The sequence below is a fragment of the Geobacillus sp. Manikaran-105 genome (assembly GCF_002809955.1).
GTDB classification, from domain to species: Bacteria; Bacillota; Bacilli; order Bacillales; family Anoxybacillaceae; genus Geobacillus; species Geobacillus thermophilus.
Genome location: NZ_PIJG01000010.1, coordinates 1 through 55,335 on the forward strand (window position 1 = coordinate 1; position 55,335 = coordinate 55,335).

The 55,335-nt window shown below is 55.5% G+C and carries 62 protein-coding genes and 4 pseudogenes (1 of these 66 only partly in view); 58 read left to right on the forward strand and 8 right to left on the reverse strand.

Annotation, left to right across the window (positions count from 1 at the left end; genetic code table 11):
* Positions 1-92: 92 nt before the first annotated feature.
* The 30 genes from CV945_RS04610 (at position 93) to ypjB (ending at position 27,760) form a co-directional block, all read left to right on the forward strand.
* The gene (locus CV945_RS04610) at positions 93-815 is read left to right on the forward strand and encodes a hypothetical protein (protein ID WP_033009736.1); all 723 of its coding nucleotides are present in this window, start codon (positions 93-95) and stop codon (positions 813-815) included.
* A 161-nt stretch (positions 816-976) separates the two neighbouring features.
* On the forward strand, positions 977-2,455 hold the full coding sequence (gene spoIVA, locus CV945_RS04615; protein ID WP_044744933.1) for a stage IV sporulation protein A: 1,479 nt from the start codon (positions 977-979) through the stop codon (positions 2,453-2,455).
* Positions 2,456-2,968: 513 nt separating this feature from the next.
* On the forward strand, positions 2,969-3,241 hold the full coding sequence (locus CV945_RS04625; RefSeq protein WP_008879623.1) for an HU family DNA-binding protein: 273 nt from the start codon (positions 2,969-2,971) through the stop codon (positions 3,239-3,241).
* Between the two features lie 132 nt (positions 3,242-3,373).
* Complete coding sequence (gene folE / locus CV945_RS04630; protein WP_033013996.1) at positions 3,374-3,940, forward strand: GTP cyclohydrolase I FolE; 567 nt, start codon at positions 3,374-3,376, stop codon at positions 3,938-3,940.
* Between the two features lie 13 nt (positions 3,941-3,953).
* On the forward strand, positions 3,954-4,178 hold the full coding sequence (gene mtrB / locus CV945_RS04635) for a trp RNA-binding attenuation protein MtrB (protein ID WP_033013997.1): 225 nt from the start codon (positions 3,954-3,956) through the stop codon (positions 4,176-4,178).
* Positions 4,179-4,480: 302 nt separating this feature from the next.
* Positions 4,481-5,311, forward strand: coding sequence for a heptaprenyl diphosphate synthase component 1 (locus tag CV945_RS04640; RefSeq protein WP_100659235.1), 831 nt, complete (start codon positions 4,481-4,483; stop codon positions 5,309-5,311).
* A 4-nt stretch (positions 5,312-5,315) separates the two neighbouring features.
* Positions 5,316-6,020: a demethylmenaquinone methyltransferase gene (gene menG / locus CV945_RS04645; RefSeq protein ID WP_033009739.1), complete on the forward strand. Its 705-nt coding sequence runs from the start codon at positions 5,316-5,318 to the stop codon at positions 6,018-6,020.
* A 15-nt stretch (positions 6,021-6,035) separates the two neighbouring features.
* Entirely contained in the window at positions 6,036-6,998 is a 963-nt protein-coding gene (gene hepT / locus CV945_RS04650) for a heptaprenyl diphosphate synthase component II (RefSeq protein ID WP_033009740.1), read from the forward strand.
* A 98-nt stretch (positions 6,999-7,096) separates the two neighbouring features.
* On the forward strand, positions 7,097-7,546 hold the full coding sequence (gene ndk / locus CV945_RS04655) for a nucleoside-diphosphate kinase (protein ID WP_044744929.1): 450 nt from the start codon (positions 7,097-7,099) through the stop codon (positions 7,544-7,546).
* Between the two features lie 72 nt (positions 7,547-7,618).
* A complete protein-coding gene (locus CV945_RS04660) occupies positions 7,619-8,389 on the forward strand; it encodes a CheR family methyltransferase (protein WP_044744928.1) in 771 nt (256 codons plus the stop codon).
* A gap of 99 nt (positions 8,390-8,488) precedes the next feature.
* Complete coding sequence (aroC, locus tag CV945_RS04665; protein ID WP_047819336.1) at positions 8,489-9,655, forward strand: chorismate synthase; 1,167 nt, start codon at positions 8,489-8,491, stop codon at positions 9,653-9,655.
* A gap of 2 nt (positions 9,656-9,657) precedes the next feature.
* On the forward strand, positions 9,658-10,758 hold the full coding sequence (gene aroB, locus CV945_RS04670; protein WP_100659236.1) for a 3-dehydroquinate synthase: 1,101 nt from the start codon (positions 9,658-9,660) through the stop codon (positions 10,756-10,758).
* Positions 10,755-11,135, forward strand: a complete 381-nt coding sequence (gene aroH, locus CV945_RS04675; RefSeq protein WP_100659237.1) for a chorismate mutase — start codon at positions 10,755-10,757, stop codon at positions 11,133-11,135. Before aroB ends, aroH begins: the two co-directional genes overlap by 4 nt.
* A 230-nt stretch (positions 11,136-11,365) precedes the next feature.
* On the forward strand, positions 11,366-12,892 hold the full coding sequence (trpE, locus tag CV945_RS04680; protein WP_063330383.1) for an anthranilate synthase component I: 1,527 nt from the start codon (positions 11,366-11,368) through the stop codon (positions 12,890-12,892).
* Positions 12,886-13,905 (forward strand): anthranilate phosphoribosyltransferase, encoded by a 1,020-nt coding sequence (gene trpD / locus CV945_RS04685; RefSeq protein WP_047818600.1) that lies wholly within the window; start codon positions 12,886-12,888, stop codon positions 13,903-13,905. Before trpE ends, trpD begins: the two co-directional genes overlap by 7 nt.
* On the forward strand, positions 13,898-14,674 hold the full coding sequence (trpC, locus tag CV945_RS04690) for an indole-3-glycerol phosphate synthase TrpC (protein WP_033010073.1): 777 nt from the start codon (positions 13,898-13,900) through the stop codon (positions 14,672-14,674). Before trpD ends, trpC begins: the two co-directional genes overlap by 8 nt.
* The gene (locus CV945_RS04695; protein WP_100659238.1) at positions 14,661-15,302 is read left to right on the forward strand and encodes a phosphoribosylanthranilate isomerase; all 642 of its coding nucleotides are present in this window, start codon (positions 14,661-14,663) and stop codon (positions 15,300-15,302) included. The genes trpC and CV945_RS04695 overlap by 14 nt, the downstream gene beginning before the upstream one ends.
* A 365-nt stretch (positions 15,303-15,667) precedes the next feature.
* Positions 15,668-16,882 (forward strand): tryptophan synthase subunit beta, encoded by a 1,215-nt coding sequence (gene trpB, locus CV945_RS04700; RefSeq protein WP_100659254.1) that lies wholly within the window; start codon positions 15,668-15,670, stop codon positions 16,880-16,882.
* Positions 16,863-17,672 (forward strand): tryptophan synthase subunit alpha, encoded by an 810-nt coding sequence (gene trpA, locus CV945_RS04705; protein WP_047818599.1) that lies wholly within the window; start codon positions 16,863-16,865, stop codon positions 17,670-17,672. The genes trpB and trpA overlap by 20 nt, the downstream gene beginning before the upstream one ends.
* 32 nt (positions 17,673-17,704) lie before the next feature.
* On the forward strand, positions 17,705-18,802 hold the full coding sequence (gene hisC / locus CV945_RS04710) for a histidinol-phosphate transaminase (RefSeq protein ID WP_033010076.1): 1,098 nt from the start codon (positions 17,705-17,707) through the stop codon (positions 18,800-18,802).
* An 89-nt stretch (positions 18,803-18,891) separates the two neighbouring features.
* Positions 18,892-19,995: a prephenate dehydrogenase gene (locus tag CV945_RS04715; RefSeq protein WP_047818598.1), complete on the forward strand. Its 1,104-nt coding sequence runs from the start codon at positions 18,892-18,894 to the stop codon at positions 19,993-19,995.
* Between the two features lie 28 nt (positions 19,996-20,023).
* Positions 20,024-21,313 (forward strand): 3-phosphoshikimate 1-carboxyvinyltransferase, encoded by a 1,290-nt coding sequence (gene aroA / locus CV945_RS04720; protein WP_033014008.1) that lies wholly within the window; start codon positions 20,024-20,026, stop codon positions 21,311-21,313.
* Positions 21,314-21,642: 329 nt separating this feature from the next.
* A complete protein-coding gene (locus tag CV945_RS04725; protein ID WP_047818596.1) occupies positions 21,643-22,899 on the forward strand; it encodes a tetratricopeptide repeat protein in 1,257 nt (418 codons plus the stop codon).
* A 56-nt stretch (positions 22,900-22,955) separates the two neighbouring features.
* On the forward strand, positions 22,956-23,489 hold the full coding sequence (locus CV945_RS04730) for a ReoY family proteolytic degradation factor (RefSeq protein WP_094238875.1): 534 nt from the start codon (positions 22,956-22,958) through the stop codon (positions 23,487-23,489).
* A gap of 85 nt (positions 23,490-23,574) precedes the next feature.
* Positions 23,575-24,033, forward strand: a complete 459-nt coding sequence (locus CV945_RS04735) for a YpiF family protein (RefSeq protein ID WP_094238874.1) — start codon at positions 23,575-23,577, stop codon at positions 24,031-24,033.
* Positions 24,034-24,177: 144 nt separating this feature from the next.
* Positions 24,178-24,687, forward strand: coding sequence for a menaquinol-cytochrome c reductase iron-sulfur subunit (gene qcrA / locus CV945_RS04740; protein WP_094238873.1), 510 nt, complete (start codon positions 24,178-24,180; stop codon positions 24,685-24,687).
* Between the two features lie 3 nt (positions 24,688-24,690).
* On the forward strand, positions 24,691-25,365 hold the full coding sequence (qcrB, locus tag CV945_RS04745) for a menaquinol-cytochrome c reductase cytochrome b subunit (RefSeq protein ID WP_011231676.1): 675 nt from the start codon (positions 24,691-24,693) through the stop codon (positions 25,363-25,365).
* Between the two features lie 50 nt (positions 25,366-25,415).
* Positions 25,416-26,180, forward strand: coding sequence for a menaquinol-cytochrome c reductase cytochrome b/c subunit (locus CV945_RS04750; RefSeq protein WP_100659239.1), 765 nt, complete (start codon positions 25,416-25,418; stop codon positions 26,178-26,180).
* A gap of 78 nt (positions 26,181-26,258) precedes the next feature.
* Complete coding sequence (gene lhaT / locus CV945_RS04755) at positions 26,259-26,882, forward strand: lipoprotein heptaprenylglyceryl N-acetyltransferase LhaT (protein WP_033014015.1); 624 nt, start codon at positions 26,259-26,261, stop codon at positions 26,880-26,882.
* A gap of 89 nt (positions 26,883-26,971) precedes the next feature.
* On the forward strand, positions 26,972-27,760 hold the full coding sequence (gene ypjB, locus CV945_RS04760) for a sporulation protein YpjB (protein WP_063330392.1): 789 nt from the start codon (positions 26,972-26,974) through the stop codon (positions 27,758-27,760).
* A 115-nt stretch (positions 27,761-27,875) separates the two neighbouring features.
* Here ypjB and CV945_RS04765 read toward each other — a convergent pair whose 3' ends face one another.
* Positions 27,876-28,748, reverse strand: coding sequence for a YitT family protein (locus tag CV945_RS04765; RefSeq protein WP_094239961.1), 873 nt, complete (start codon positions 28,746-28,748; stop codon positions 27,876-27,878).
* 158 nt (positions 28,749-28,906) lie between these two features.
* Between CV945_RS04765 and CV945_RS04770 the strand changes: the two genes are divergently transcribed.
* The 18 genes and pseudogenes from CV945_RS04770 to nth all read left to right on the forward strand — a co-directional run bounded on the left by CV945_RS04770 (position 28,907) and on the right by nth (position 42,946).
* Complete coding sequence (locus tag CV945_RS04770; RefSeq protein ID WP_033010114.1) at positions 28,907-29,242, forward strand: nucleotide pyrophosphohydrolase; 336 nt, start codon at positions 28,907-28,909, stop codon at positions 29,240-29,242.
* Positions 29,239-30,036, forward strand: a complete 798-nt coding sequence (gene dapB / locus CV945_RS04775) for a 4-hydroxy-tetrahydrodipicolinate reductase (RefSeq protein ID WP_100659240.1) — start codon at positions 29,239-29,241, stop codon at positions 30,034-30,036. The genes CV945_RS04770 and dapB overlap by 4 nt, the downstream gene beginning before the upstream one ends.
* Before the next feature lie 31 nt (positions 30,037-30,067).
* On the forward strand, positions 30,068-30,502 hold the full coding sequence (gene mgsA, locus CV945_RS04780) for a methylglyoxal synthase (RefSeq protein WP_033010087.1): 435 nt from the start codon (positions 30,068-30,070) through the stop codon (positions 30,500-30,502).
* Between the two features lie 5 nt (positions 30,503-30,507).
* A complete protein-coding gene (gene bshB1 / locus CV945_RS04785; RefSeq protein ID WP_100659241.1) occupies positions 30,508-31,218 on the forward strand; it encodes a bacillithiol biosynthesis deacetylase BshB1 in 711 nt (236 codons plus the stop codon).
* Complete coding sequence (bshA, locus tag CV945_RS04790; RefSeq protein ID WP_049624829.1) at positions 31,215-32,348, forward strand: N-acetyl-alpha-D-glucosaminyl L-malate synthase BshA; 1,134 nt, start codon at positions 31,215-31,217, stop codon at positions 32,346-32,348. The genes bshB1 and bshA overlap by 4 nt, the downstream gene beginning before the upstream one ends.
* Positions 32,348-33,562, forward strand: coding sequence for a CCA tRNA nucleotidyltransferase (locus CV945_RS04795; protein WP_100659242.1), 1,215 nt, complete (start codon positions 32,348-32,350; stop codon positions 33,560-33,562). Before bshA ends, CV945_RS04795 begins: the two co-directional genes overlap by 1 nt.
* Positions 33,520-34,509 (forward strand): biotin--[acetyl-CoA-carboxylase] ligase, encoded by a 990-nt coding sequence (locus CV945_RS04800; protein ID WP_100659243.1) that lies wholly within the window; start codon positions 33,520-33,522, stop codon positions 34,507-34,509. The genes CV945_RS04795 and CV945_RS04800 overlap by 43 nt, the downstream gene beginning before the upstream one ends.
* A 265-nt stretch (positions 34,510-34,774) precedes the next feature.
* Complete coding sequence (panB, locus tag CV945_RS04805) at positions 34,775-35,611, forward strand: 3-methyl-2-oxobutanoate hydroxymethyltransferase (protein WP_033010092.1); 837 nt, start codon at positions 34,775-34,777, stop codon at positions 35,609-35,611.
* A complete protein-coding gene (gene panC, locus CV945_RS04810; RefSeq protein WP_033010093.1) occupies positions 35,611-36,480 on the forward strand; it encodes a pantoate--beta-alanine ligase in 870 nt (289 codons plus the stop codon). Before panB ends, panC begins: the two co-directional genes overlap by 1 nt.
* A 14-nt stretch (positions 36,481-36,494) precedes the next feature.
* A complete protein-coding gene (gene panD / locus CV945_RS04815; RefSeq protein ID WP_033010095.1) occupies positions 36,495-36,878 on the forward strand; it encodes an aspartate 1-decarboxylase in 384 nt (127 codons plus the stop codon).
* A gap of 56 nt (positions 36,879-36,934) precedes the next feature.
* A pseudogene (locus CV945_RS17815) lies at positions 36,935-37,045 on the forward strand (exonuclease domain-containing protein); the annotation flags it as partial.
* A gap of 59 nt (positions 37,046-37,104) precedes the next feature.
* A pseudogene (locus CV945_RS04825) lies at positions 37,105-37,800 on the forward strand (helicase C-terminal domain-containing protein); the annotation flags it as partial.
* Positions 37,801-38,106: 306 nt separating this feature from the next.
* Positions 38,107-38,277, forward strand: coding sequence for a YpmA family protein (locus CV945_RS04835; protein WP_064502496.1), 171 nt, complete (start codon positions 38,107-38,109; stop codon positions 38,275-38,277).
* 5 nt (positions 38,278-38,282) lie between these two features.
* Complete coding sequence (locus CV945_RS04840; RefSeq protein ID WP_100659245.1) at positions 38,283-38,762, forward strand: cell wall elongation regulator TseB-like domain-containing protein; 480 nt, start codon at positions 38,283-38,285, stop codon at positions 38,760-38,762.
* A 21-nt stretch (positions 38,763-38,783) separates the two neighbouring features.
* Positions 38,784-39,965 carry a pyridoxal phosphate-dependent aminotransferase gene (locus tag CV945_RS04845; protein WP_063210372.1) on the forward strand — a complete coding sequence of 394 codons (1,182 nt, stop codon included), beginning with the start codon at positions 38,784-38,786 and terminating at the stop codon, positions 39,963-39,965.
* 159 nt (positions 39,966-40,124) lie between these two features.
* Positions 40,125-41,417, forward strand: a complete 1,293-nt coding sequence (gene asnS, locus CV945_RS04850; protein WP_033010100.1) for an asparagine--tRNA ligase — start codon at positions 40,125-40,127, stop codon at positions 41,415-41,417.
* 64 nt (positions 41,418-41,481) lie between these two features.
* The gene (locus CV945_RS04855) at positions 41,482-42,186 is read left to right on the forward strand and encodes a DnaD domain-containing protein (RefSeq protein ID WP_033010101.1); all 705 of its coding nucleotides are present in this window, start codon (positions 41,482-41,484) and stop codon (positions 42,184-42,186) included.
* Positions 42,187-42,274: 88 nt separating this feature from the next.
* Positions 42,275-42,946, forward strand: a complete 672-nt coding sequence (gene nth / locus CV945_RS04860) for an endonuclease III (protein WP_033010102.1) — start codon at positions 42,275-42,277, stop codon at positions 42,944-42,946.
* Positions 42,947-43,048: 102 nt separating this feature from the next.
* Here nth and CV945_RS04865 read toward each other — a convergent pair.
* Positions 43,049-45,773 (reverse strand): annotated as a pseudogene (locus tag CV945_RS04865) (PBP1A family penicillin-binding protein).
* Positions 45,774-45,806: 33 nt separating this feature from the next.
* Positions 45,807-46,412 (reverse strand): Holliday junction resolvase RecU, encoded by a 606-nt coding sequence (recU, locus tag CV945_RS04870; RefSeq protein ID WP_033010104.1) that lies wholly within the window; start codon positions 46,410-46,412, stop codon positions 45,807-45,809.
* Between the two features lie 213 nt (positions 46,413-46,625).
* On the opposite strand from recU, the gene CV945_RS04875 reads away from it, so the two are divergent.
* Positions 46,626-46,868, forward strand: coding sequence for a hypothetical protein (locus CV945_RS04875; protein WP_033010105.1), 243 nt, complete (start codon positions 46,626-46,628; stop codon positions 46,866-46,868).
* Positions 46,869-46,921: 53 nt separating this feature from the next.
* Here the strand turns inward: CV945_RS04875 and CV945_RS17195 are convergent, their stop codons facing one another.
* On the reverse strand, positions 46,922-47,092 hold the full coding sequence (locus CV945_RS17195; protein ID WP_162839627.1) for a hypothetical protein: 171 nt from the start codon (positions 47,090-47,092) through the stop codon (positions 46,922-46,924).
* Positions 47,093-47,176: 84 nt separating this feature from the next.
* The gene (locus tag CV945_RS04880) at positions 47,177-47,377 is read right to left on the reverse strand and encodes a YppF family protein (protein WP_033011260.1); all 201 of its coding nucleotides are present in this window, start codon (positions 47,375-47,377) and stop codon (positions 47,177-47,179) included.
* A 196-nt stretch (positions 47,378-47,573) separates the two neighbouring features.
* On the opposite strand from CV945_RS04880, the gene CV945_RS04885 reads away from it, so the two are divergent.
* Entirely contained in the window at positions 47,574-47,918 is a 345-nt protein-coding gene (locus CV945_RS04885) for a YppG family protein (protein WP_044743077.1), read from the forward strand.
* A 35-nt stretch (positions 47,919-47,953) separates the two neighbouring features.
* Here the strand turns inward: CV945_RS04885 and CV945_RS04890 are convergent, their stop codons facing one another.
* Both CV945_RS04890 and CV945_RS04895 read right to left on the reverse strand, forming a co-directional pair.
* Positions 47,954-48,208, reverse strand: coding sequence for a sigma-G-dependent sporulation-specific acid-soluble spore protein CsgA (locus CV945_RS04890; RefSeq protein WP_033011258.1), 255 nt, complete (start codon positions 48,206-48,208; stop codon positions 47,954-47,956).
* Positions 48,208-48,393: a hypothetical protein gene (locus CV945_RS04895; RefSeq protein WP_033011257.1), complete on the reverse strand. Its 186-nt coding sequence runs from the start codon at positions 48,391-48,393 to the stop codon at positions 48,208-48,210. The genes CV945_RS04890 and CV945_RS04895 overlap by 1 nt, the downstream gene beginning before the upstream one ends.
* A 115-nt stretch (positions 48,394-48,508) precedes the next feature.
* Here CV945_RS04895 and CV945_RS17200 point away from each other — a divergent pair, with 115 nt between their 5' ends.
* Complete coding sequence (locus CV945_RS17200; protein WP_162839628.1) at positions 48,509-48,649, forward strand: hypothetical protein; 141 nt, start codon at positions 48,509-48,511, stop codon at positions 48,647-48,649.
* Positions 48,650-48,733: 84 nt separating this feature from the next.
* Here CV945_RS17200 and CV945_RS04900 read toward each other — a convergent pair whose 3' ends face one another.
* Positions 48,734-49,198, reverse strand: coding sequence for an Hsp20/alpha crystallin family protein (locus CV945_RS04900; RefSeq protein WP_033011255.1), 465 nt, complete (start codon positions 49,196-49,198; stop codon positions 48,734-48,736).
* Between the two features lie 229 nt (positions 49,199-49,427).
* Here CV945_RS04900 and CV945_RS04905 point away from each other — a divergent pair.
* The 7 genes and pseudogenes from CV945_RS04905 to CV945_RS04930 all read left to right on the forward strand — a co-directional run.
* Positions 49,428-49,802, forward strand: a pseudogene (locus CV945_RS04905) (winged helix-turn-helix domain-containing protein); the annotation flags it as partial.
* Positions 49,799-51,196: a HAMP domain-containing sensor histidine kinase gene (locus tag CV945_RS04910; protein ID WP_100659246.1), complete on the forward strand. Its 1,398-nt coding sequence runs from the start codon at positions 49,799-49,801 to the stop codon at positions 51,194-51,196. The pseudogene CV945_RS04905 and the gene CV945_RS04910, both read left to right, overlap by 4 nt.
* Before the next feature lie 16 nt (positions 51,197-51,212).
* Positions 51,213-51,368 carry a hypothetical protein gene (locus CV945_RS17205; RefSeq protein ID WP_167438910.1) on the forward strand — a complete coding sequence of 52 codons (156 nt, stop codon included), beginning with the start codon at positions 51,213-51,215 and terminating at the stop codon, positions 51,366-51,368.
* Positions 51,369-51,382: 14 nt separating this feature from the next.
* Entirely contained in the window at positions 51,383-51,937 is a 555-nt protein-coding gene (locus CV945_RS04915) for a glycerol-3-phosphate responsive antiterminator (protein ID WP_033011251.1), read from the forward strand.
* A 157-nt stretch (positions 51,938-52,094) separates the two neighbouring features.
* On the forward strand, positions 52,095-53,771 hold the full coding sequence (locus CV945_RS04920; protein ID WP_100659247.1) for a glycerol-3-phosphate dehydrogenase/oxidase: 1,677 nt from the start codon (positions 52,095-52,097) through the stop codon (positions 53,769-53,771).
* 210 nt (positions 53,772-53,981) lie between these two features.
* The gene (locus CV945_RS04925) at positions 53,982-55,037 is read left to right on the forward strand and encodes a LacI family DNA-binding transcriptional regulator (protein WP_100659248.1); all 1,056 of its coding nucleotides are present in this window, start codon (positions 53,982-53,984) and stop codon (positions 55,035-55,037) included.
* 135 nt (positions 55,038-55,172) lie between these two features.
* Positions 55,173-55,335 carry the 5' end (the start) of an ABC transporter substrate-binding protein gene (locus tag CV945_RS04930; protein WP_100659249.1) on the forward strand. The gene runs 1,079 nt beyond the window's last position, so 163 of the gene's 1,242 nt are visible here — the first part of the coding sequence; the start codon lies at positions 55,173-55,175; the stop codon falls past the right edge of the window.

The window sequence follows — 55,335 nt, forward strand, 5'->3', positions numbered from 1 at the left end:
TATATCATACACAAAAGAAAGGGGGGAACGCGCATTCCTCTCCCACTTACTCCCTTTGGTCGTTGAAGTGGGAGTCTCCTGCGCGAAATAGGATGAAACGGATTGCTCGCTTTCTTTTAGCCTGTTTGTTTCTCGTGCCGCTTTCCGGCTGCTTGTATCCGCAAGAGCGGCTTAAGCAAAACCAAATTCCATACAAAGACCAAGTGGCGGCCGTCCAATCGGCGGTTGACGAATACCGGAAGGCGACCGGCGGATTGCTGCCGATCAAGACGCGCGACATGAAAACACCGATGTATTTAAAATATCCGGTTGACTTTCAAAAGCTCGTTCCCCGCTACATGCAGGAACCGCCGGGAAACGCCTATGAAAGCGGGGGTGTTTTCCAGTATATGATCATCGATGCGGAAACGAACCCGACGGTCAAGCTTCTTGACCTGCGTCTCGCTGAGCGCATCCGCGATTTGAAGCTGCGGCTTTCGATGTATACGGATCGGCACCGTTACCCGCCATTTCAAGATGTCGTCGCACCGGGCGTATTTACGCTTGATTACAAAAAACTTGGCTACAAAGAACCGCCGTATGCCGTAAGCCCGTTTTCCGGCAACAATTTGTCGTTTGTCATTGACGGCAGCGGGGAAATTTATATCGATTATCGTCCTGACTTATACGCGGCGTTGAAAAAGTATCCGCACAAGTATGAACCAGGCGATGACATCCGCCCGATTTTGACCGACCATTCGCTGTTCGTGCCGGCGTACTCCCTTCCGTACACGATCGACGCCAAGACGAACGAGCCGATTTTTTTCACGAAATGAGTCATCATCCCTTCTCTGGAAAAATACATTCTAGAGAAGGGATTTTTATTTATGGCTTTTAGTCATAACTGAGCAGGACAACATCATATGCATATAGTGTCCTATTATACTAGCTGATTCAGTTGTTTCCGATAACGACCGAGGAACTGGAGGGGAGTCATTTGGAAAAGGTCGATATTTTTAAAGATATCGCCGAGCGGACCGGCGGCGACATTTACTTAGGGGTCGTCGGCGCTGTCCGCACCGGGAAATCGACGTTTATTAAGCGGTTTATGGAGCTTGTCGTCATTCCGAACATTAAAAACGAAGCCGACAAGGCGCGCGCCCAGGACGAACTGCCGCAAAGCGCCGCGGGCAAAACGATCATGACGACGGAGCCAAAGTTCGTGCCCAACCAGGCGGTGACGGTGAAAGTCGACGAGGGGCTTGAAGTGAACATCCGACTTGTCGATTGCGTCGGCTATGCTGTTCCCGGCGCGAAAGGGTACGAAGACGAAAACGGCCCGCGGATGATCCACACTCCATGGTACGAAGAGCCGATTCCGTTCCAAGAGGCGGCGGAAATCGGGACGAGAAAAGTCATTCAAGAACATTCGACGATCGGGGTCGTCATCACAACGGACGGCACGATCGGGGAAATCCCGCGCCAAGCCTATGTAGAAGCGGAGGAACGGGTGATCAGCGAGCTGAAAGAAGTCGGGAAGCCGTTTATTATGATCGTCAACACCGTCCGGCCGCATCACCCGGAAACGGAGGCGCTCCGCCGCGAGCTCGCCGAAAAGTACGACATCCCGGTGCTCGCTATGAGCGTGGAAAGCATGCGCGAAGCCGATGTGTATAACGTGCTTCGTGAAGCATTATATGAATTCCCAGTGCTTGAGGTGAACGTCAACTTGCCGAGCTGGGTGATGGTGCTGCGCGAAGACCATTGGCTGCGTGAAAGCTATCAAGAGGCGGTGCGCGACACCGTCAAAGACATCAAGCGGCTGCGCGACGTCGACCGGGTCGTCCAGCAGTTCGCCGAATACGACTTTATCGAAAAGGCGCAGCTCGCCGGCATTGAAATGGGGCAAGGGATCGCCGAAATCGACTTGTATGCGCCGGATGAACTGTACGACCAAATTTTAAAAGAGATCGTCGGCGTCGAGATCCGCGGCAAAGACCACCTGCTCCAGCTTATGCAAGACTTCGCCCATGCGAAAGCGGAATATGACCAAATCGCCGACGCGCTGAAAATGGTCAAACAAACCGGCTACGGCATCGCCGCGCCTGCTTTGTCGGATATGAGCTTGGATGAGCCGGAAATCATCCGCCAAGGATCGCGCTTTGGCGTCCGCCTCAAGGCGGTGGCTCCGTCAATCCATATGATCAAAGTCGACGTCGAATCCGAATTTGCTCCCATTATTGGAACGGAAAAACAGAGCGAAGAGCTTGTCCGCTATTTGATGCAAGATTTTGAAGACGATCCGCTGTCGATTTGGAACTCCGACATTTTCGGCCGTTCGCTCAGCTCGATCGTCCGCGAAGGCATTCAGGCGAAACTCGCGCTCATGCCGGAAAACGCCCGCTACAAGCTGAAAGAAACGCTTGAACGCATCATCAACGAAGGCTCCGGCGGCCTCATCGCGATTATTTTATAGAAAAGCGGAGGCGTCGAGATTTGCTCCCCGGTCGGGGGCTTTTTTTTGTTTTTTTGAATCATGGATCTTTCATGGGGGAAAAATCGTTGAAACCCTTGAGAAATAAGGATTGGCACTTGATTATGCGCATGGCGTTATGGTAATCTTTTATCTGAAATCGTTGTTTTGGTGAAATATGCCTAAAATTGGCCGCTTTGGCGAAAAAAATGTTGAATTATCGCGATAAATTGGTTAAGATTAGGCATGTCACCGCATCTTGGCGGAATCAAGGCAGTTCCGCCTAAAAGCGGCGGGCGGCGCTGAACGGTCAAGGGGACGCTTCCATCGGCGGCGCGGGCGCATGTTCTGTCAGTCTTTCTGAACGAAGGCAGAATCATTGGCTGCACCGGTGCGACGCCTTTCATGCGCCGGCCTTTTCGCCGCCGAAGCCGTCAACGTCTATGTATAGAAAAGCAGAAAAGTGTGCACAAATGGTAGTAAACAAGAACAGCTCCTTGGGAGGAGGTGAATGGCATGAACAAGACGGAATTGATCAACGCGGTAGCCGAAACAAGCGGTCTTTCCAAAAAAGATGCAACAAAAGCCGTTGATGCGGTATTTGACTCGATTACAGAAGCGTTGCGAAAAGGCGATAAAGTGCAATTAATCGGCTTTGGGAACTTTGAAGTGCGCGAGCGCGCCGCCCGGAAAGGACGCAACCCGCAAACGGGCGAAGAAATGGAAATTCCGGCGAGCAAAGTTCCTGCATTCAAACCGGGTAAAGCGTTAAAAGATGCCGTAAAATAAGCCTACATAGCTGAGGCAGGAGCTAGGAGGGAAGGGCTGGTGTTGCACCGCCCTTCTTTTTTGTTTTTTTTTGCTCTCTATGTTAGAATCGGATTACATGCAGTTTTTCTAATGCAGGAGGATGTTGTTTGCATGCCGGAGATCAATTTTGCGCAAATTGAATATGCAGTCCGCTTGATTTTGGAAGCGATTGGGGAAGACCCAAACCGTGAGGGGCTTGTCGACACGCCGAAACGAGTGGCGAAAATGTACGCCGAGGTGTTCGCCGGACTGCACGAAGACCCCAAGGAGCATTTTCAAACCGTATTCAGCGAGGAACATGAGGAGCTTGTGCTCGTTAAAGATATTCCGTTTTACTCGATGTGCGAGCACCATTTAGTGCCGTTTTTCGGCGTTGCCCACGTCGCCTACATCCCGCGGGAAGGAAAAGTGACCGGGCTAAGCAAGCTCGCCCGGGCGGTCGAAGCGGTGGCGCGCCGCCCGCAGCTGCAGGAGCGCATTACGGCGACAGTCGCCGATTCGATCGTCGAAGCGCTCGAACCGCACGGGGTGATGGTCGTCGTCGAGGCGGAACATATGTGCATGACGATGCGCGGCGTGAAAAAGCCGGGGGCGAAAACGGTGACAACGGCAGTGCGCGGCGTGTTTGAAACGGATGTTGCCGCCCGTTCGGAAGTGCTTTCGCTCATTAAAGCATAAGGAGGGGGCAAGGATGTATACGAACAGCGACTTTGTTGTCATTAAAGCGCTTGAAGACGGAGTGAACGTCATTGGATTGACGCGCGGGGCGGATACACGGTTCCATCACTCGGAAAAGCTCGATAAAGGCGAAGTGTTGATCGCCCAGTTTACAGAGCACACGTCGGCGATTAAAGTGAGAGGCAAGGCGTATATTCAAACGCGCCATGGCGTCATTGAGTCGGAAGGGAAAAAGTAAGTTGGCAAATGTCTAGCAAACTATATAGATGCAACAAAGAAGTTTAACATATCCTTGACAGAAAAGTGGTTCGCCCATTTTTGACTGTCGAAGGCAAGCGTGTGGCTTGCCTCCGTCACGCCTTAGCGTGACGGAAGACCGAACAACGACTCGCTTCACAGACCCATTCATGGGTCTGGAAGCGGCGTTGTTCGGTCACTCGACAGTCGGATGCAATGACCGGCAAAGACGAAAAATGTTAAAGCTTTAAATTGCATCTATATAGAGCGTTTTCGACAAAATTATGTTATAATGAGTCCGTTATGGTGGTGCGGATATTTTCGGGGACAAGGGTGGTTCATGTGGATGACATCACGGTGAAATTGGCGTCATTGAAAGAACAAATTGAGCAGCTGCTCCATCACCCATATTTGCGCGAGCATTTGCCGGCGCCGGCGGTCGATGAAGATCGCCTGCTGCTCTCGCTGTCAATGCTCGATGGCGCTTCAACGGCGCCGAGTGAGGCGGAGCGGTGCATCATCGCCATGATGCTCATGCAGATCGCCCTTGATACCCACGATGAGGTGACAGATGACGGCGGCGACTTGCGGGCGCGGCAGCTTGTCGTCCTGGCCGGCGACTTGTACAGCGGGCTGTACTATGAGTTGTTGGCGCGTTCGGGCGAAACGGCGCTCATCCGCTCGTTCGCCGAGGCGGTCCGCGATATTAACGAGCAAAAAGTGCGGCTTTACGAAAAAAAAGCAGAGCGGATCGAGTCGTTGTTTGCGGCGGTCGGCACGATCGAATCGGCGTTGCTTGTCAAGCTCGCCGACCGCATGGCGGCGCCGCAGTGGGGGCAGTTTGCCTATTCGTATTTGCTGATGCGGCGCCTGCTGCTCGAGCAGGAAGCGTTCATCCGCACGGGAGCTTCGGCGCTCTTTGAGCAAATGGCGCAAATCGCGTTCCCGCGCACGAAAACGTTGACGAAAGAGCAAAAGCGGCATTTGCTCCGCTTTTGCCGCCGCTATATCGACGGCTGCCGGGAGGCGCTGTTTGCGGCGAAACTGCCGGTCAACGGCCTGCTGCAGCTCCGCGTGGCCGAGCTTTCCGGCGGGTTTCAAGCCATCGCCAAAAAGACGGTGGAAGAAGGGTAGAACGATGCATCAATCGAAAGAAGAGCGAGTCCATCGCGTATTTGAAAACATTTCTGCGCATTATGACCGGATGAACTCCGTCATCAGCTTTCGCCGCCACTTGAAGTGGCGCAAAGACGTGATGCGGCGGATGAATGTGCAAAAAGGCAAAAAAGCGCTCGATGTGTGCTGTGGGACGGCTGACTGGACGATCGCCTTGGCGGAGGCGGTCGGTCCGGAAGGGGAAGTGTACGGCCTTGATTTCAGCGAAAACATGCTGAAAGTCGGCGAACAGAAGGTAAAAGCGCGCGGGTTGCATAATGTGAAGCTCATTCACGGCAATGCGATGCAGCTGCCGTTTCCTGACAATTCGTTCGATTATGTGACGATCGGCTTCGGTTTGCGCAACGTCCCTGACTATATGACCGTGCTTAAGGAAATGCACCGGGTGACGAAGCCGGGCGGCATAACCGTCTGCCTGGAAACGTCACAGCCGACGCTGTTCGGGTTTCGTCAGCTTTACTATTTTTACTTCCGGTTTATTATGCCGCTGTTTGGCAAGCTGCTGGCGAAAAGCTATGAGGAGTACTCGTGGCTGCAGGAATCGGCGCGCGAGTTTCCGGGGCGGGACGAGCTGGCCGAGATGTTCCGCGCCGCCGGTTTTGTCGATGTCGAGGTCAAACCGTACACGTTTGGCGTGGCGGCGATGCACTTGGGCTATAAACGGTGAGTTAAGGTGAACAACATGAAGTTAAAGGCGATGTATTCGTTTTTAAGCGATGATTTAGCGGCGGTCGAAGAGGAGCTTGAGCGGGCGGTTCAGTCGGAATACGGGCCGCTTGGGGAAGCGGCGCTCCATCTGTTGCAGGCGGGCGGAAAGCGGATCCGTCCCGTTTTTGTCTTGCTTGCCGCCCGCTTCGGCCAATATGACCTTGAGCGGATGAAGCATGTTGCCGTTGCGCTCGAGCTCATTCATATGGCTTCGCTCGTCCACGACGATGTGATCGACGACGCCGATTTGCGCCGCGGCCGGCCGACGATCAAGGCGAAATGGAGCAACCGGTTCGCCATGTACACAGGGGATTATTTGTTTGCCCGCTCGCTCGAACGGATGGCGGAGCTCGGCAACCCGCGCGCCCATCAAGTGTTGGCGAAAACGATCGTGGAAGTGTGCCGCGGGGAAATTGAGCAAATCAAAGACAAGTACCGGTTTGATCAGCCGCTGCGCACGTATTTGCGGCGCATCCGTCGGAAAACGGCGCTGCTCATCGCCGCGAGCTGCCAGCTTGGCGCCCTCGCTGCCGGCGCGCCGGAGCCGATTGTGAAGCGGCTGTACTGGTTCGGCCATTATGTCGGCATGTCGTTTCAAATTACCGACGACATTCTCGATTTCACTGGGACGGAGGAACAGCTCGGCAAACCGGCCGGAAGTGACTTGCTGCAAGGAAACGTCACCCTTCCTGTGCTGTATGCCTTGAGCGATGAGCGGGTGAAGGCGGCCATTGCAGCTGTCGGTCCGGAAACGGACGTTGCGGAAATGGCGGCGGTCATTTCCGCCATTAAGCGGACGGACGCCATTGAGCGGTCGTATGCGTTAAGCGACCGTTACCTTGACAAGGCGCTTCACCTTCTTGACGGACTGCCGATGAATGAGGCGCGCGGCCTGTTGCGCGACCTCGCCCTTTACATCGGGAAAAGGGATTATTAACGCTTTCAAGGACGTTGTTGCCAATGGCGCGAAACAATGGTACTATGGTGGTTGGGAACCCGTTTCCTAGTACATACGACAGTAGGGGTGGAGAATGAATGGCAGAACGGACATTTTTAATGGTAAAGCCAGACGGGGTTCAGCGCAATTTGATCGGCGAAATTGTTTCGCGCTTTGAGAAAAAAGGCTTCCAGCTTGTTGGCGCGAAGCTGATGCAAGTGTCGCGCGAGCTGGCTGAGCAGCACTATGCCGAACATAAAGAGCGTCCGTTTTTCGGCGAGCTTGTCGACTTTATTACATCCGGGCCGGTGTTTGCGATGGTGTGGGAGGGCGAAAATGTAATCGCCGCCGCCCGGCAAATGATGGGGAAAACGAATCCGCAGGAAGCCGCACCGGGCACGATTCGCGGCGATTTCGGCTTGACGGTCGGAAAAAACGTCATTCACGGCTCCGATTCGCCGCAAAGCGCGGAACGCGAGATCAACCTGTTTTTCAAAGAAGAAGAGCTTCTCCACTATACAAAACTGATGAACGAATGGCTCTATTAACAAAAAGACCGGCCGCCCATCGGCCGGTTTTTGCCGTTTTTGTACATTGACAGGAGAGAGGAACAGGGGAAGATGGACGATTATGCGCAATTCATTGCCAAAGTGAAGCGAAAAACCGGCATTGACTTATCGCTATATAAGGAAGCCCAGATGAGGCGGCGTTTGGCGTCGTTGTACATGAAAAAAGGGCTAAAGAGCTTTGCCGAGCTGTTTGCAGCGATGGAAAAAGACTTGTCGCTCTGGCATGAATGTCTTGACCGGATGACGATCAACGTGTCCGAGTTTTATCGCAACGCCAAACGATGGGAGGTGCTTGAACGCGTCATTTTGCCGCGGCTATTGGCGGAAAACCCGCGCCCGAACGTGTGGAGCGCTGCCTGCTCAACCGGCGAGGAGCCGTACACGCTCGCGATGGTGCTCGCAAAACGATTGCCGCTTCACCGCGTGTCGGTGTTGGCGACCGACATTGATGATAATGCGCTTGCCCGCGCGCGCCTCGGCTTGTACAGCGAACGGTCGCTTGTAGAGTTGCCCGAGGAAATGAGAAAAAAGTTTTTTACGAAAGAAGGCGAGTATTATAAAATAGACGAAAGGCTGAAACAAACGGTCAAGTTTCAAAAGCACAACTTGCTCGCGGATCCGTTTCCGCGCAACATGGATTTGATCGTTTGCCGCAACGTGCTCATTTATTTCACTGAAGAGGCGAAGCGGATGCTGTATCGGAAATTTCATGATGCGCTCCGGCCCGGGGGCGTGCTGTTTGTGGGGAGCACGGAGCAAATTTTTAACCCGTCCTTATACGGTTTCGAAGTCGAGGAGACGTTTTTTTATCGGAGAAAATAGCGGGCGCCGCGCTCTTTTTTTACAGAAACTATTTTCATTTTTCAAATTTATGATATATTTTTACATAAACGCGTTAAAGAGCTGAAGGGAGAGACAAACATGCGCTACTTGACAGCAGGGGAGTCGCACGGGCCGCAATTGACGGCGATTTTGGAAGGAGTGCCGGCTGGGCTTGAGCTGCGCGCCGAGCATATCAACAAGGAGCTGGCGCGCCGGCAAAAAGGGTATGGGCGCGGGCGGCGCATGCAAATCGAAAAGGACGTGGTGAATATCACCGCCGGCGTCCGGCACGGGAAAACGCTCGGCTCGCCGATTGCGCTGGTTGTGGAAAACCGTGATTTTAAACATTGGCAAACGATTATGGCCGTTGAACCGATCGATGATGAAACGGAGATCAAACGAAAAGTGACGCGTCCGCGCCCGGGTCATGCCGATTTAAACGGCGCCCTGAAATACGGACATCGCGATATGCGCAATGTGCTTGAACGCTCATCGGCAAGGGAAACGACGGTGCGCGTGGCGGCCGGAGCGGTGGCGAAGCGCATTTTGGAGGAAGTGGGCATCCGCGTCGCCGGGCATGTCATCGAAATCGGCGGTGTGCGCGCAAAGAAGCTTGATTACCGCTCCCTGGAGGAATTGCAAAATGTGACAGAAGAGTCGCCGGTGCGCTGTTTTGATCCGGAAGCGGGACAAAAAATGATGGAAGCGATCGATTTGGCAAAGAAAAACGGTGATTCGATCGGCGGCATCGTCGAAGTGATTGTCGAAGGCGTTCCCGCCGGGGTCGGCAGCTACGTTCATTACGACCGGAAGCTCGATGCGAAAATCGCGGCGGCGATCGTCAGCATTAACGCCTTTAAAGGCGTCGAATTCGGGATCGGGTTTGAAGCGGCGCGCCGCCCGGGAAGCGAAGTGCACGACGAAATCATTTGGAGCCCGGAACAAGGCTTTTCGCGCCGGACGAACCGGGCGGGCGGCTTTGAAGGCGGGGTGACGACGGGGATGCCGATCGTCGTGCGCGGTGTAATGAAGCCGATTCCGACGCTGTACAAACCGCTGCAAAGCGTCGACATCGACACGAAAGAACCGTTTGCGGCAAGCATCGAGCGGTCGGACAGCTGCGCTGTGCCGGCGGCGAGCGTCGTCGCCGAAGCGGTCGTCGCCTGGGAAGTGGCGGCGGCGATCGTCAGCCAGTTCGGGCAAGACCGGATCGATTTGATTAAAGAAAACATCGAGCGCGCCCGCCGCTATGCAAAGGAGTTTTAACGATGATCGAACGGACGATTGAAACGGCGACGAAGCAATACCCGCTCCTCTTAGGCGACGGAGCGGTCCGCGCGTTGCCGTGCCTGCTTCGGGCGCTCTCCTGCCCGCCGGGGACGAAGATGTTGATCATCACCGACGATGTGGTGGCGCCTCTTTATTTGGATGAAGTGCGCGCCACGCTTGCCGCTGCCGGTTATGATGTGTATGCCTACATCATTCCAAACGGCGAGGCGGCGAAGTCGTTTGACAACTATTACGCCTGCCAGACGGCGGCTCTTCAGTGCGGCCTTGACCGCCGCTCGCTCATTGTCGCGCTTGGCGGCGGCGTCGTTGGCGATTTGGCCGGATTTGTGGCCGCCACCTATATGCGCGGCATCCGCTACATTCAAATGCCGACGACGCTTTTGGCCCACGACAGCGCCGTCGGCGGCAAAGTCGCCATCAACCATCCGCTTGGCAAAAATATGATCGGCGCTTTCCACCAGCCGGAAGCGGTCGTCTATGACACCGCCTTTTTGCGCACGCTGCCTGAGCGCGAGCTCCGTTCAGGATTTGCCGAGGTGATCAAACATGCGCTCATCCGCGACCGCCGCTTTTACGACTGGCTGCGCGCAGAAATCAAGACGCTCGCCGACTTGCAGGGCGGCAAGCTCGCCTATTGCATTGAAAAGGGCATTGATATTAAGGCGTCCGTCGTGCGTGAAGATGAAAAAGAAACCGGGGTGCGCGCCCATTTGAATTTCGGCCATACGCTCGGCCATGCGCTCGAGAGCGAGCTCGGCTACGGCGTGCTGACCCATGGGGAGGCGGTGGCGGTCGGCATGCTGTTTGCCATCTTGGTCAGCGAGCGGCTTTACGGCCGGTCATTTGCCGAGCACCGCTTTGCCGAATGGTTCGCTGCGTACGGCTTTCCGGTTTCGCTCCCCGACGGGCTGGCGCCTCACCGGCTGCTCGAGAAAATGAAAGGCGACAAAAAGGCGTACGCTGGGACGGTGCGGATGGTTCTTTTGCGTGAAATCGGCGATGTGGAAGTCGTGGAACTCGAAGATGAGAAGCTGCTCGCGTGGCTGTGCGAGTTTGCTGGACAGGGGGGAGAGCGATGATCCGCGGCATTCGCGGGGCGATTACAGTGGAGCGAAACGAGGCCGGAGAAATTATAGCGGCAACGGAATCGTTGCTGCGCGAAATGGTTCGCGCCAACGATGTTGCCGCCCATGACGTTTCGTTCGTGCTCATTTCTGTCACTGACGACATCACGGCTGCGTTTCCGGCTCAAGCTTTGCGCCGCCTTGACGGCTGGACGTACGTGCCTGTCATGTGCACGCGAGAAATTCCAGTGCCCGGTTCGCTGCCGCGCTGCATCCGCGTCATGATGACGGTGGAGACAGACAAACGGCAAGATGAGATTTGCCACGTCTATTTAAAGGATGCGGTCATGCTGCGGCCGGATTTGTCGTTGACAAAAAAAACAGAAATGTAATATAGTTAAAATAACTTCTTTGCCCGCCGCCGGCGGGCTGCCAGAAGCCGAGCAAGAGCTGAGAACGAGTGCAGGGTAGATGAGAATGAGCGAGTTTAGCTGAGGTGAGCATTGGTTTCCTTTCGCTTGCATCTGCCCAAAGACGATGGTCTTTGGGCGTTTTCTTTCCCCATTTTCGCCTCATAAACTCTCATTCTCCGCCCGATGAATCAGAAAGGGAGGAGAAAGGGATGTCCATTGATCGGCTAGCCGCTTTTTTAGCGGATGCTCGCCAGTTTCGCACCATCCCGATCATGCGCAAATTTTTAGCCGATGTCATCGAACCGTTGCAAGTGTTTGCCAATTTGCGCGAGGAAGCGGTGTTTCTGCTTGAAAGCAAAGACGACGAATCGCCATGGGCGCGTTATTCGTTTATCGGCGTGGCCCCGTTTTTGACGCTTGAGAGCGAGACAGGAGAAACGTTTTTGATCAAAGACGAGAACGGAAATGTCCAAATGACGGCGTCGACGTTGAAAGAAGCGTTTCAAGCGGTCGAGCGGGCGCTTTGCGTCAAGCCGCTCGCCGAAGCGGCGCCGTTTACGGGCGGCGCGGTCGGCTTTTTAGGCTATGATTTCATTTCCGCCATTGAAAAGGTGCCGCGCCATCGTGCCCCCGACCTAGCCATGAAAGCCGGGCATTTTGTGTTTTGCGAGTCGCTGTTCGCTTTTGATCACGAAAAACGCGAGCTGTCTCTCATTCATTATATCCGGTTGAAGGGTCATGAAACGATGCAGGAGAAAATCGCGATATACCGAGCCGCCGAAGAACGCATCGCCGCGCTGGCAGCGAAAGCGGCGCGCACCCGGGCCGAACAGCCGCTGCTGCCGGCCGAAGACGAGGCCGAGCGGGCCGCCTTGTTCTCGAAAGCGTCGTCCAATTACGAAAAAGAGCAATTTTTGCGTGACGTCGAGGCGGTGAAACAGTATATTGCGGCCGGCGATGTGTTTCAGGCGGTGCTGTCGCAGCGGTTTTCCGTCCCGGTGCAAGCGGGTGGGTTCGCCATTTATCGCATCTTGCGCCACATCAACCCGTCGCCGTACATGTTTTATTTTCGGCTTGACGGCATTGAAATTGTCGGCAGTTCGCCGGAAAAGCTCATCCAAGTGCGCAACCGGCGCGCCGAGATCGACCCGATCGCCGGAACAAGGCGGCGCGGACGCTCGCCGGCGGAGGATGAAAAGCTCGCCGACGAGCTGTACCATGACCCGAAAGAGCGGGCGGAGCATTATATGCTCGTCGATTTGGCGCGCAATGACATCGGCCGGGTGGCGAAGTACGGAACGGTCGAGGTGCCGGTGTTGATGGAAATCGGCAAGTTCTCTCATGTGATGCATTTAATTTCCAAAGTCGTCGGCGTGCTTGACGACGACATCCACCCGATCGACGCGCTCTTGGCCGCTTTTCCGGCTGGAACGGTGAGCGGGGCGCCCAAAGTGCGGGCGATGCAAATCTTGCAGGAGCTCGAGCCGACCGCCCGAGGATTGTACGCTGGAGCGATCGCGTACATCGGCTTTGACGGCAGCATTGATTCGTGCATCGCCATCCGGACGGCGGTCATTAAAGACGGTTATGCGTACGTGCAGGCCGGCGCCGGCATTGTCGCCGACTCGGTTCCGGAGCTTGAATGGAAAGAGACGCGCAACAAGGCGAGCGCCCTCATTTACGCCATCGAACAAGCGGAACGATTATTTGCGAAAGGGGAACAGATCGTATGTTAAAGCGGTTGCTTTCCAAATGCGCGGAAGGGGAAACATTGACGGAAGCGGAAGCGTACGAAGCCATGAATGCCGTGATGTCCGGCGAGGCGACGGACAGCCAGATTGCGAGTTTGGTATCCATCTTGCGCGTGCGCGGCGAGACGGTCGATGAGATCGCCGGGTTTGTGCGGGCGATGCGCGATCGGATGACCACGATCGACGCCGGCGATGACGTCATCGACACGTGCGGGACGGGCGGCGACGGGGCGGCGACGTTCAACGTCTCGACAGCGGCGGCCATTGTCGTTTCGTCGCTCGGGGTCAAAGTCGCCAAGCACGGCAATCGCGCCGTTTCCTCGAAAAGCGGAAGCGCCGATGTGCTCGAGCGGCTTGGCATCGACATTCCCGCGTCGCCTGAGGCCGCCGAACAGGCGCTCGAAACAAAAGGATTGGCGTTTTTGTTCGCCCCCTTGTATCATGCGGCGATGAAATATGCCGCCGGCCCGCGGAAAGAGATCGGGTTTCGCACGATCTTCAATTTGATCGGCCCGCTGGCCAATCCGGCGCGCTGCAAGCGGCAAGTTATCGGCGTCTATTCGACCCGTTACGCCGAGAAGCTGGCGGAAACGATGCGCCGTCTCGGCTCTGAGCACGTGGTGTTTGTCACCGGCCGCGACGGGCTCGATGAGTGCAGCATCGCCGCTGAGACGGATGTTGTGGAACTGAAAGACGGTGACATTCGCCGTTTCGTCCTCACTCCGGAAAGCGTCGGCCTGCGGCGCGGCGGGCTCGCTGACGTGCAAGTGCGCAGTTCGGAGGAAAGCGCCGCACTGCTTGAAGCCGTCATGGACGGCACGGCGCCGGCGAGCGCGATCGATATCACCGCCCTCAACGCCGGCGTTGCGCTGTACGCAGCCGGCAAGGCGGAGACGATCGCCGCTGGGGTGGCGATGGCGAAAGACGCCATTTTGGCCAAAACGGCGTACGAGCAGCTGCAGCGCCTGCGCCGAAAGGAAGTGGTCCACGGTGCTTGAGCAAATTTTGGCAACCAAACGGGAAGAACTCGAAACATTGACCATGCCAGAACCGCTGCCGGAGCCGAAGCGCCGGCCGTTCGCCGCGGCGCTCCGGCGGCCGCGGCGGGCGCTCGGTTTGATCGCTGAAGTGAAAAAGGCGTCGCCGTCAAAAGGCCTCATTCGCGCCGATTTTGATCCGGCGGCCATCGCCAAAGCATACGAGCGCGCCGGAGCCGATGCGATCAGCGTGTTGACGGATGAACGTTACTTCCAGGGACACCGCAGCTATTTGCGCCTTGTGAAAGAAACGGTGGATATTCCGGTGCTGCGCAAAGATTTCATCATCGACCGCCGGCAAGTGGAAGAAAGCGCCCGGCTCGGGGCTGACGCGATTTTATTGATCGGCGAGGCGCTGGCGCCGGAAACGCTCGAGGCGCTTTACCGCGAGGCGTACGACATCGGGTTGGAATGCCTCGTCGAAGTGCACGCAAAAGAGACGCTCGAGCGGCTGCTTGACCGGTTCACTCCGGAAGTGATCGGCATTAACAACCGCGACTTGCATACGTTTGTGACGGCGCTTGAGGCGACAAAAGCGCTGGCGCCATTTATTCCGCCGTCATGCGTTATCGTCAGCGAAAGCGGGATCAGCTCTTGGCGCGACGTCGAAACGGTCCGCTCGTACGGGGCGCAGGCGATGCTCGTCGGCGAGTCGCTCATGCGCCAGGCGGACGTCGAGCGGGCTGTCTACCGGCTGTTCGGGGAGGATGGCGGCCATGATCCGGCTTAAATATTGCGGCAACCGCTCCGCCGAAGATGTGCGGGCCGCCTTGGCAAGCGGGGCGGACTACCTCGGGTTTATTTTTGCGGACAGCAAGCGGCGCGTCTCGCCTGCTGAGGTGAAGCGCTGGCTGGCGTCAGCGCCGCTTGGCGGCAAACAGCTCGTCGGGGTGTTTGTCAATGCCGCGGCGGAGCAGATTGCCGCTGTCACTGCTGAATTGCCGCTTCATATCATCCAATGCCATGGCCGCGAGACGCCAACTGAGGTGGCCGCTGTGAAAGAAGTGACACGGCGCGCTGTTTGGAAGGCGATCCATCACGACGATGGAGCGCTTGAGGCGATGAAGCAGTACGCTGGGGTGGCTGATGGATATGTTGTCGACAGCCGCGTCGCCGGCTTGTGGGGCGGGACCGGCGTCGCGTTCGACTGGGAGGCGGTGCCGCGCTATTTGGAAGAAGCGGCGCGCCAAGGCGTGCCGTGCTTCATCGCCGGCGGCGTCACACCGGACAATATTGAGCGACTGCTCCTCTACCGCCCGGATGGCATCGATATCAGCAGCGGCATTGAAATGGATGGGCGCAAAGATCCAACGAAGATGAAACAAATCGAAGAAAAAATAAAACATCACGGGTGTTGATGATCCGTTATGTACGAAAAAACAGAGAATGATATGGCTGAACACAAGCTTTTCTGCCTCTTCCCTCGAACAAGAACGCCGGCGGGCGAATGACATTTGCCCGCAAAGCGTTCATTGTTCGAGGAGGGCATGCGGCAGCATGCCCGGTCGGCAAGCGAGCCGCTTGCCGACTACGGCAGAAAAGCTCGGACTAGAGCCTTCTCGACAGACTTTTTATTGGTTCATCAACACACCTGATAAAAAAATAACAAAACGAAGGGCCAAAAGACGGCGCTGACGCTCGGACGGTTAACAAACACAGGCACTTTGAAGAAATGCGGCTCTTCGTCTTTCAACTTTTATGAAGGAGAAGGTGGGGTTAGATGATGGAACGCGTTCCGAATGAACATGGGCGGTTTGGCGATTTCGGCGGCAAGTTTGTCCCGGAGACGCTCATGCTTCCGCTTGAGGAAATCGAAGCCGAGCTTGACAAAGCGCTGGCGGACGAATCGTTCAAACAAGAATATATCCGCATTTTGCAGCACTACTCCGGGCGGCCGACTCCGCTCACGTTCGCGCCGAATTTGACACGGCAGCTTGGCGGCGCGAAAATGTATTTAAAGCGCGAAGATTTAAACCATACCGGCGCCCATAAAATCAACAATGCCATCGGCCAGGCGCTTTTGGCGAAACGGATGGGCAAGAAAAAGCTGATCGCGGAAACCGGCGCCGGCCAACATGGGGTGGCGGCCGCGACCGTGGCGGCCCATTTCGGGATGGACTGCATCGTCTTTATGGGAGAGGAAGACATCAAGCGGCAAGAGTTGAACGTATTTCGCATGAAGCTGCTTGGCGCGGAAGTGGTGCCGGTCTCAAGCGGCAACCGGACGTTGAAAGACGCGACAAACGAGGCGATTCGCTATTGGGTCGCCCATTGCGACGACCATTTTTACATGATCGGCTCGGTGGTCGGCCCGCACCCGTACCCGAAAATGGTGCGCGAGTTTCAACGCATCATTGGCGATGAGGCGAAAGAGCAGTTTCTCGCCCGCGAAGGGAAGCTGCCCGATGTCATCGTCGCCTGCGTTGGCGGCGGCAGCAACGCCATCGGCATGTTTTACCCGTTTTTGCAAGATGACGTCCGCCTTGTCGGGGTGGAAGCCGCCGGCAAAGGCATTGACACCCCTTACCATGCCGCGACGATCACGAAAGGGACGAAAGGGGTCATCCACGGGGCGATGACGTACTTGCTGCAGGATGAGTACGGGCAAATTGTCGAGCCGTATTCGATCTCAGCCGGCCTCGATTACCCCGGCGTCGGTCCGGAGCATGCCTATTTAGCGAGCATCGGCCGCGTCCGCTACGAAAGCGTGACCGACGAGGAAGCGGTCGCGGCGCTTCGGCTGCTGGCGCAAACGGAAGGCATCATTCCGGCGATTGAGTCGGCCCATGCGGTGGCGAAAGCCGTGGAGCTCGCCCAAGCGATGTCGCCGGATGAAACGGTGCTCATTTGTCTGTCCGGCCGCGGCGATAAAGACGTGCAAACGATGATGCGCCATCTTGGCGCGAAAGAAGGTGAAGATGTTGCTGCTATCCGTTAATCCGCCGCTGTTTATTCCCTTTATTGTCGCCGGCGATCCGTCGCCTGAGGTGACGGTGGATTTGGCCTTGGCGCTTGAGGAGGCCGGCGCCGATCTATTGGAGCTTGGCGTGCCGTACTCCGACCCGCTCGCCGACGGACCGACGATCCAGCGCGCCGCCGCCCGGGCGCTTGCCGGGAACATGACGTTGCCGAAAGCCATTCATCTCGTCGCCGAAATGCGAAAAAAAGGGGTAACCATTCCGATTATTCTCTTTACGTATTACAATCCTGTGTTACAATTAGGAGAAGAATCCTTTTTTGCTTTAGCGCGGGAAAATGGCGCCAACGGCGTGCTCATTCCCGATTTGCCGTTTGAAGAAAGCGGCCCGCTCCGCGAACTGGGCGAGCGGTTTGGCCTTCCGCTCATTTCGCTCGTCGCGCCGACGTCAAAGCAGCGGATTGAGCGGATCGCTTCGGCAGCGCAAGGGTTTTTGTATTGCGTTTCCTCGCTTGGCGTCACCGGTGTGCGCGAAACGCTGCCGGAGTCGCTTGGCGATTTTGTCAGTGAAGTCAAGCGGCATAGCCGTGTGCCGGTCGCTGTCGGGTTCGGCATCTCCACGCCCGAACAAGTGGCGATGCTGAAAGAGGTGTGCGATGGCGTCGTCATCGGCAGCGCCCTTGTGCAAAAAGTGGAACAGTTGGCGGAACGGCTGCTGGCGCCGGAAGAAAAAGAAGCGGCCATCGCCGAGTTTGCCGCCTACGCCCGCTCGCTCGCCGCGCCGCTTCACGCGCCGTGTTCTTTGCGCTAAAAGTTCCGATGATGAAGGAGTTGGCAACGCGAATGCAAGTGAAAGAGCAGCTTCGGGGGCTTCCCCCATACCAGCCGGGAAAATCGATTGAGGAAGTGAAGCGGGAATACGGCCTTTCTGATATTATTAAACTAGCTTCCAATGAAAATCCGTATGGGTCGTCGCCGGCGGCCAAAGCGGCCATCGCCGCCGAGCTTGACCGTCTTGCCGTTTATCCGGACGGCTACGCCCGCACGCTGCGCGAAAAGGTGGCAACGCATCTTGGTGTCAAGGAAACGCAGCTTTTGTTTGGCAACGGCTCGGATGAAGTTGTGCAAATTTTTTGCCGCGCCTTTTTGGAGCCGGGCACGAATACGGTGATGGCGGCGCCGACATTTCCGCAATATCGCCATAACGCGGTCATCGAGCGGGCGGAAGTGCGCGAAGTGCCGCTTGTCGACGGGCGCCATGACTTAGAGGCGATGCTGTCTGCCATCGATGAACGGACGCGCATCGTTTGGATTTGCAACCCGAACAACCCGACCGGCACGTATGTGAACGAAACGGAATTGCGCGCCTTTTTGGACCGCGTGCCGCCGCATGTGCTTGTCGTGTTGGATGAAGCGTATTATGAATACGTCACGGCTCCCGATTATCCACAGACGGTGCCGCTTTTAAATGAATACAGCCAGCTCGTGGTGATGCGCACGTTTTCAAAGGCGTACGGGCTCGCCGCGCTCCGTATCGGCTACGGCATCGCCAGCGAAGCGCTCATCCGCGCCGTTGAACCGGCGCGCGAGCCGTTTAACACGTCAACCGTCGCTCAAGCGGCCGCGGCGGCTGCGCTCGATGACCAGGCGTTCCTCCGCGCCTGCGTCGAACGAAACCGCGCCGAACTCGAGCGGTATTACCGCTTTTGCGACGAGCACGGCCTCAAGTACTATCCGTCGCAAACAAATTTTGTATTTATCGATTTCGGCATTGATGGCAATGAGGTGTTTCAATATTTGCTCGAGCGGGGCGTGATCGTCCGCTCCGGCCGGGCCCTCGGTTTGCCGACCGGTGTGCGCGTCACGATTGGCACGAAAGAGCAAAACGACCGAGTGTTTGAAACGATTGCCAGCATGCTGCGGGAAAAACAGCTCGCCTGACCGGCTTCGCGGCCGCCCAGGCGGAACGATGAGCCCGTTGCTTTTCAGAAGCAGCGGGCGTATGTTTACATACAAAGAAGGTGAGACCATTGGAAGGAAACGTGTTTATCGTCGGCCTCGGCTTAATCGGCGGGTCGATCGCCTTAGCCATTAAAAAGGCGCATCCAGCAGCAGTCGTCATCGGCTACGATGTCAACGGCCATCAGCTTGGTTTGGCGCGTTCGCTTAAGGTGATTGACGAAACGGCTCGCACGCTTGAGGATGGGTTTGCCGCCGCGGATTTGATTGTTCTTGCCACTCCGGTCATGCAGACCGAATCGATTTTAGCCGCCATGCCGATTGAGCAGCTGAAGCGCGGTGTGATCGTCACCGATGTTGGCAGCACGAAGCAGCGCATCGTCCAAGGCGCGCGCCGTCTGTTGGAGGCGGGCGTGGCGTTTATCGGCGGCCATCCGATGGCCGGATCGCATAAAAGCGGGGTGGCGGCCGCCCGCGCCCATTTGTTTGAAAACGCCTTTTACATTTTGACGCCGACGGATGATGTGCCGCTCGAACGGGTGGAAACGCTAAAACAATGGCTTTCCGGGACGAAGGCGCAGTTTGTCGTGTTAACGCCGGAAGAGCATGACCGCATCACCGGGGTGATCAGCCATTTTCCGCACTTGATTGCCGCCAGCCTCGTCCATCAGGCGCGCGAGTACGAAAGCAAAAACGCTCTTGTCAGCCGGCTTGCGGCCGGCGGCTTCCGCGATATTACGCGCATTGCATCGAGCAATCCGGAAATGTGGCGCGATATTCTCATTCATAATAAACGCGAGATGCTCGCGCTGTTTGACCGCTGGATGGCGGAGATGGAGCGGCTGCGCTCGTTTGTCGAGGAAGAAAACAGCATCGCCATTTACCATTACTTTCTCGAAGCCAAGCAGTTTCGCGATGGGCTGCCGGCGCGGACGAAAGGAGCGATCCCGTCGTTTTACGATTTGTATGTCGATGTGCCGGACTACCCGGGCGTCATTTCCGAGGTGACCGGCTATTTGGCGCAGGAAAACATCAGCATTACCAACATTCGCATTATTGAGACGCGCGAAGAAATTTACGGGGTGCTCCGCCTCAGCTTCCAAAGCGAAGACGACCGGGCGCGGGCGAAGGCGTGCCTCGCCAAGCATACGAACTATGCGACATATGAAGGATAGCAACGAAAAAACAATGGAGGGATGTTGCATGCAGCTGCCAACAAACGTGTCATCGCTCCGGGGGACGCTTGAAGTGCCCGGCGACAAATCGATTTCCCACCGCGCCGTCATGCTTGGGGCGCTCGCTTCCGGCCGGACGGTCATCGATCACTTTTTGCCCGGCGCCGATTGTTTAAGCACGATCGATTGTTTCCGCCGCCTTGGCGTCGACATCCGCCGGGACGGGACGCATGTTGTGGTTGAAGGAGCGGGGCCGGGTGGGCTGCGTGAGCCAAGTGCTGTGCTTGATGTCGGCAACTCCGGCACCACGGCGCGCCTGCTTTTAGGCATTTTGGCCGGGCAGCCGTTTCACGCCTGTCTCATCGGCGACGAGTCGATCGCCAAGCGGCCGATGGCGCGAGTGACGAAGCCGCTTCGCGAAATGGGAGCGCACATTGACGGGCGCGATGGCGGGAATTATACGCCGCTTTCCATCCGCGGCGGTGCTCTCCGTCCGCTTCGCTACACCTCGCCGATCGCAAGTGCTCAAGTGAAATCGGCGATTTTGCTTGCCGGCTTGTTTGCCGACGGGGTGACGTCTGTGACCGAGCCGCACCGCTCGCGCGATCATACGGAGCGGATGGTTCGGCTGTTCGGCGGCGAGATGAAAGTGGATGGCTTGACCGTCTCGGTCGCCGGTCCGCAGCGTTTGCGCGGAACGCACGTTTACGTTCCCGGCGACATTTCCTCGGCCGCCTTTTTCCTTGCCGCAGGGGCCATTGTGCCGAACAGCGAAATTACGCTGAAAAACGTCGGCCTAAATCCGACGCGGACCGGCATTATTGACGTGCTCACACAAATGGGCGCTGAGATTGCAATTGAACATGTCCGCCATGAGGACACAGAGCCGGTCGGCGACATCACGGTCCGCACGTCGGCGCTTGGCGCCGTCGAAATTGGCGGCGACTTGATTCCAAGGTTGATCGATGAAATCCCCATCATCGCCTTGCTCGCGACGCAAGCCGAGGGGACGACGGTCATTAAAGACGCCAGTGAATTGAAAGTAAAAGAGACGAACCGAATCGATACAGTTGTTACGGAGCTGAAAAAGTTCGGCGCCGATATTGAAGCGACCGATGACGGCATGATCATCCGCGGCAAAACGCCGCTCGCGGCCGATGGGATCGTCGTAGACAGCCATGGCGACCACCGGATCGGCATGATGCTCGCCATCGCCGCCTGCTGCGCCAAAGGCACGGTCCGTCTTGAGCGTCCGGAGGCGGTCGCTGTCTCGTACCCGGCGTTTTTCTCTGATTTGCGCTCTTTAGTAAACGGGTGAGAACGAACGTCCAAGGATGGAGCGAAAGCGGGAGTGAACCCGCCGGCTGTTGATGCCCCCGCCCCAAGCGGGCGGGCGGTCATATTTTGCATTGTCCGTTCATATGTTGTCAATAAGAGGAATAATTGGCGCCGCTTTTTGAAAGCGAATACATTCCCCAACAGCTGGTGCGGCGCGGTTGGCGAGCGGCTCGGTTGCCGAAACGGCGATTGTCGATTATGATAAAACATGTTCCCGTTGTGCCGGTACATACCAATACGGACAGCGAGGGCGGGAAGCGCCGCCCTGTCAGGCAACCTACTTGTCGTTGTAAGAGAGGTTTCGAAACCATGACACGTGTTGAACAAATCATTCGTCTAGTGGAAAACGGAAATGTTGACGAAGCGTTGGCGCTTGTGCCAAAAGTGAAAAAGTACGGCAGTGATGAGGAAAAATATACGCTGGCCGACTGTCTATACTCATGGGGGATGCTCGAGGAGGCAAAAGAGCTGCTCGAGGAACTGGCCAGCCGCTATCCGGACGACGGCGACGTCCGTCTGTTTTTGGCGGAAGTGTATACCGAGCTTGAAGCTGAAGACGAAGCGCTCGCCATTTTGATGGACATCAGCGAAGACGATCCGCAATTCGTCCGGGCGTGCCTGCTTGCGGCGGACCTGTATGAAATGCAAGGGCTGACCGAAGTCAGCGAACGGAAGCTAAAACAAGCGTACGAGAAAGCGCCGGATGAACCAGTCGTGCAATTCGCCTTAGCGGAGTTGTACTTTTCGCTCGGCGAGTACGCCAAAAGCGTGCCGCTTTATGAACAAGTGAGGAAAACGAACCGGGAGATCGCCGGCGTTTTGGTCGCTGAACGGCTCGCCGAGTCGCTCAGCCGCATCGGGGAGTTTGAGGCGGCGCTTCCGCACTATGAGGAGGCGCTTAACGAAAAAACGGACAGCCGGACGCTGTTCGCCTATGGGTTCACCGCCTTGCAGGCCGGCTATACGCAAACGGCCATTGACAAGCTTGGCGCCTTAAAAGAGCTTGATCCTGACTATGCTCCGCTTTACTTATATTTGGCCAAAGCGTATGAACAGGAAGGACAGCTTCAAAAAAGCTACGAAACGGTGCGGGAAGGCATCAGCATCGATGAATGGAACAAAGAGCTCCGCCTGTATGCCGGCAAGCTCGCGCTGAAACTGAACAAACCGGCCGAAGCGGAAGAGCAATTGCAAAAGGCGCTTGAAATCGACAATGGCTATGTCGAGGCGCTGACGGTGTTATCGGCGCTTTGGCTTCATGAGCAACGCTATGAGGACGTCGTGTCGCTCCTCGAGCGGGCGATGGCCGACGGCGAGTATGATCCGCAGTTTGAGTGGGATTTAGGGCGCGCCAAACACCGGTTGGAGCTGTATGATGATGCATTAAACCATTACGCCGAGGCATATAATTTCTTTAAGCATAACGTCGATTTTCTCGAAGAGTACGGATATTTTCTCATCGAAGAAGGAAATCGGGCCGCAGCGAGAGAAATATTTCAACAAATTGTTGCTCTCGACCCAAGCCATACGGAAGCGGCCGAGATGCTGCTTGAGCTCGAGGAGTAGGGGAGAAGCGGTGATCGAACCTCTTTCTTGGAAACCGATCGAGGGGGAAGCGCACAATGACGCACGTATCCGTCAATGAAAAAAAAGAATTCATCCGTTGGTTTTTAAGCCACTATCAGTTGAAACGGCGCGAATGCGTCTGGATTTTAAACTATTTGATGAGCCACGACCAATTGATGCAAAAGGTGCACTTTGTCGAGAACGCCCAATATTGCCCGCGCGGCATCGTGATGTCGACCCATTGCGTGGATGACGTGCCGTTTCGCTTCTACAAAGGGAATGTGATGACAACCGATGCGGAGAAATCATTCCATGATATCCGCCTGAACCGCGACGAAGATATTTACATTCAGCTTAATTTCCGCGCTTCTTTTCATTCGCCGCAATATGTCGCCGTGCTTGAGGAAAATCCGTACGCGCCCAAACAGGCGCAAGTGAGCGAAAACGACCAGCGCCTTGCCGAGCAATTTTTGGAGCGGTCCATTTACGAGTTTCAGCGCGGACGGCTCATGAAACTGATTGACGAGGCGCTCGACCGCCATGATGAAGAGGCGTTCCGCCGCCTTACGGATGAATTGAACAACTTGTAACACCTTGCCGCCGGCAAGGTTTTTCTTTTGCCGAAAAATATGGTATGGTGATAAGGAACGAACTTTATGGCAAAGGGGAGTAACGATGAAATGGACAAGCGGGGACGTCGCCATCTACGAAAAAGAGCGCGACTACATTGATACGGCACTCATTCCGCTTTTGCCGGTGGCCATCGGCCAAGGAGCGAGGCGGCTCGCCTCGGGCGGGGAGCTCGTCGGGCTTGTGGCCGCCGAGGCTGAGCGGCAGCTGAGAGGCCGTGTGTTTTTGCTGCCGGCGTTTGTGTATTTTGCCGATGAGCCGCGGCCATCGCTGGCAGAGCGGCTGGCGGGCTGGACAAGCCGGCTTGGACAGGAGGGGATGAAGCATGTGTTTTACGTGACGTGTGACCCGGCGTGGCAAGAGGAAGCGGCGGAGGCCGGCCGCGTTTGGCTCGTTCCGGACGTTCCGCTCGAGAACATGGAGGAATCGTACAGGCACGAACTCGTCAAGGAGCAGGCGGCCGAGCTGATCCGCTTTTTCGTCAGCTGCTGGACAAAAAGGTAAGCTGGGCAAAGTCCGACGTTTTGCCGCCTGCGATATTGACCTTGTCCAGCAATTGAGCTATCATTAGAATGTCCTAGTTTTCCGTATGTGTTATACATACAATCGTCCGGTGCGGACTTGACTTTGCATAGAGGGGGGAAGACGATGAGCGACAACAAACATCGCGTAACGAGACGTCAATTTTTAAACTACACGCTGACCGGGGTCGGCGGCTTTATGGCAGCAGGGATGCTCATGCCGATGCTCCGCTTTGCCTTTGACCCGATCTTGAGAGAGACGGCGGGCACAGAGATGGTCGCGGTGGCGGACGTCAAAGAAATTACGACCGAACCGAAGCGTTTCGACTTTAAAGTGAAGGTGAAAGACGCTTGGTACGAGTCGGAAGAGCCGAAATCAGCTTGGGTGTACAAGGATGAAAAGGGGGACATTATCGCCCTGTCGCCGATTTGCAAACACCTTGGCTGTACGGTTGACTGGAACACGGATAAAGAGCATCCGAACCATTTTTTCTGTCCATGCCACTACGGTCTCTACACGAAAGACGGCACGAACGTTCCGGGGACGCCGCCGCAAGCGCCGCTTGACCGTTACGAGTACAAAGTGAAAGACGGAAAGCTGTATTTAGGCAAGGCGAAACCAAGAAAGGAGGCGTAATGCGTGTTAAACAAGCTGTATGATTGGGTTGATGAACGCTTGGATATTACGCCTTTATGGCGGGATATCGCCGATCACGAAGTTCCGGAGCACGTCAACCCGGCCCACCATTTTTCCGCCTTTGTCTATTGTTTCGGCGGACTGACGTTTTTTGTCACGGTCATTCAAATTTTGTCGGGCATGTTTTTGACGATGTACTACGTCCCGGATATTAAAAACGCGTGGGAATCGGTGTATTACTTGCAAAACGAAGTAGCGTTCGGCCAAATTGTGCGCGGCATGCACCACTGGGGGGCAAGCTTGGTCATCGTCATGATGTTCTTACATACGCTGCGCGTCTTTTTCCAAGGGGCGTATAAAAAGCCGCGCGAGATGAACTGGATCGTCGGCGTATTGATCTTTATGGTGATGATGGGTCTTGGCTTTACCGGTTACTTGTTGCCATGGGATATGAAAGCGCTGTTCGCGACGAAAGTCGGTTTGCAAATCGCGGAGGCGACGCCGCTTATCGGTCCGGCGATCAAAACGCTGTTGGCTGGAGATCCGGAAATTGTCGGCGCGCAAACGTTGACGCGCTTCTTTGCCATTCATGTGTTCTTCTTGCCGGCGGCTTTGCTCGGCTTAATGGCAGCGCACTTTTTAATGATTCGCAGACAAGGCATTTCCGGTCCGCTATGATCGGTCGGCTGGACGTTCTGAGGCGATAGAAAAAAGGAGGGAATCACGCAATGCATCGCGGAAAAGGAATGAAATTTGTCGGCGATTCCCGTGTTCCCGCGGTAAGAAAACCGAATATTCCGAAGGACTATTCAGAGTACCCCGGGAAAACGGAAGTGTTTTGGCCGAACTTCCTGCTCAAGGAATGGCTTGTCGGTTCGGTCTTTCTCGTCGGTTTCTTATGCTTGACGGTCGCCCACCCGTCGCCGCTTGAGCGGATCGCTGACCCGACGGACACGACGTACGTGCCGCTGCCTGACTGGTATTTCTTGTTCTTATACCAATTGCTCAAATACTCGTATGCGTCCGGTCCGTATACGGTTATCGGTGCGATCGTCATGCCGGGGCTGGCGTTTGCCGCTTTGCTGCTGGCGCCGTTTTTGGATCGCGGTCCGGAGCGCCGTCCTTGGAAGCGCCCGGTGGCAACCGGCATGATGTTGTTGGCGCTCGCTTCTATTGTTTATTTGACGTGGGAGTCGGTCGTTACACACGACTGGAAAAAAGCAGCTGAGCAAGGGAAAATTCGCGCGGAAGTGGAAATTGATACGAACGCGGAAGGCTATAAAATCGCCCAAGCGAACACATGTACATCGTGTCACGGACAAAACTTGTCCGGCGGCGCCGGCCCGTCGCTCATCGGCACCGGCTTGACGCCGGAAGAGATCGCGAAGATCGCCAAAGAAGGGAAAGGCAACATGCCAGGTGGCATTTTTAAAGGCACGGATGAAGAGCTGAAAAAAATGGCGGAATTCATCGCCGGCTTAAAAGCGGAATAATTCGTTCGGCACGGAAAAGCTGACTCGCGTTAGTCAGCTTTTTTCGTGCCTACATTGAACCGAGATGAGGTGCAGACGATGGCATGGCTTTATGCAATATTGGCCGCCCGGCCGGTTGTTTGGCTGCTGTTGTTCGTGAATGCCGCCGGCACCGTTTACGGCTATTATTGGTACCGCTATCAACTTGCGGAGACGCCGCCCGTCTTTTTGCCGTTTGTTCCCGACAGCCCGACGGCGAGCCTTTTTTTTGTGCTCGTCCTCGCCGCTTGGCTGCTGGGCCGATCCTCGCCGCTGTTTGAGGCGCTCGCGTTGGTGACGCTTGTCAAATACGGGATTTGGGCCGTCGTCATGAACGTGCTCGTTTGGCGCGTCACGGGGACGCTCGATTGGGCTGGCTGGATGCTCGTTGTGTCGCACGGGGCGATGGCGGTCGAAGGCGCACTGTACGCTTCGTTTTATCGATTTCGCTCCGTCCATCTCGCCTTGGCGGCGGTTTGGACGCTGCATAACGATGTCATCGATTACGTGTTTGGCATGATGCCTCGTTACCATATGTTGGAACGATACGCCGATCAAATTGGCTATTTTACCTTTTGGTTGAGCATGGCTTCCATTGCCGCTGCGTATTGGCTCGGCATCCGCGTGCGGCGGCAGCCGCTTTTGCCAGGCGGCCGCATCGATTTCCGTCCGAAAGCGGAATAGAAAATTCAGCCGCGTCTTGATGGCGGTTCCTTGGTCTACTCTTGTCCACTCCTTCATACATTGTAGTAATGAATGAGGGAGGGACGATGATGAAACGAATCGGGCTGGCCATGTTGTTATCGTTTATCTTTTTATGGCCAGCGCTCGTTGGCGCGGCCGGACGACCAAGCGGTTGGGAGCAGCTGGACGATATTTCCGACGAGGCGCTGCAGTTAGGGAAAAACGAGCGTTTTGCCGAAGCAAAAGAGGTGCTCCTCTATTTTTCTGAACGATTTTTTGCCCTTGAGGCGAAAAAACGGTTGAAAACGGCCGATGAGCTGCGGGCGGTGACTGTCACGCACGAACATGCCGTCAAAGCCATGACAGCGCCGATTCCAGACGAGGACAAGGTCGCTGCTCTTACACAGTTCCGCCTTGTCGTCGATGCTGTTCACTCCACCTATCAACCGCTCTGGTCCGAGATGGAACCCGCCGTCATGGAGGCGTTTGCCGTGATGGAACAGGCGGCGGAGCGCGGAGAGAGGAAGGCGTATGCGGCTGCCCTTCGCCGGTTTATGGATCGCTATGCCTTGATTGAGCCGAGCGTGAAAATCGATGTGCCTCCGGAAGAAGCGAAAAAGGTCGACCATGACCTCGAAGTGCTGCAAGGCGCTTCGTTTTGGCGGCTTGGCCAAAGCGAGCAGCGCGAGCAGCTTGCTGCCGCGCGCCGCAATATAGAAGCGTTGTTTGACGGGGTGAAAAAGGACGAAGCCGACCCGTCGCTCATTTGGGTCATGATTTCGACCGGTGGAATGATCGTCTTAACGTTGACGTATGTCGGCTGGCGGAAGTACAGAGGAGAAAAAGAGGCGAAGCGGGCGCGGCAGCCGGAAGAATAGGAGCCGGCTTGCTTTCAAGAGGGGGAATGGTTTCCCCCTCTTTTTTATTTTGACGGCTGCGCGGCACCTGGCAAGCCGGGCATGCCCCGAGATGTTGAGGACAGGGACTTAGTCCTTATTGCTCCAGCGGCCGCTTGTGCTCATCGAGCGTAAACCCTTCGCCGAGCACGTCGTGCACATCGGTGACCGCGACAAAGGCGTGCGGATCGACGGACATAATGACGCTTTTGAGGCGGGGCAATTCGTTTTTGGCCACGACGCAATACAGCACGTCACGGTCGCGTTTCGTATACGAGCCGCGCCCTTTGAGCACAGTGACGCCGCGCTCCATCTCTGTCAAGATCCGGTTGGCGATCTCTTCGCTTTTTTCTGAGATGATGGTCGCCCCTTTTGCCGCATAGCCGCCTTCCTGCAGAAAATCAATGACCCGGGCGGCGATAAAGACGGCGACCAACGTATACATCGCCTCGCGGTATGACAGGTAAAGAAGAAGCGACAACGTGATGACGGCGGCGTCAAAGGCAAACATCGTTTTGCCCATGCTGATGCCTTTGTATTTATGGACGAGGCGGGCGATAATGTCGACGCCGCCGGTTGTGCCGCCGTAGCGGAAAATAATGCCGAGGCCGACGCCGATAAACACGCCGGCAAACAGCGCTGCCAGCGTCATGTCGTGACGGAGCGGCATATGGATCATGTAGCGTTGGAAGATCGATAAAAAAATGGAAACCGCGACCGTGCCGATGACACTATAAAGAAACGTCTGGCGGCCGAGCAACCTCCAACCGATCAAAAAGAGCGGAATATTGAGCGCCAGGTTGGTGATGGCCGGATCAAAACCAAACAAAAAATAAAGAAGAAGCGTAATGCCGGTGAAGCCGCCTTCCGCCAAGTTGTTTTGCATGTTGAAATGAACGAGCCCAAAGGCAAAAATGGCAGCGCCGAGCAAAATAAACAAACTGTTTTTGATCTTTAAGCCGAAAACCATATCGTCCCTCCGTCCGCAAAAATAGTCGGCGTCTTCATTATAGAGGAACTTGTCCGCCTAGGCAATGATGGCCGGAAGCGCGATGATTTGGCACAAGGCGAAAACATTTGTCAAATGCGCTGCTTTTCGTTAACATGGAAACAGGCGAGGTGATGGCCATGCAGGAGAAAACGATGAAACAGATGCAGCGTGAAGTAGACGAATACATCAGCCAGTTTAAGGAAGGCTATTTCAGCCCGCTCGCCATGCTGGCGCGGCTGACCGAAGAGCTCGGCGAACTGGCGCGTGAAGTGAACCACTACTACGGCGAAAAGCCGAAAAAAGCGACCGAACAAGAAAAAACGGTGGAAGAAGAGCTGGGCGATTTGCTGTTTGTGCTCATTTGTTTTGCCAATTCGCTCGGCATTGATTTGCAGGCGGCGCACGATCGGGTGATGGACAAGTTTCGCACCCGCGACCGCGACCGCTGGACGCGGAAGGAGGAAGAATCATGACGATTCGCATCGTCATCGCGGGGCCGCGCGGCCGCATGGGCCGCGAGGCGGTGGCGCTCGTGCAAAAAACAGATCATTTCGAGCTGGCTGCGGTCATTGACCGCCGCTATGATGGCCAAAATTTGGCTGACATCGAAGGGTTTGCCGGCGTCAATGTCCCCATTTACACCGATGCCGCCCGTTGCTTTGTCGAGGTGAAGCCGGATGTGCTCATCGATTTGACGACGCCGGAAGTTGGAAAGCGGCATGCGGAGCTGGCGCTGCGTTACGGCGTTCGTCCGGTTGTCGGCACGACGGGATTCACGCCGGAAGAGATCGAGCGGCTGACCGAACTCGCTGAGGCGAACAACATCGGCGCCATCATCGCGCCCAACTTTGCCATCGGCGCGGTGCTGATGATGAAATTCGCCCGCATGGCGGCCAAATATTTCACGGATGTAGAAATTATCGAGCTGCACCATGACCAAAAGCTGGATGCTCCGTCCGGAACGGCGTTGAAAACGGCGCAGCTCATCGCCGAGGTCCGTCCGTCGAAAAAGCAAGGTCATCCGGACGAAAAAGAAACGCTTGAAGGGGCGCGCGGAGCCGCGTACGACGGCATTCCGATCCACAGCGTCCGCCTGCCGGGGTTTGTCGCCCATCAAGAAGTCATTTTTGGCGGCGACGGTCAGACGTTGACGATCCGCCATGACTCGTTTCATCGGAGTTCATTTATGTCCGGGGTGAAGCTTGCCGTCGAGACGGTCATGCATTTACATACGCTTGTGTATGGGCTTGAACATATTTTAGAATAGCGCGGCTTGCGCAAACGGGGGAGAGGGAAACGTGAAAATCGCCTTGATTGCCCACGACAAGAAAAAAGCGGACATGGTCGCCTTTGCGACCGCCTATGCGCCCGTGCTGGCCAACCATGAACTGTATGCCACCGGCACGACCGGGCTGCGCATTCAGGAGGCGACCGGCCTTGCCGTCCACCGCTTCCAGTCCGGACCGTACGGGGGCGACCAAGAAATTGGGGCGATGATCGCCCGCAATGAAATGGACCTCGTCATTTTTTTCCGCGACCCGCTGACCGCCCAGCCGCACGAGCCGGACATCAGCGCGTTGATGCGCCTTTGCGACGTCTATGCCGTGCCGTTGGCGACGAACATCGGTACGGCCGAGCTGCTCATCCGTGCGTTGGAGCGTGGCGATTTGGCATGGCGCAGCATTGTGCGCGGCCGAACAAAAGGCGGGGAGGAATCGAAAACAGAAAGGTGACAGCGATGACGGAAACGTGTGATTTATTGGCGTTTGGCGCCCATCCGGATGATGTTGAAATCGGCATGGGCGGAACGATCGCCAAATACACGCGCCGCGGTTTTCGGGTGATCATTTGCGATTTGACGAAGGCGGAGCTGTCGTCCAACGGTACGGTCGACGAGCGGCAGAAAGAGGCGGCCGAGGCGGCCCGGCGGCTTGGCGTGGCGCTTCGCCTCAACCTCGGGCTGCCGGACCGCGGCCTTTTGATCAGGGAAGAGGCGATTCGCCGCATCGTGTCGGTCATCCGCCGCTACCGCCCGCGCGTCGTCTTTGCTCCGTATTGGGTCGACCGTCATCCCGACCATGGGCAATGCGCCCGCCTTGTCGAGGAGGCGGTCTTTTCTGCCGGCATCCGCCGCTACGGCGCCGGGGAGCTTGGCGACGCCCACCGCGTCCGCGCTATGTATTATTACATGATCAATGCGTTTGAACGGCCGCATTTTCTGATCGATATTAGCGAGACGGTCGGCGACAAGCTGGCGAGCCTGCGCGCGTATGAAAGCCAATTTGAAAAGCGGCCCGGTTCGGTGGACACGCCGCTGACAAACGGCTACATCGAGACGGTGGAAAGCCGCGAGCGTTGGTTTGGCCAGCAAATTGGCACCGCCTATGCCGAAGGGTTTTTGTCCAAAACGCCGATTCATCTTTTTGATTTATTCGAGGGGGCGCGATGAAGCTGAAAATCGGGATTGTTTGTTATCCGACAGTCGGAGGCTCAGGGGTCGTTGCCACCGAGCTCGGCAAGCTGCTGGCCGAAAAAGGGCATGAGATCCATTTTATTTCCTCGAGCATGCCGTTTCGGTTGAACAAAGTATATGGAAACATTTATTACCATGAAGTGAACGTCAATCAGTATTCGGTCTTTCAGTATCCGCCGTACGATTTGGCCCTTGCCAACAAAATCGCGGCGGTGGCCAAGCGCGAACGGCTCGATGTGCTTCATGCCCATTACGCCGTCCCGCACGCCGTTTGCGCCGTGCTGGCGCGGCAAATGGTCGGCGAGCTGCCGATCGTCACGACGCTGCACGGCACCGATATTACCGTCTTGGGTTATGATCCGTCGCTGTCTGACATGATCAAGTTCGGCATTGAGCAGTCCGATATCGTCACCGCGGTGTCTGACGCCCTCGTGCGGCAGACGTACGAGCTGCTCGATGTGCAAAAACCGATCTATACGGTGTACAACTTTGTCGACGAACGCGTGTACCGCCGTCGGGAGGCCGGCCATTTGCGGCGGGAATACGGCATCAGTGAACAGGAAAAGGTCGTGATCCATGTCTCCAACTTTCGGAAAGTGAAGCGCGTGCCCGATGTCGTGCGGGCGTTTGCCATCGTCCGCCGCCATATGCCGGCCAAGCTCTTGCTTGTCGGCGACGGCCCGGAAATGACCGTCGTCTGCCGGCTTGTCAAAGAGCTCGGGCTCAACGGCGATGTCCGATTTTTGGGGAAACAGGACAAACTCGAAGAGCTGTACTCGATCAGCGATGTGATGATGCTCTTGTCGGAAAAAGAAAGCTTCGGGCTCGTCCTGCTCGAAGCGATGGCGTGCGGCGTTCCGTGCATCGGCACCGCCATCGGCGGCATTCCGGAAGTGATCGAAGACGGAAAAAGCGGGTTTTTATGTCCGCTTGGCGATGTTGAAGAAGCGGCTCGGCGGACGCTTATGCTGCTGACCGACCGCCGCCTTCATCAAGAGATGGCGCGCCAGGCCGTGCAAACGGTCGAGCAAAAGTTTCGTTCGTCCGACATCGTCGGGCAATATGAACAGCTGTACATTTCGCTCGCCGCAAGGAAGGTGAAATGATGAAACCGCCGTTTCAAGAGGCGCTCGGCATCATTCAACAGCTGAAACAGCATGGCTATGACGCCTATTTCGTCGGCGGAGCGGTGCGTGATTTGCTGCTTGGACGCCCGATCGGCGATGTGGATATTGCGACAAGCGCCTTGCCGGAAGACGTTATGGCGATTTTTCCAAAGACGATCGATGTCGGCTCGAAACACGGCACGGTCGTCGTTGTCCATAAAGGAAAAGCGTATGAAGTGACAACATTTCGCACGGACGGCGACTATGAGGACTACCGCCGTCCGGAGTCGGTGACGTTTGTCCGCTCGCTTGAGGAAGACTTAAAACGGCGCGATTTTACGATGAATGCCATCGCCATGAACGAATATGGGGCTATCATTGATCCGTTTGGAGGGCGAGAGGCGATTCGCCGGCGAATCATTCGCACCGTCGGAGAGGCGGAAAAGCGGTTTCGTGAAGATGCGCTTCGCATGATGCGGGCCGTTCGCTTTGTCAGCCAGCTCGGATTTGCGCTTGCGCCGGATACGGAACAGGCGATCGTCCAAAACGCTCCGCTTTTGGCCCACATTTCAGTCGAGCGGATGACGATGGAGATGGAAAAGCTGCTCGGCGGTCCGTTTGCCGCCAGGGCGCTGCCGCTGTTGGCCGAAACCGGATTGACCGCTTACTTGCCTGGTTTGGCAGGGAAAGAGAAGCAACTGCGTCTGGCGGCGGCTTATCGTTGGCCATGGCTTGCCGCGCGCGAAGAACGGTGGGCGCTTTTGTGCCATGCGCTTGGTGTGCAGGAAAGCCGGCTGTTTTTGCGCGCGTGGAAGCTCCCGAACAAAGTGGTCGACGAAGCGGGCGCCATTTTGACGGCGTTGGCTGACATTCCACGGCCGGAAGCATGGACGAACGAACAGCTGTTTTCCGCCGGCCTTGAGCGGGCGCTCTCGGTGGAAACAGTGCGCGCCGCCTTCACCGGCGCGCCGCCTGGGCCATGGCATGAGAAACTGCGCCGCCGCTTTGCCTCCTTGCCGATCAAAACGAAAGGGGAGCTGGCGGTCAACGGAAAAGACGTGATCGAGTGGGTCGGGAAACCGGCCGGCCCGTGGGTGAAAGAGGCGCTGGACGCCATATGGCGGGCGGTCGTCAACGGAGAAGTCGAGAACGAGAAGGAGCGGATTTACGCATGGCTCATGGAGCGCAATCGGACACGCGAAAAAAACTGTTAGAGCTGTTTGCCGAAGCGAACGGCGAGTTTTTGTCGGGACAAAAAATCAGCGAACGGCTCGGCTGTTCGCGGGCGGCCGTATGGAAACACATCGAGGAGCTGCGCAAAGAAGGCTTTGAACTCGAAGCGGTGCGCCGCCTTGGCTATCGGATCGTAAGCACGCCGGATAAGGTGACGGCGAATGAAATCCAGCTCGGCCTGAAAACGGAAACGCTCGGCCATACGATCCATTTTTTCGAGGAAGTCGATTCCACGCAGCGCATCGCCGCCAAGCTGGCGTACGAAGGGGCGCCGGAGGGGACGCTGGTCGTCGCGGAAGAGCAAAAAGCCGGCCGCGGGCGCCTCGATCGGAAATGGTTTTCTCCGAAAGGAACCGGCATTTGGATGAGCCTTATTTTGCGCCCGCCCATCCCCCCGCAGTGGGCGCCGCAATTGACGCTGCTTGTGGCGGTGGCCATTAGCCAAGCCATTCAAGAAGTGACCGGGCTTGTCCCGGATATTAAATGGCCGAACGACATTTTGCTTCACGGCAAAAAAGGCGTCGGCATTTTAACCGAGCTGCAGGCCGATCCCGACCGCGTCCGCTCGGTCATCGTCGGCATCGGCATTAACGTCAATCAAACAGCGGAACAATTTCCCGAGGACATTCGCGCCATCGCCACGTCGCTTGCCATTGAAAAAGGCGAACGCATCAAGCGTGCGCCGCTCATTCAAGAAATTTTGCTCCGCATCGAGCGGCTGTATAAGCAATATTTGGCGCACGGCTTCCGCCCCATCAAGCTTCTTTGGGAAGGGTATGCGGTTTCGATCGGCAAGCCGGTGACGGCAAGAACGCTGGGCGGCACGATTCGCGGCATCGCCCGCGGCATCACCGAAGACGGGCTGCTCATTCTCGAAGATGAGGAGCAAAACACCCATTATATTCACTCAGCCGATATTCAGTTGTAAATTGCCACTAGAAAAATTGTGACAATTTTGTTAAAATACAAGGCGAGGAAAGGGCAGTATCTTTGTCAAGAAAGAGCTGCACCGAGGCTGGCAACATGAATAAATGGTTGAGACGATCTGCCTTGATCCTTACTCGAAGGACTGGGACAGAGGGGTGAACGAAACCGACGGCGGTTTATGGCGTCCTTCTTTCTCAAGGCGGGAAAGAAGGACGTTTTGTTTCGGTCGCGTCACCTCCTCTGCAACAAAAGGGGAGGGAGTCAATGTGAAGACGAAAACGGATTTTTTTCGCATGAAACAGACAGGCGAGCCCATCGTCATGGTGACCGCCTATGATTTTCCATCGGCCAAGCTCGCGGAGCAAGCCGGGGTGGACATGATTTTGGTCGGCGACTCGCTCGGCATGGTCGTGCTCGGCTATGACTCGACGATTCCGGTGACGGTTGAGGACATGATTCATCATACGAAGGCGGTGCGGCGGGGCGCGCCCAACACGTTTGTCGTCACGGACATGCCGTTTATGTCCTACCATGCGTCGAAAGAGGAAGCGTTGCAAAACGCCCGGCGCATCATGCAGCAGTCGGGGGCGAACGCCGTCAAAGTGGAAGGAGCCGATGAAGTTACCGGCGTCATCGCCGCGCTGACGAAAGCCGGCGTGCCGGTCGTCGCCCACCTCGGGCTGACACCGCAGTCGGTCGGCGTCCTCGGCGGCTACAAAGTGCAAGGCAAAGATGCGGAAAGCGCCAAAAAGCTTATGGATGATGCGAAACAGTGCGAACAAGCGGGCGCGATCGCCTTGGTGCTCGAATGCGTGCCAAGGCAGCTTGGCGCCGCCATTGCCCGGGAGCTTCATATTCCTGTCATCGGCATCGGCGCCGGGGCCGAGGTGGACGGCCAAGTGCTCGTGTATCATGATGTGCTCGGCTACGGTGTTGACCGTGTGCCGAAGTTTGTCAAACAATACGCCGTCATTCAAGATGCCGTCGTCCAGGCATTGGCCAACTATGTCGCCGATGTCAAACTGCGACAGTTTCCAGAGCCGGCGCACGCGTTTACCATGAAGGAAGAAGAATGGGTGGCGTTATACGGAGGAAAGCAATGATGATCGTTGTCGACCGCATTGCGACAATGCAGGCGTTGATGCGCCAATATCGCCGCGAAGGAAAAACGATTGGGTTCGTCCCGACGATGGGCTATTTGCACGATGGGCATGCCGCGCTCATCGACCGGGCGCGCGAAGAGAACGATATCGTTGTGCTCAGCATTTTTGTCAACCCGCTTCAGTTTGGACCGAACGAAGATTTTGCCCGCTACCCGCGCGATTTTGAGCGCGACCGGCGCATCGCCGGCCAGCATGGCGTGGACGTATTGTTTCACCCGGAGGCGGACGAAATGTATCCGGCGCCGCTCTCGGTGCAAGCGGTCGTCAAGGCGCGCACCGATGTGTTGTGTGGGCGGTCGCGGCCCGGTCATTTCGACGGCGTGGCGACCGTGCTCATTAAGCTGTTCAATATCGTCATGCCGGACCGCGCCTATTTCGGGATGAAAGACGCCCAGCAGGTGGCCGTTGTCGCCGGCTTAATCCGCGACTTTAATTTTCCGATCGAGCTCGTGCCGGTGCCGACGGTGCGCGAGACCGACGGGCTGGCGAAAAGCTCGCGCAACGTTTATTTATCGCCGCAGGAGCGAAAGGAAGCGCCGGCGCTCTACGAGGCGCTTAAGGCCGCAGCAGCGGCTGTTGACCGCGGGGAGCGGAACGCGGAAGCCATCCGCCGCCTCGTGCGGGAGCATATTGAGGCGCATACGCATGCGGAAATCGATTATGTTGAAGTATGCTCATATCCCGATTTAACGCCGCTTTCGGCGCTCGCCGGAACGGTGCTCATTGCGGTTGCCGTCCGGTTTGCGGGCGCCCGCTTGATCGATAACATCATGGTCGAGTTGCCTGCAGCGGACAGGCGAGGGGAGTAAAGGGGGGATCGTCCATGTTTCGTACGCTCATGAACGCCAAAATTCATCGCGCCCGTGTGACGGAAGCGAACCTGGATTACGTCGGCAGCATTACCATCGATGAAGATATTTTGGACGCCGTCGGCATGGTGGCTAATGAAAAAGTGCAGGTGGTCAACAATAATAATGGAGCCCGCTTTGAAACGTATATCATCCCCGGGGAGCGCGGCAGCGGCGTCTTTTGCCTAAACGGCGCGGCCGCCCGCCTCGTGCAAAAAGGGGATATCATCATCGTAATTTCGTATGCGCTCGTTCCGGAAGAAAAAGTCGCCGCGCATCGTCCGAAAATCGCCATTATGGACGAACACAACCGGATCGCGCAGCTTATCGCCGAAGAGCCGGCACATACGATTTTATAATGTGGTCAAAAAGGGGCTTTCCGCCCCTTTTCGTTTTGAGGTGATCGTTTATGGCAATGCGCTTTGTCATTATTGATTTGGAGACAACCGGAAACGGGCCGAAAAAGGGCGACCGGATCATCCAGCTCGGCATGGCGGTGGTGGAAGGCCGCTCAATCGTGGCGCGGTTTGCCAGCTTTTTCAACCCTGAACAGCCGATCCCGCCATTTATCCAACAGCTGACCAATTTCCGGCGCCGTTTCGCTACGAGGAACAGGCTGCGCTCTTTGTGCCGGCGGACATGCCGCTCGCTTCCGCTGTTTCGGTCGAGACGTATGCCGAGGCGGCAGCGGCGGCCATCACAGCAGTCGCCCGGCGCGTCGGCCGGCGGTTGCTTGTGCTGTTTCCATCGTACGAATTGTTGAAAATGACCGTCGAGGCGTTAAAAAACGACGAGGCGGACGAACCATTTGTCTTGATCGCTCAAGGGGTGCAAAGCGGCAGTCCGGCCAAGCTCATCCGGACGTTTTTGCAGTTTGAGCGCGCTGTGCTGTTTGGGACGAGCGGTTTTTGGGAGGGGGTCGATTTGCCGGGGGATGCGCTTGATGCGCTCATCATCGCGCGTTTGCCGTTTGCTCCTCCGGACGATCCGGTGATGGAAGCGAAAAGCGAACGCATTCGTGCACGGGGAGGCGATCCGTTTTATGAGCTGTCGCTTCCCGAGGCCGTCCTCCGATTGAAGCAAGGCGTCGGCCGTCTTATCCGCACCGAGCGCGACAAGGGAGTGGTGTTCGTCCTTGACCGCCGGTTGACGAACGCCCCGTACCGAGCGGACTTTCTCGCGTCGCTGCCGCCGCTTCCTGTGCATGAGGGTGGACTTTTGGAGCTGCTCGATGCGGCGGACGCCTGGCTTTGGCAAGGCCGCCGGCCCAATGGCGTTTAGGGCATGTCGTCGCTTCCTTCTCATAAAGAGAGGGGAAACGGTGCAATCTAAAGATGGCAGGCAGCAAAAAAATTCCCCGCATCGAGCGGGGCGGAAGGAAGCAAATTTGCGTTGGCGGTGTAGGCGGGCAAATTTGTTATGAAATGGTCGGACAAACCTGCTATAATAGGGAAGAAGCACAACTGCGATGCTGGCAGCCTGCGGCTTTCGCTGCCTGGCTGCAGATCTGCTGTATTTGTATTGTTGCCGGAGCCGCCGGCCTGTATAAGTAACAAAATTTGCGCCGCACAGGAGGAAGCGACGAAAATGGAAAGCAAAATTGAAGTGCTCGCCACCGTCAAAGTCCAGCATTCCGACGATTTGTACAAAATTGTCGACTGCTTGAACCGGACGCTGAAGCGCAACAATTTAATGTTTGGCCTTGCTTTGGATGAGAACGACAAACGACAGGCCGTCTTCACGATTTACCGGACGTGATCGCGATGAAAAAATGGGGATGGTTGGCTCTCCTTTTTTTTGGTTTCCTCATTTGGCAGGCATGGTCGATTTATGGAGAGGCGATGGCGCCCAAACGGTCCATGGCGGAACACGCGCTTGCGCGGGCGAGGGAGGCAGTCGGATTGATTGACGTCAAGAAAGTCTATACATATTATGGGGATGAAGCGTACACTGTATTCATCGGCCGGACGAAGCAAGAAAAAACGGACGTCGTCGTTTGGGTGCCGGAAAAAAGAGGAAATGTCGTCGTCAAGCGGGCGGACAGCGGCATCAGCGAAGCAAAAGCGCGCGCCATTTTAGAGCGCGACCGCCGCCCGCAGCAGATCATTGACGCGACGCTCGGCATGGAAAAAGGCGTGCCTCTTTGGGAGTTGACATATATCGATTCGGAAGGAAGGTATTCGTTTTATTACCTTCATTTCACCGATGGCGCGTTCTTGAAGAGGTACAGTTTTCAACGATGAGGACATGAGGGGGAAGAAGCGATGAAACTGGCAAAACGGGTGGCGTCGCTGACGCCATCGGCGACATTGGCCATTACGGCGAAAGCGAAAGAATTGAAAGCGGCCGGATACGACGTGATCGGCCTCGGGGCCGGAGAGCCGGATTTCAATACGCCGCAGCACATTCTCGATGCAGCGGTAAGAGCGATGAACGAAGGGCATACGAAATATACGCCCTCGGGCGGGCTGCCGGCGCTGAAGGCGGAAATCATCAAAAAGTTTGCCCGCGACCAAGGGCTTGAGTATGAGCCGGCGGAAGTGATTGTATGCGTCGGGGCGAAGCACGCCCTTTACACCCTCTTTCAAGTGCTGCTCGACGAGGGCGATGAGGTCATCATCCCGACGCCGTATTGGGTCAGCTACCCGGAACAAGTGAAGCTCGCCGGCGGCGTTCCCGTTTATGTGGAAGGGCTGGAACAACACGATTTCAAAATTACGCCAGAGCAGCTGAAGCAGGCGATCACGCCGCGGACGAAGGCGGTCATCATCAACTCGCCGAGCAACCCGACCGGCATGATTTACACGGCCGAAGAACTGAAGGCGCTCGGTGACGTTTGCTTAGAATACGGCCTCTTGATCGTCTCCGACGAAATTTATGAAAAGCTGATTTACGGCGGAGCGAAGCATGTCTCGATCGCTGAGCTGGCGCCGGAGCTGAAAGCGCAGACCGTCATCATCAACGGGGTGTCGAAGTCGCATTCGATGACGGGATGGCGCATCGGGTATGCGGCAGGTCCAAAAGAAATCATCAAAGCGATGACCGACTTGGCGAGCCACAGTACATCCAACCCGACGTCAATCGCCCAATACGCGGCCATCGCCGCGTACAGCGGCCCGCAGGATCCGGTGGAAGAAATGCGCCGGGCGTTTGAAGAGCGGCTCCATATCATTTACGACAAGCTTGTGCAAATTCCAGGGTTTACATGCGTCAAGCCGCAAGGGGCGTTTTACTTGTTCCCGAACGCCCGCAAAGCGGCGGAGATGGCGGGCTGCCGCACGGTCGACGAGTTCGTCGCCGTCTTGCTCGAAGAGGCGAAAGTCGCCCTCGTGCCCGGCTCCGGGTTTGGAGCGCCGGACAATGTCCGCCTGTCGTATGCGACTTCGCTTGAGGCGCTGGAAACGGCGGTGGAACGCATCCGCCGATTCATGGAAGCGCGCGCGTAACCAAATCCGCGGGGCAGGGTGGATATGCTGTCAGGCGGCAACGGCCGGTGCAGTACAAAGCGCCGCATTTCGCCGCCCCGCCCTGGCCGTTGCTGCCGTGTTGGCGCAACGGTATAATAGCGAATGATGGACGTGTCAATCATTGGAGGGAATAAGTACGTGAGAACGACGATTGCGGAAGTAAACCAATATGTCGGCCGGCAAGTCACGATCGGCGCCTGGCTGGCCAATAAGCGCTCGAGTGGAAAAATCGCCTTTTTGCAGCTGCGCGACGGGACGGGCTTCATTCAAGGCGTCGTCGAAAAGGCGAACGTCTCAGAGGAAGTATTCCAACGCGCGAAAACGTTGACGCAAGAAACATCGCTGTATGTGACCGGAACAGTGCGCATTGACGAGCGTTCGCCGTTCGGCTACGAACTGTCGGTTACGGACTTGCAAGTCATCGATGAAGCGGTCGATTACCCGATTACGCCAAAGGAGCACGGCGTCGAATTTTTGATGGACCATCGCCATTTATGGCTTCGGTCGCGGCGTCAGCATGCCATTATGAAAATCCGCAACGAGGTCATTCGGGCAACGTACGAGTTTTTCAACGACCGCGGGTTCGTCAAAGTCGATGCGCCGATTTTGACCGGCAGCGCGCCGGAAGGAACGACCGAGCTGTTCCACACGAAATATTTCGATGAAGACGCGTATTTGTCGCAAAGCGGCCAGCTGTATATGGAGGCAGCGGCGATGGCGCTCGGCAAAGTATTTTCATTCGGCCCGACGTTTCGCGCTGAAAAGTCGAAAACGCGCCGCCATTTGATCGAATTTTGGATGGTCGAGCCGGAAATGGCGTTTTACGAGTTTGAAGACAACTTGCGGCTGCAGGAAGAGTACGTCTCCTATCTTGTGCAGTCGGTGCTCAGCCGCTGCCGGCTCGAGCTTGGGCGGCTTGAGCGCGATGTGTCCAAACTTGAGTTGGTCACGCCGCCGTTTCCGCGCCTGACGTATGACGAAGCGATCAAGCTTTTGCACGACAAAGGGTTCACCGACATCGAGTGGGGCGACGACTTCGGCGCGCCGCATGAGACGGCCATTGCGGAAAGTTTCGAGAAGCCGGTCTTTATCACTCATTACCCGACGTCATTAAAGCCGTTTTATATGCAGCCGGATCCGAAGCGGCCGGACGTTGTGTTGTGCGCCGACCTCATTGCCCCGGAAGGGTACGGGGAAATTATCGGCGGCTCGGAGCGCATCCATGATTATGACTTGTTAAAGCAACGCCTTGAGGAACACCATTTGCCGCTTGAGGCGTATGAATGGTATTTGGATTTGCGCAAATACGGATCGGTGCCGCACTCTGGGTTCGGGCTCGGCCTCGAGCGCACGGTCGCTTGGATTTGCGGCGTCGAGCATGTGCGTGAAACGATCCCATTCCCGCGCCTTCTCAACCGTTTGTATCCGTAACCCCCCTGCAAAAAGGGGGTTTTTTTGCCGCCGGCATGTTATACTATAGTTGAGGTGCATCGGCATGGAAAAGAAAAAGGTGGCCGAATGGCTGGCGCAAGGAAGCGTCGCCGTTCCAAAGCTGTTATTGAACCATTATAAACAGCTTGGCTTGAGCGAGGCGGAACTCGTGCTGCTTTTGCATATGCAGTCGTTTTTTGAGCAAGGGATCACCTTTCCGACGCCGGCGGAGCTGGCCGAGAGAATGACTGTCCCGGCGGCGGAGTGCATGGAAATGATGCGCCGCCTTTTGCGAAAGGGGATGGTGGCCATTGAGGAGCATACGGACGAACGCGGCATCCGCAGCGAAAAGTATACGCTCGAACCGCTTTGGGAGCAGCTGGTTCACCATTTGTATGCAGAAGCGGCCAAGGATGAGCGCGGCGGCCAGCAGGAGGAGGAAAGCCTATATACGGTTTTTGAGCAAGAATTTGGCCGCCCGCTCTCCCCGTTTGAGTGCGAAACGCTCGCGATGTGGATCGACCAAGACGGCCATGAACCGGCCATCATTAAAGCTGCGCTGCGCGAGGCGGTGCTGTCGGGAAAACTGAACTTTCGCTACATCGACCGCATTTTGTTTGAGTGGAAAAAGAACGGCATCCGCACGATCGAGCAGGCGCACGATTACGGCAAAAAATTCCGCAAGCCGAAACCGCTCGCCCGCCCGGCGAAACAGGCGACAGGGGAATTTAAGCAGACGATTCCGTTTTTCAACTGGCTTGACTCGTAAACGAGAGCGCAGTCTCTCGTTTTTGTTTGGCCAAAATCGCGAAATGCTCGTATGGATGGCCAAACATCGCGAAAGGAGGAGAAGAGGGATGCTGACGAAGCAGCAAATCCGCTGTTGTTTGGACGTGATGGCGGACATGTTTCCCAATGCCCATTGCGAACTTGTGCACCGCAATCCGTTCGAACTGTTGATCGCGGTCGTTTTGTCAGCGCAATGCACCGATGCGCTCGTCAATAAGGTGACGAAACATTTGTTTGAAAAATACCGAACGCCGCACGATTACATCGCGGTGCCGCTTGAAGAGCTGGAGCAAGACATCCGATCGATCGGATTATACCGGAACAAAGCGAAAAATATTCAAAAGTTGTGCGCGATGCTGATTGAGGAGTACAACGGTGAGGTGCCGCGCGACCGCGATGAATTGATGAAGCTGCCGGGCGTCGGAAGGAAGACGGCCAACGTCGTCGTCTCCGTGGCATTTGGCGTGCCGGCCATCGCCGTTGATACGCATGTCGAGCGGGTCAGCAAGCGGCTCGGCTTTTGCCGTTGGGACGCGTCAGTTCTGGAAGTGGAACAAACGTTGATGAAAACCATTCCAAAGGAAGAATGGTCGATCACCCACCACCGGATGATTTTTTTCGGCCGCTACCATTGCAAGGCGCAGGCGCCGCAATGCCCGGTATGCCCGCTTCTTCATTTATGCCGCGAGGGAAAAAAGCGGATGCGAAAGAGGGAAAACAAACGTGCGCGTGCCGACTGAATGGGCTCGCCCGCTTTTTCCCGGACGGGCATATTTCTAGGCAAGTTGCCATGAAAAAGCGGATGGCCCGATAGGCCATCCGCTTTTTTGAGGTAGGTGATCTCACTGGCGGCTTCCATTTCTCATGCCAGCATTGCCGCTGTTTCCTGATTGTGGATTGGTCGGCGTTGTTGCGCCGCCATCCCCTTGGCCGTTGTCTTTGCCGCCGTTGTCTTTGCCGCCGTTGTCTTTGCCGCCGTTGTCTTTGCCGCCGTTGTCTTTGCCGCCGTTGTCTTTGCCGCCGTTGTCCTCTTCGCCGCCATCATCGCGATCTTCGTTGCCATTGCCGTTGTTTCCGCTATTTCCGCCATTGTTGTTATTTTGATTGTTTCCATTGCCCCCATGATCATCGCCGTTATCCCCGTTCGTGCCGCCATTTCCGGCGCCACGGTTGTTGCCATCATCGTTCGCTCCATTGCCCGGCGCCGTCGGCTGCTCGCCGCCAGGGATGCGGATGCTCGTGATCGCCGGCTTGCTCATCCGCTCGCCTTCCTTGGCATAGACGGCGATTGTGTACGAAGCCCCTGGCGCCACGTTCGTCACTGTCACGCTTAAATCTTTGGTCGTGACCGTTTCCGTATGCCCTTGCTCGTCTTTGATGCGCACTTCAAACAGCGTGTCGTCGGTTTTCTCATCATACGACCAAGAGACGGAAATGATGTTGGCAGCTTGATCGTACGAAGCGGCCAACCCTTTGACAGCCGGGAGCTCTTCCGGCTCATCTTTTGCGACTTCTGTCGGTTCGGTGCCGCGCACGAACAATTCATACGTAATGTCGCTTTCAGGCGTGTATTTGCCGGCAAGTTTCGGCGGATTCGTGCCTTTTTTGATCGGCAGTTTGACGACGCTGTCCGGCCGCTGAAACTCTCCGCTGCCATCGTCGAGATGGGACATCAGATCTTTCAGCAAGAGCTTCGGAATGCGCTGCTCCCGATCTCCTAATGTAGCTGTTTCGCTTTTTTTGCTGAAGCCGACCCAAATGGCCGCCGTGTAGTTTGGCGTATAGCCGACAATCCAGCTGTCCGGCACATCGTCCCGTTTGAGGCCAAACTTCGCGCCGTCTTTGCCGTAGTTTGTCGTTCCGGTCTTGCCGGCGAGCTCCAATCCTGGAACATAGGCGGACTGCCCAGTGCCAGAGCGGATGACCGATTTGAGCATGTCGGTAATCATGTATGCGGTGTAATCATGCATGACTCGCTTCGGTTTTGGCTTTAAGTCCATTTCCGTGCCGTCTGGGAAGACGATTTTCGTCACCGCATACGGCTTCGTGTAAACGCCGTTGTTGCCGAAGGCGGCGTAGGCGCCGGCCATCTGCAGCGGCGATACGTAGCGCGATACGCCGCCGATTGCGTACGGCTCATATACTTCGTCAAAACCCATGCCGAGCCGGTTGGCAAACTCTTTCGCCCGCTCCTTGCCGACCGCTTGGAACGTTTTTAACGCCGGGATGTTGCGCGACCATGTGAGGGCATTGCGCACCGTCACCGGTCCGGCGTAGCGCCCGCCGGCGTTGCGGATCGGGGTGCCGTCGGAGTACGTATACGGCTCGTCAACAAGAATGTGCGCGGTTGACCATTTTAAATATTCGATCGCCGGCCCGTAGTCCAAAATCGGCTTAATCGTTGAACCGGGCTGGCCGACAGGCTGAATTGCGTAGTTGAAACCGAACTCGATGTTGTCGCGATGGCGTCCCCCGCCTAACGCGCGAATGGCGCCCGTTTTCGTGTCGACGAGGGCGATTCCCGACTGCAAATCTTTTTTGGCGGTAAAACGTTGATCGGAGTTTAATAGCTTTTCAACGTACGATTGCGCCTCTTGATCAAGCGTCGTGTAAATTTTCAGCCCGTCTTCAAAGACGTTGACATTGGCTTTGTCCGTCACTTCTTTGATCACTTCGTCAATGAAGGCGTCGTATGGCACGGAATTTTGCGGCTTTTTCCGCTCGGTGAGCATCGATTTGATCGGCACCTGCTTCGCTTTTTCCGCTTCTTCCGCGCTGATAAAGCCATGTTTCACCATGAGCGACAAGACAGTGTCGCGCCGTTTTTTCGCCGCCTCTGGATGAACGTACGGGTTGTACCGGTTCGGGCTTTGCGGCATGCCGGCCAAGAGCGCTGCCTCGGGGAGCGTCAGCTCTTTTAAGTTCGTTTTGCCGAAGTAATATTCCGCCGCCCGGGCGACGCCATAAATGCCGTCTGAGTAATAAATTTTGTTCAAGTACATTTCCAAAATTTCATGCTTCGAATACTTTTGCTCAAGCTGCAAGGCGAGCCACGCTTCTTGCGCTTTCCGCTCCAACGTTTTCTTTGGTGAGAGGAACGTCATTTTCACGACTTGCTGGGTGATCGTGCTGCCGCCTTCCGCGCCGAACCCTTCGCGAATATTGGCGATGACCGCGCCGGCTAGACGGACGATGTCGATGCCGTGATGCTCGTAAAAGCGGGCGTCTTCGGTCGCCAATACCGCATTTTCCAGCACTTTCGGCACGTCCTTGTATGAGATGTACGTCCGTTTGTAACCGCCCAGCTCGGCGACTTTCTTTCCGCTCATATCGTACACGGTCGACGAGAGCGGATCTTTAATTTTCGCCTCATCGAGCGGAGGGGCGTCCTTGACAAAGTAGGCGAACGCAGCCACCCCCCCCGATGGCGCCAAGGGCGATCATCAGCACTATCGCAATGGCGATCGCTTTCAACCAGGACCTTCCTCTTTTCTTTTTCGCCTTCTTTTGTTTCGTCTGTTTCGCTGCCTGCTTTCGTTCCACACGAGAACGATATTCACCAGACATAAGCAAATCCTGCCTTTCTTACAAGTTTTCACCTTAAGCGGTGAAGTACACGTTTTCTATTACACTAATATAATCAATTCTCGGCTGGTAGCCAAGCGGGATATAATGCCCGTATTGTTCGATCTCCCGTTTTGGGATCGACTTTCTTCCCCCGGCTTCTTGCTCATTCCAGCGGGCAATTAAGTGGGAGGCGTCAAGCAAATACGTTTCATTGAGCAGGGAAAAACGCAAAATCGCAAAGCAAATGCCGCCGTGGGCCATGACTTGCGCCATATGGCGGATTTGGTGAGCGTGGAAATTTTTCAGCGGAAACGACGTTTTGTTTCTCGTCTCCTTTGCCTCAAAGTCGATGTATTTGCCGCGATAGATGCCGTTGTAGTCGGTCGTCGACGCCTGCCGGAAATAGGCCTCTTTGATGACGGCGGCGCTCCGTTTCGGATAATCGACGCGGACGATTTGCACCGGAGTCGGCTTTTTATGGATGACGGCGATGCCGTGCTCCCGATAATATTCATTCGTCGCGTTTAAGTCGTCTTCGAGCGTCATGCCGCGGTTGGCATAGCCGGCTGCCGCCGGCGGTCGCACCGCGCTCGGTCCGTTTCCGCGGTATTCTTTTCCTCCTGGATATTTGAGTGCCATCGCGTTCATCTCCTTTGAATGGTTTTTATTATACCATACGCTCGGAAAAGATGCGCCTTTTTTTCTTCCCCACGGCTGCGCCTGCTCTTGTTGTCGAATGGCGGCCGCATCCCGCTTTCTTTGCCGAATCTGTTCTACTTTTGTCGCTGCAGCAGGGAGTGATCCCCTTGGACGCGAATGGAATATCATCACGCCAGAAATGGGGGAGAGGAAATGGAAAAACGGCTAGTGAAAAAAGAAGAGATTGAAAAGCAGCTTCAGGAAATCGTCGCGCTCATCGAGCAGGTGGACGCGAAAATGGAAAGGGTGATCGCGGATGTCATTGAGGAGCGGTACGCCCAAAACAAAGAGCAGCTCGCGCATCTTGAAGGGCGGATCGCCGGCGTCGAACGGCGGCTTGATGGGAAAAAAGCGAACGCGGAGCGGCCGTTGCCGTCAAAACTGTATTTTGTGTAAACAGCCGGCGGCAGAAACGCTGTCCCCTCGGCTGCGGGGACAGCGTTTTCCTTTTACGTATCTTTTCCTGTTGTGATCGAGACAGGGCCGCCTTCAGCCGTCGCGACTGTGTTGATTTCATATTCGACCCGCTCGGTATGCTTCGGCGGCGCCGGCTCGCCATGTTTCGGTTTTTCGTGGTCATGTCCTTTCAATTTATGGTTGAAATGGACGCCTCGGCCCATCGCCCAACACCCCCTTGCTTATTACGATGGGGATTTCAGGCCGAAAGTATGCAAAAAAAAAGAAGGGAAAAACTCCCTCGAGACCTAAAGTCCAGCGTATTCTTCCGTTTCGTCCGGCTGACAGGCGCCGGCTTGTTCCAGCTCGCGCACTAAGTCGCGATATTGGGCAAGCGAAATTTCCCCGCGCAAATAAAGGCGACGGGCGAAATCGAGCAGTTCGTTCGCCTCAGCCGGCTCGCAATGTTTGACCGCCATGAACTTATGTTTCAATTCCGTGATGCTCATTGATGCTTTTCCCCCTTCCCCTTTTTTACATCGTACCATGAAAATAGGAGGAAAGGGCGATTTCCGAAAATTAAAACTTCCGACAAGAGGTGACATGTCCGCGCGCACGCGGCCCAGTATACACACATATATTAGTGGCAGCTGATCCCCTGTTTTCGCTGGGGGAATCGATGATCAAAGATGGGGGAGGACACACATGCACCGTTATCCGCGACAAATTTCGCCGCCGCCCGCCCACGGACCATACAGCTTCGGCGGCCATTGGCCCTACTCATACGGCTGGCCCTTCCACCTTCCGTCGGCGCCCATTCATTCGCCATATGCTTCGCCATTCCACGCTGCCGCGCCTTCGCACCCGATGTCATACCCGAAACCAGGGCCGCTGCTGCCGCCGCCGCGCCCGTCTTTTCTCGCCCAGTTTAAAAACAGTGACGGGACGTATGATATTAACAAAATGATGAACACGATGGGGCAGATGATCAATGCCGTCAATCAAGTCAACGGCATGTTAAAAGGGCTGCTCAGCACGTTTAAAAAGTAACGAAGCCGCTCCCCCAGCGGAGCGGCTTTGCCCTGTCAAATGAGCAGCTCGTACACTTCATTCAGCTGGTAGACGCGCTCATAATCGCGCTCATCCATCGCGTAGCGGATTTCATGGGGCAAAATGCGATCCAAAAAGGCGCTCTCTTCTTGCGTCAAGTCGCGGACAAACTCGCCCTCGCCCCGGTACGGTTTGCTGATCAGCTTTTTGTAAATACGCTTTGGCGTCTCATCATGGCAGTCCAAATAATTGGACAAAATTTCCCGCAAATAGGCGAGCGTTTGTTCCATCACGATCCGCCCCCTTCAAAAAACGAGACAAACGTTCGACTGACGTTTGGTTTGCCTTCCGCATACGGGTTTTCTTCTGTGACGCGGTCTGGATCGAGATTCGTTTTGATGACAAGCCGCGGCTCAGCGGACGGCTCATTGATCAGCCGGTCGTTCAACTGTTTGAAATCGGGCAGTTTGGCCATTCGTTTTGCACCTCCTAACAGTAGCGTAGCTTAGCAGTGTCGAAAGTATGTATGGCGCGGTTATGTTCCGAAAAAACGCGCAACCTAATGGCAGACGGCAAGGAGGTGACAGACAGTGACCAACCGCAACGACAACCGGGAACGGAAAAATAAGTATCCACACAATCGTGAAGAAATCGCCAAGGAATGGGACATCCAAAAAGATCCGACGCCGGAACACAACAACCGGTATGGAAGCCCTTCGCATAAACAATAGAAGCCCGATGGGAAAAAAGCCGCTCCCGACATGGGGAACGGCCTTTTTAATGGCTTGGGTGGACGGAAGGCGCTTCTTTGGATTTTAATCGATATCGATGTATTTCCGTTTTTGCGGCAGGCGAATGACGAGTGTACCGTTTTGGAATGAAGCTTTCACTTCATGTTCGGCCACCGGATACGGAAACGGAATCATCCTCGCCACGCGCCGCCGCTGCTGGCGCCGTTCGTATACATGGCCGCTGTCGTCGGACGATTCGATCGTTTCATGGTGATCGATGACAAGTTGCAGCCCGTCTTCATGCCACTGCAGGCTAATTTGATCCCGCTTGATGTCCGGCAGACGGACGATGATTTGATAGTCGCGCTTCGTTTCTTTCACCTCGATCGGGATGTACGCCGCGGCAAATGTTTGGGCAAAGTAATCGTCAAGCGTTTCAAACAGTTTTTGCAATGGTCGTTCATCGAACCATTGGTTCACGAGTTTCCGCAAATGATGGAACGGGTGATCGCCGCCTCCGTTTGCAGGCGGTTGAAACGGTCCGTTCATTGCACTCCCTCTCTTTCCATTCCGCAAAGTGGCAAGGTTCCTCCGCCCGCCGTTTCCGCCGCTTGGACGGCCGGCAGCCATAGAGGCGATCCGCTTTATTGTCAATGTATGTACGGACGGGGAAAAAAGTCACTTTCCGCTTTTTTTAGCGATTTCTCATGCGGTTTTAACCCGTTTGGAATATAATGACATCACCATCCATGGTCATGCGCACAAATACCGCTGCCGCCCACCGGCGTTTGCCATTGAGGAGCTGCTGGCCCGCATCCGCGCCTTGTTCCGCCGCGTTCATTCTGAAGCCGACGGGCAAGTGTTGGCGTTTAAAGATTTGGTCGTTGACACGCAGGCGCGCACGGTAAAAAAGGGGGACGAGTTTATCGAGCTGACGAAGCGCGAGTACGATTTGCTCGTCGCCTTTATGCAAAACATCAACGTCGTCTTGACGCGCGATGTGCTGCTTGACAAAGTGTGGGGGTTTGACGCCGAGGTGGAGACGAACGTCGTCGATGTCTATGTCCGCTATTTGCGGCAAAAGCTCGATGAACACGATAAGGAACGATATATCCAAACGGTGCGCGGCGCTGGATATGTGATGCGGCCATGAAGAGGGAGGCGATTCGCCGGCTTTCGCTGAAAGGGAAGCTGACCGTTTTGTCGGCCGGGGCGATTTTCATTACGTATTTTGTGTTTACGTTTTTGCAATATCATATGGTCAAACAATGGCTGCTGAAGGAAGAAGAAAAAACGATGGAACAAACGGTGGCGGAAATTGAAACGTATTACGCGGAAAAACGTAATATATCATGGGAAGATGTTCGCCGCCGCCGTTCGTTTCTGGAAAAACTGAATGAGCGCTATCAGCTCATCCGTGTCACCGACGAGAAGGGAAACGTCGTCGTCTCGGTGTCAAACGGCGCCGCCGTCTCGCTCTCGCCAAGCGATATGCCCGATCGGTTGAAAATGGATGAGCATTTCGTCAACAACGAACGGTTTTTGCTGCTGCGCAAGCCGCTTCATATCGGACATTTGCACGGAACGATTGAAATCGCCCGCCGGTTGACGAAGTTTCAACAAGTAACGAACATGCTTTTCCTTATTATGACGGTGATCGGTTTTGGCGCGATGGCGGCGAGCGCCTTCGCCGGGCGGTTTATGGCGCAACGGTTCATCAAACCGCTAAAAACGTTGGCGGAAACGATGGCCGACATCAAAAACAACGGGCTGAAACAGCGGATTGATGTGCCTCCGGCGCGCGATGAAATGGCCGAGCTGATGATAATGTTCAACAGCATGATGGATGACATTGAGCGCACCTTTGCCATGCAGCGGCAATTCGTCGAAGATGCGTCCCATGAATTGCGCACGCCGCTTGCCATTTTGCAAGGCCATCTTTCGTTGCTGCAACGGTGGGGGAAGCACAACCCGGAGATTTTGGAAGAATCGCTTGAGGCGGCGATGAAAGAGGCGGAGCGGCTCAAGCGCCTCGTCCTTGAACTGCTTGACTTGTCGCGCGCTGAGGCGATCGTGATTCCAAAAGAGATTGCTCCTATTGACGCTGCTGCGGCCATCGGGCAAATCGTGAAAAATTTCCGCGTTTTGCATCCCGATTTTCAGTTTCTTGTTGATCAGCCGGAAACGCCGCTGCCGCGTCTGGCGATGGCCAAGCATCATTTTGAACAATTGCTGTTCATTTTGCTTGACAATGGGGTAAAATATTCTCAACGGGTGAAAAAAATCACCATTTCTCTGCGAGAGGAAGGGCCATTTGTGACGGTCGCCGTCCGCGACCATGGCATTGGCATTCCGAAAGACGAGCTGAAAAACGTTTTTTTGCGCTTTTATCGCGTCGACAAGGCGCGCAGCCGCGAACAAGGCGGCGCCGGGCTCGGCCTTTCGATCGCCAAGGAAATCATCGATAAATACGGCGGGCAAATTACAGTGGAAAGCGAGATCGATCAAGGAACGACGGTCGAACTGGCCATTCCGAAAGCGGAATAGGAGGAGAGTGAGAGACATGGGACATTCCCATGGCGAAGAGACGGCAGGCAAAAAAGCGATTCATCACGTCGTCGAGAAGTTCCGCAAGCGCGGGGTGAAAATTGCGACATGCAAGCCGCGGACGATGATGTCGCTTGAATGCTTAGACGAGGTTGACAAATTGAGAGGGTGAGCAGAAGGAAGAGGATGGGGACGAAACAACACATCATTCCCGCCATAAAGACGATGAAGCAGTTCGAAGCTTTTTTGGCAAGCGGCTACGAAATGGGAGTGCTGCTTGAGGTACATATCGCCCAGTTAAAAAGCGTTTTTCATTACGCCCGCCGGCATGGCAAGGAGTTGCTCATTCACGTCGACTTGGTGCAAGGGCTGAGCCATGATGAACATGCGGCGGAATACCTTTGCCAAGAGTTCCGCCCGCATGGCCTCATTTCCACGAAAGCGGGCGTCATTATGAAGGCGCGGCAAAAGCGCGTCTTGGCCGTGCAGCGCATCTTTTTGCTTGATTCCCACGCTTTAGAGAAAAGCTATCAGATGATTGCGAAAACGAATCCGGACTGCATCGAAGTCATTCCGGGCGCCATGCCGCACATCATCCGCGAAGTGAAAGAACGGACCGGGAAGCCGATTTACGCCGGCGGCCTCATCCGCACGGTCGACGATGTCGAGCAGGCGCTTGCAGCTGGGGCGGTGGCGGTGACCACGTCCAACGAAACATTATGGCGCCACTACAATGGATAATGCGTTGAGCTGGCCAAATCGGCCGCAGTCTGCTATAATAAAAGCAACAAGTTAATCATCAGTCAGGAGACAAGGAGAGACCATGCACACATGGTAGGCGAAGGCTTATCGTGTTTGCACTGGTCTCTTTTTGTCTTTTTCCAAGGAGGAGTCAAGCATGACATTCTCAAGCAAACAGCGGAACAACGTTCTCGAAGCGATGAGCGAAAAGCCATACGATCTGTTGGTGATCGGCGGGGGAATCACCGGGTGCGGCATCGCCTTGGATGCCATCTCGCGCGGCATGACGGTCGCGCTTGTCGAGATGCAAGATTTCGCCGCCGGCACGTCAAGCCGGTCGACGAAGCTTGTTCACGGCGGCTTGCGCTACTTAAAGCAGTTCGAGGTGAAGCTTGTCGCGGAAGTCGGGCGCGAACGGGCGATTGTGTATGAAAACGGCCCGCACGTCACCACACCGGAGTGGATGCTGCTGCCCATTTACCGCGGCGGAACGTTCGGCAAGTGGAGCACGTCGGTCGGCCTTTGGTTGTATGACCGGCTGGCCGGCGTCAAGCAAAGCGAGCGGCGCACGATGCTTAATGCCCGACAGACGTTGGAAAAAGAGCCGCTCTTAAAGCGCGACGGCCTGATTGGCGGCGGCTATTACGTCGAGTATCGGACCGACGATGCCCGCTTGACGATCGAAGTGATCAAAAAAGCGGTCGAGCTTGGCGCCGACGCCGTCAACTATGTCAAAGCCGAACAGTTTTTGTATGACGAGCGCGGCCGCATCACCGGCGCCCGCTGCCGCGACCTGCTCGGCGGACGAGTGTATGACATCCGCGCCAAAAAAGTCGTCAATGCCGCCGGACCGTGGGTTGATGCGCTGCGCGACAAAGACGGATCGAAAACCGGCAAGCGGCTTCGGCTGACAAAAGGCGTCCATATCGTCATCGATCAAAAGCGTTTTCCGCTCAAGCAGGCCGTCTATTTTGACACCCCGGACGGCCGGATGGTGTTTGCCATTCCGCGGGATGGGAAAACGTATGTCGGCACGACCGATACATTTTATGACGATGATCCTGCTCATCCGGCCATGACCGAAGAAGACCGTGATTACTTATTGCAGGCGATTCACTACATGTTCCCGTCCGTCGGCATCACCGCTGATGATGTCGAGTCGAGCTGGGCTGGCGTCCGTCCGCTCATTTATGAAGAAGGGAAAGACCCGTCGGAAATTTCCCGCAAAGACGAGATTTGGACATCGCCATCCGGCCTCATTACGATCGCCGGCGGCAAACTGACCGGCTATCGGAAAATGGCAGAAACGGTCGTTGACCTCGTCGCCAAACAATTGGAAAAAGAAGAGGGAAAAACGTTCCGCCCGTGCCAAACGAAACAGCTGCCAATTTCCGGCGGCGATGTCGGCGGCTCGCACCGGCTGCCGGTCTTCATCGCCGAAAAGGCGAAGGAAGCGGCGCGCTATGGGCTGACAGAAGAACAAGGGGCGCGGCTGGCAAAACAGTACGGCACAAATGTCGACCGGTTGTTTGCGTTAAGCAACGAGTACGACCGCTCGTCCGGCTTAACGCGCGAAACGTTCGTCCGCCTCGTCTACGCCATCGAGGAAGAAATGGCGGCCAAACCGGTCGACTACTTCATCCGCCGCACCGGGGCGCTGCTGTTTGACATCGACGCCGTCCGGCGGGAAAAAGAAGCGGTTATCGCGTTTATGGCGCGGCATTTGGGGTGGACGGGGGAAGAGAAGGCAACGTACACGAAAGAACTGGAACAAGCGCTGCGTCAAGCGGTGTTGGCAGCAGAAGATGATGACCGGAGGATCATGAATAAATAGAGGGTTTAGAGGGGATCGGCGCTCGATTTTGAGCGCCTTTTTTGGGGGTTAATTTCAGTAAAATAGTGGTCGAATATGTATGTGTTCCAAAACTAAATTGAGGTAAATTTCGGGTAAATTTAAATATTTTATTGCCTTTTACTATTTTGTTTGTTATATTTTACTTAAATAAATAAGTTAATTTAACTAAAAGGTAGTGTGTAATGCATAATGATTACGATGAAAGATATTGCCGAAAAAGCGAATGTATCAATCGCAACGGTATCAAGAATTTTAAATAACGATGCCACTCTCTCCGTTTCCGAGGAAACGCGCCAGCGTGTCTTTGAGATTGCTAAAGAGCTTAATTATAAACCGGTGCGGAGACGCAGTACGAACCGGGCTAATCCGCCGAAAACGAAGGAGTCTGAATGTTATAACATTGCTTTGTTGCTCGCGGTATCCCAGCATGAGGAAACGACAGATCCGTATTTTAGTTCTATCCGCTACGGGATTGAAGAGCAGTGCAAACAATTGCCGTTGCACGTCTCTTCCGTCATCCGGGTAAACAGCGGAACAGATATACAAGACTTAAGCCAGTTTGACGGGCTAATTGTGATTGGCGGTATTGATCCCGACGACATTCAGCGCCATTTTCCAGAGGAACGCCCTATCATATTCATAACCCAAGTTATTGATGTAGACGGGTACGATGTGGTTTGCTCCGATTTGGAAGCGGCTACAGAGAAAATCATTGATTACTTAATCGCCCTTGGCCATACGCGAATTGGCTATATCGGCGGATCGGAAACGATCAAAAAGCTTAATGGCGGAAAAAGTTACGAAGTTGATGATATACGGAAACGGACATTTGAGAAAAAAATGAAAGCGCTTGGACTTTATGAGCCGTACCATGTATTTGTCGGCGACTGGGGGCCGGCGGGCGGATACGAATTGATGAAGACGGCGATTGACTCTGGTGATTTGCCAAGCGCGTTTGTGATCGCCAGCGACCCGATGGCGATCGGGGCTCTACACGCGATTCACCAGGCAAACCTTAAAGTTCCGGAAGACATATCTATCATTAGTTTCGATGACATTGACGCCGCAGCATTTTTGAACCCGCCCCTTTCAACAGTGAAAATATACGCGCATGAAATGGGGAGACTCGCTGCAAACGCGCTGCATGAGCGGAGGACGGGGAACCGGAACATTCCGGTTAAAATCGTCACTCCGGCGGAACTTATCATTCGGGAAAGCTGTGCAAAACGCGGTCAAAATACATAAAGGGGGGTGAGCGGCGAGAATCATAGCAGGAAGCTATGTAACAAAAAAAGTAAGCGCTGACAACTTAACAAAAAAACGGATGGCTGTTGAATGAAGCCGTACATGTTAGCAAAGGGAAAAGGGGGAACATGGAAGATGAAAAAAGCACTCGCACTCGTCATGTCCAGTGCATTAACTTTTTCGCTGCTTACCGCATGCGGAAACAAAACGGAACAAAACGCAAGCGAATCAGGCGGAAAAGTCAAAATTGAGTTTTTCCATTACAAACCCGAAGCAAGGGGAACATTCGATAAACTGA

What these genes read in the sequence shown, in the direction of transcription:
- CV945_RS04610 (WP_033009736.1), top strand. Translation starts at nt 93, where the DNA reads ATGAAACGGATTGCTCGCTTTCTTTTAGCCTGTTTGTTTCTCGTGCCG.
- CV945_RS04625 (WP_008879623.1), top strand. Translation starts at nt 2,969, where the DNA reads ATGAACAAGACGGAATTGATCAACGCGGTAGCCGAAACAAGCGGTCTT.
- folE (WP_033013996.1), top strand. Translation starts at nt 3,374, where the DNA reads ATGCCGGAGATCAATTTTGCGCAAATTGAATATGCAGTCCGCTTGATT.
- mtrB (WP_033013997.1), top strand. Translation starts at nt 3,954, where the DNA reads ATGTATACGAACAGCGACTTTGTTGTCATTAAAGCGCTTGAAGACGGA.
- CV945_RS04640 (WP_100659235.1), top strand. Translation starts at nt 4,481, where the DNA reads ATGGTGGTGCGGATATTTTCGGGGACAAGGGTGGTTCATGTGGATGAC.
- menG (WP_033009739.1), top strand. Translation starts at nt 5,316, where the DNA reads ATGCATCAATCGAAAGAAGAGCGAGTCCATCGCGTATTTGAAAACATT.
- hepT (WP_033009740.1), top strand. Translation starts at nt 6,036, where the DNA reads ATGAAGTTAAAGGCGATGTATTCGTTTTTAAGCGATGATTTAGCGGCG.
- ndk (WP_044744929.1), top strand. Translation starts at nt 7,097, where the DNA reads ATGGCAGAACGGACATTTTTAATGGTAAAGCCAGACGGGGTTCAGCGC.
- CV945_RS04660 (WP_044744928.1), top strand. Translation starts at nt 7,619, where the DNA reads ATGGACGATTATGCGCAATTCATTGCCAAAGTGAAGCGAAAAACCGGC.
- aroC (WP_047819336.1), top strand. Translation starts at nt 8,489, where the DNA reads ATGCGCTACTTGACAGCAGGGGAGTCGCACGGGCCGCAATTGACGGCG.
- aroB (WP_100659236.1), top strand. Translation starts at nt 9,658, where the DNA reads ATGATCGAACGGACGATTGAAACGGCGACGAAGCAATACCCGCTCCTC.
- aroH (WP_100659237.1), top strand. Translation starts at nt 10,755, where the DNA reads ATGATCCGCGGCATTCGCGGGGCGATTACAGTGGAGCGAAACGAGGCC.
- trpE (WP_063330383.1), top strand. Translation starts at nt 11,366, where the DNA reads ATGTCCATTGATCGGCTAGCCGCTTTTTTAGCGGATGCTCGCCAGTTT.
- trpD (WP_047818600.1), top strand. Translation starts at nt 12,886, where the DNA reads ATGTTAAAGCGGTTGCTTTCCAAATGCGCGGAAGGGGAAACATTGACG.
- CV945_RS04695 (WP_100659238.1), top strand. Translation starts at nt 14,661, where the DNA reads ATGATCCGGCTTAAATATTGCGGCAACCGCTCCGCCGAAGATGTGCGG.
- trpB (WP_100659254.1), top strand. Translation starts at nt 15,668, where the DNA reads ATGGAACGCGTTCCGAATGAACATGGGCGGTTTGGCGATTTCGGCGGC.
- trpA (WP_047818599.1), top strand. Translation starts at nt 16,863, where the DNA reads ATGTTGCTGCTATCCGTTAATCCGCCGCTGTTTATTCCCTTTATTGTC.
- hisC (WP_033010076.1), top strand. Translation starts at nt 17,705, where the DNA reads ATGCAAGTGAAAGAGCAGCTTCGGGGGCTTCCCCCATACCAGCCGGGA.
- aroA (WP_033014008.1), top strand. Translation starts at nt 20,024, where the DNA reads ATGCAGCTGCCAACAAACGTGTCATCGCTCCGGGGGACGCTTGAAGTG.
- CV945_RS04725 (WP_047818596.1), top strand. Translation starts at nt 21,643, where the DNA reads ATGACACGTGTTGAACAAATCATTCGTCTAGTGGAAAACGGAAATGTT.
- CV945_RS04730 (WP_094238875.1), top strand. Translation starts at nt 22,956, where the DNA reads ATGACGCACGTATCCGTCAATGAAAAAAAAGAATTCATCCGTTGGTTT.
- CV945_RS04735 (WP_094238874.1), top strand. Translation starts at nt 23,575, where the DNA reads ATGAAATGGACAAGCGGGGACGTCGCCATCTACGAAAAAGAGCGCGAC.
- qcrA (WP_094238873.1), top strand. Translation starts at nt 24,178, where the DNA reads ATGAGCGACAACAAACATCGCGTAACGAGACGTCAATTTTTAAACTAC.
- CV945_RS04750 (WP_100659239.1), top strand. Translation starts at nt 25,416, where the DNA reads ATGCATCGCGGAAAAGGAATGAAATTTGTCGGCGATTCCCGTGTTCCC.
- lhaT (WP_033014015.1), top strand. Translation starts at nt 26,259, where the DNA reads ATGGCATGGCTTTATGCAATATTGGCCGCCCGGCCGGTTGTTTGGCTG.
- ypjB (WP_063330392.1), top strand. Translation starts at nt 26,972, where the DNA reads ATGAAACGAATCGGGCTGGCCATGTTGTTATCGTTTATCTTTTTATGG.
- CV945_RS04765 (WP_094239961.1), bottom strand. Translation starts at nt 28,748, where the DNA reads ATGGTTTTCGGCTTAAAGATCAAAAACAGTTTGTTTATTTTGCTCGGC.
- CV945_RS04770 (WP_033010114.1), top strand. Translation starts at nt 28,907, where the DNA reads ATGCAGGAGAAAACGATGAAACAGATGCAGCGTGAAGTAGACGAATAC.
- dapB (WP_100659240.1), top strand. Translation starts at nt 29,239, where the DNA reads ATGACGATTCGCATCGTCATCGCGGGGCCGCGCGGCCGCATGGGCCGC.
- bshB1 (WP_100659241.1), top strand. Translation starts at nt 30,508, where the DNA reads ATGACGGAAACGTGTGATTTATTGGCGTTTGGCGCCCATCCGGATGAT.
- bshA (WP_049624829.1), top strand. Translation starts at nt 31,215, where the DNA reads ATGAAGCTGAAAATCGGGATTGTTTGTTATCCGACAGTCGGAGGCTCA.
- CV945_RS04795 (WP_100659242.1), top strand. Translation starts at nt 32,348, where the DNA reads ATGAAACCGCCGTTTCAAGAGGCGCTCGGCATCATTCAACAGCTGAAA.
- CV945_RS04800 (WP_100659243.1), top strand. Translation starts at nt 33,520, where the DNA reads ATGGCTCATGGAGCGCAATCGGACACGCGAAAAAAACTGTTAGAGCTG.
- panC (WP_033010093.1), top strand. Translation starts at nt 35,611, where the DNA reads ATGATCGTTGTCGACCGCATTGCGACAATGCAGGCGTTGATGCGCCAA.
- panD (WP_033010095.1), top strand. Translation starts at nt 36,495, where the DNA reads ATGTTTCGTACGCTCATGAACGCCAAAATTCATCGCGCCCGTGTGACG.
- CV945_RS04835 (WP_064502496.1), top strand. Translation starts at nt 38,107, where the DNA reads ATGGAAAGCAAAATTGAAGTGCTCGCCACCGTCAAAGTCCAGCATTCC.
- CV945_RS04840 (WP_100659245.1), top strand. Translation starts at nt 38,283, where the DNA reads ATGAAAAAATGGGGATGGTTGGCTCTCCTTTTTTTTGGTTTCCTCATT.
- CV945_RS04845 (WP_063210372.1), top strand. Translation starts at nt 38,784, where the DNA reads ATGAAACTGGCAAAACGGGTGGCGTCGCTGACGCCATCGGCGACATTG.
- CV945_RS04855 (WP_033010101.1), top strand. Translation starts at nt 41,482, where the DNA reads ATGGAAAAGAAAAAGGTGGCCGAATGGCTGGCGCAAGGAAGCGTCGCC.
- nth (WP_033010102.1), top strand. Translation starts at nt 42,275, where the DNA reads ATGCTGACGAAGCAGCAAATCCGCTGTTGTTTGGACGTGATGGCGGAC.
- recU (WP_033010104.1), bottom strand. Translation starts at nt 46,412, where the DNA reads ATGGCACTCAAATATCCAGGAGGAAAAGAATACCGCGGAAACGGACCG.
- CV945_RS04875 (WP_033010105.1), top strand. Translation starts at nt 46,626, where the DNA reads ATGGAAAAACGGCTAGTGAAAAAAGAAGAGATTGAAAAGCAGCTTCAG.
- CV945_RS17195 (WP_162839627.1), bottom strand. Translation starts at nt 47,092, where the DNA reads ATGGGCCGAGGCGTCCATTTCAACCATAAATTGAAAGGACATGACCAC.
- CV945_RS04880 (WP_033011260.1), bottom strand. Translation starts at nt 47,377, where the DNA reads ATGAGCATCACGGAATTGAAACATAAGTTCATGGCGGTCAAACATTGC.
- CV945_RS04885 (WP_044743077.1), top strand. Translation starts at nt 47,574, where the DNA reads ATGCACCGTTATCCGCGACAAATTTCGCCGCCGCCCGCCCACGGACCA.
- CV945_RS04890 (WP_033011258.1), bottom strand. Translation starts at nt 48,208, where the DNA reads ATGGAACAAACGCTCGCCTATTTGCGGGAAATTTTGTCCAATTATTTG.
- CV945_RS04895 (WP_033011257.1), bottom strand. Translation starts at nt 48,393, where the DNA reads ATGGCCAAACTGCCCGATTTCAAACAGTTGAACGACCGGCTGATCAAT.
- CV945_RS04900 (WP_033011255.1), bottom strand. Translation starts at nt 49,198, where the DNA reads ATGAACGGACCGTTTCAACCGCCTGCAAACGGAGGCGGCGATCACCCG.
- CV945_RS04910 (WP_100659246.1), top strand. Translation starts at nt 49,799, where the DNA reads ATGAAGAGGGAGGCGATTCGCCGGCTTTCGCTGAAAGGGAAGCTGACC.
- CV945_RS17205 (WP_167438910.1), top strand. Translation starts at nt 51,213, where the DNA reads ATGGGACATTCCCATGGCGAAGAGACGGCAGGCAAAAAAGCGATTCAT.
- CV945_RS04915 (WP_033011251.1), top strand. Translation starts at nt 51,383, where the DNA reads ATGGGGACGAAACAACACATCATTCCCGCCATAAAGACGATGAAGCAG.
- CV945_RS04920 (WP_100659247.1), top strand. Translation starts at nt 52,095, where the DNA reads ATGACATTCTCAAGCAAACAGCGGAACAACGTTCTCGAAGCGATGAGC.
- CV945_RS04925 (WP_100659248.1), top strand. Translation starts at nt 53,982, where the DNA reads ATGATTACGATGAAAGATATTGCCGAAAAAGCGAATGTATCAATCGCA.